At 63.2% G+C, this 52,701-nt stretch carries 71 protein-coding genes and 1 pseudogene (1 of these 72 only partly in view); 37 read left to right on the forward strand and 35 right to left on the reverse strand.

Annotated elements, in window-relative coordinates; translation table 11 throughout:
- Positions 1-526, reverse strand: a 526-nt coding sequence (locus APH44_RS29190) for a ThiF family adenylyltransferase (protein WP_256250261.1), incomplete at its 3' end; no start/stop codon positions are given.
- Between the two features lie 40 nt (positions 527-566).
- Positions 567-773, reverse strand: coding sequence for a hypothetical protein (locus tag APH44_RS16520; protein WP_054893664.1), 207 nt, complete (start codon positions 771-773; stop codon positions 567-569).
- A 534-nt stretch (positions 774-1,307) separates the two neighbouring features.
- On the opposite strand from APH44_RS16520, the gene APH44_RS16525 reads away from it, so the two are divergent.
- The 8 genes and pseudogenes from APH44_RS16525 to APH44_RS30705 all read left to right on the forward strand — a co-directional run.
- On the forward strand, positions 1,308-1,556 hold the full coding sequence (locus tag APH44_RS16525) for a hypothetical protein (RefSeq protein WP_054893665.1): 249 nt from the start codon (positions 1,308-1,310) through the stop codon (positions 1,554-1,556).
- Positions 1,557-1,583: 27 nt separating this feature from the next.
- Positions 1,584-1,835 carry a DUF3077 domain-containing protein gene (locus APH44_RS16530; protein WP_054893666.1) on the forward strand — a complete coding sequence of 84 codons (252 nt, stop codon included), beginning with the start codon at positions 1,584-1,586 and terminating at the stop codon, positions 1,833-1,835.
- A gap of 313 nt (positions 1,836-2,148) precedes the next feature.
- Positions 2,149-2,613, forward strand: a complete 465-nt coding sequence (locus APH44_RS16535; protein WP_054893667.1) for a hypothetical protein — start codon at positions 2,149-2,151, stop codon at positions 2,611-2,613.
- A gap of 93 nt (positions 2,614-2,706) precedes the next feature.
- Positions 2,707-3,477 (forward strand): hypothetical protein, encoded by a 771-nt coding sequence (locus APH44_RS16540; protein WP_054893668.1) that lies wholly within the window; start codon positions 2,707-2,709, stop codon positions 3,475-3,477.
- Positions 3,478-3,548: 71 nt separating this feature from the next.
- Complete coding sequence (locus APH44_RS16545; RefSeq protein WP_054893669.1) at positions 3,549-4,250, forward strand: ABC transporter ATP-binding protein; 702 nt, start codon at positions 3,549-3,551, stop codon at positions 4,248-4,250.
- Complete coding sequence (locus APH44_RS16550) at positions 4,243-5,457, forward strand: ABC transporter permease (protein WP_054893670.1); 1,215 nt, start codon at positions 4,243-4,245, stop codon at positions 5,455-5,457. The genes APH44_RS16545 and APH44_RS16550 overlap by 8 nt, the downstream gene beginning before the upstream one ends.
- A 28-nt stretch (positions 5,458-5,485) precedes the next feature.
- Positions 5,486-6,928, forward strand: a complete 1,443-nt coding sequence (locus APH44_RS16555) for a TolC family protein (RefSeq protein WP_371264432.1) — start codon at positions 5,486-5,488, stop codon at positions 6,926-6,928.
- Between the two features lie 172 nt (positions 6,929-7,100).
- A pseudogene (locus tag APH44_RS30705) lies at positions 7,101-7,196 on the forward strand (biotin/lipoyl-binding protein); the annotation flags it as partial.
- Positions 7,197-7,346: 150 nt separating this feature from the next.
- Here APH44_RS30705 and APH44_RS30410 read toward each other — a convergent pair.
- The 19 genes from APH44_RS30410 to APH44_RS16645 form a co-directional block, all read right to left on the reverse strand.
- Entirely contained in the window at positions 7,347-7,631 is a 285-nt protein-coding gene (locus APH44_RS30410; protein WP_054893672.1) for a hypothetical protein, read from the reverse strand.
- A gap of 32 nt (positions 7,632-7,663) precedes the next feature.
- Positions 7,664-7,894 carry a hypothetical protein gene (locus APH44_RS30415; protein WP_054893673.1) on the reverse strand — a complete coding sequence of 77 codons (231 nt, stop codon included), beginning with the start codon at positions 7,892-7,894 and terminating at the stop codon, positions 7,664-7,666.
- Positions 7,891-8,088 (reverse strand): hypothetical protein, encoded by a 198-nt coding sequence (locus APH44_RS16570; RefSeq protein WP_033965102.1) that lies wholly within the window; start codon positions 8,086-8,088, stop codon positions 7,891-7,893. Before APH44_RS16570 ends, APH44_RS30415 begins: the two co-directional genes overlap by 4 nt.
- 53 nt (positions 8,089-8,141) lie before the next feature.
- A complete protein-coding gene (locus APH44_RS16575) occupies positions 8,142-8,966 on the reverse strand; it encodes a DNA adenine methylase (protein WP_052156564.1) in 825 nt (274 codons plus the stop codon).
- Entirely contained in the window at positions 8,923-9,126 is a 204-nt protein-coding gene (locus APH44_RS29200; protein ID WP_079381552.1) for a Com family DNA-binding transcriptional regulator, read from the reverse strand. Before APH44_RS29200 ends, APH44_RS16575 begins: the two co-directional genes overlap by 44 nt.
- 200 nt (positions 9,127-9,326) lie before the next feature.
- Positions 9,327-10,373, reverse strand: coding sequence for a reverse transcriptase/maturase family protein (locus APH44_RS16580; RefSeq protein ID WP_218187341.1), 1,047 nt, complete (start codon positions 10,371-10,373; stop codon positions 9,327-9,329).
- A gap of 292 nt (positions 10,374-10,665) precedes the next feature.
- Entirely contained in the window at positions 10,666-11,079 is a 414-nt protein-coding gene (locus tag APH44_RS16585; RefSeq protein ID WP_054893674.1) for a four helix bundle protein, read from the reverse strand.
- A gap of 140 nt (positions 11,080-11,219) precedes the next feature.
- Positions 11,220-12,314 (reverse strand): hypothetical protein, encoded by a 1,095-nt coding sequence (locus tag APH44_RS16590; protein ID WP_054893675.1) that lies wholly within the window; start codon positions 12,312-12,314, stop codon positions 11,220-11,222.
- Between the two features lie 16 nt (positions 12,315-12,330).
- Positions 12,331-12,651, reverse strand: a complete 321-nt coding sequence (locus APH44_RS16595) for a hypothetical protein (RefSeq protein WP_033965094.1) — start codon at positions 12,649-12,651, stop codon at positions 12,331-12,333.
- 21 nt (positions 12,652-12,672) lie between these two features.
- The gene (locus APH44_RS16600) at positions 12,673-13,602 is read right to left on the reverse strand and encodes a hypothetical protein (protein WP_052156563.1); all 930 of its coding nucleotides are present in this window, start codon (positions 13,600-13,602) and stop codon (positions 12,673-12,675) included.
- A gap of 12 nt (positions 13,603-13,614) precedes the next feature.
- Positions 13,615-14,058 (reverse strand): hypothetical protein, encoded by a 444-nt coding sequence (locus tag APH44_RS16605; RefSeq protein ID WP_033965092.1) that lies wholly within the window; start codon positions 14,056-14,058, stop codon positions 13,615-13,617.
- Entirely contained in the window at positions 14,058-15,041 is a 984-nt protein-coding gene (locus tag APH44_RS16610) for a phage tail protein (protein ID WP_177342478.1), read from the reverse strand. Before APH44_RS16610 ends, APH44_RS16605 begins: the two co-directional genes overlap by 1 nt.
- Before the next feature lie 49 nt (positions 15,042-15,090).
- Positions 15,091-16,209, reverse strand: coding sequence for a baseplate J/gp47 family protein (locus tag APH44_RS16615; protein ID WP_054893677.1), 1,119 nt, complete (start codon positions 16,207-16,209; stop codon positions 15,091-15,093).
- Complete coding sequence (locus APH44_RS16620) at positions 16,206-16,631, reverse strand: GPW/gp25 family protein (RefSeq protein WP_079381551.1); 426 nt, start codon at positions 16,629-16,631, stop codon at positions 16,206-16,208. Before APH44_RS16620 ends, APH44_RS16615 begins: the two co-directional genes overlap by 4 nt.
- 70 nt (positions 16,632-16,701) lie before the next feature.
- Positions 16,702-17,301 carry a phage baseplate assembly protein V gene (locus APH44_RS16625; RefSeq protein WP_156343766.1) on the reverse strand — a complete coding sequence of 200 codons (600 nt, stop codon included), beginning with the start codon at positions 17,299-17,301 and terminating at the stop codon, positions 16,702-16,704.
- The gene (locus tag APH44_RS16630; protein WP_054893678.1) at positions 17,298-18,314 is read right to left on the reverse strand and encodes a phage late control D family protein; all 1,017 of its coding nucleotides are present in this window, start codon (positions 18,312-18,314) and stop codon (positions 17,298-17,300) included. Before APH44_RS16630 ends, APH44_RS16625 begins: the two co-directional genes overlap by 4 nt.
- Positions 18,311-18,544 carry a tail protein X gene (locus APH44_RS16635; protein WP_033965088.1) on the reverse strand — a complete coding sequence of 78 codons (234 nt, stop codon included), beginning with the start codon at positions 18,542-18,544 and terminating at the stop codon, positions 18,311-18,313. The genes APH44_RS16630 and APH44_RS16635 overlap by 4 nt, the downstream gene beginning before the upstream one ends.
- Complete coding sequence (locus APH44_RS16640; RefSeq protein WP_153574853.1) at positions 18,541-19,155, reverse strand: phage tail protein; 615 nt, start codon at positions 19,153-19,155, stop codon at positions 18,541-18,543. The genes APH44_RS16635 and APH44_RS16640 overlap by 4 nt, the downstream gene beginning before the upstream one ends.
- Positions 19,156-22,434, reverse strand: coding sequence for a phage tail tape measure protein (locus APH44_RS16645; protein WP_054893679.1), 3,279 nt, complete (start codon positions 22,432-22,434; stop codon positions 19,156-19,158).
- 127 nt (positions 22,435-22,561) lie between these two features.
- Here APH44_RS16645 and APH44_RS16650 point away from each other — a divergent pair, with 127 nt between their 5' ends.
- Positions 22,562-22,852 (forward strand): hypothetical protein, encoded by a 291-nt coding sequence (locus APH44_RS16650; protein ID WP_033965087.1) that lies wholly within the window; start codon positions 22,562-22,564, stop codon positions 22,850-22,852.
- A 138-nt stretch (positions 22,853-22,990) separates the two neighbouring features.
- Here APH44_RS16650 and APH44_RS16655 read toward each other — a convergent pair whose 3' ends face one another.
- From APH44_RS16655 to APH44_RS16715, 13 genes are all read right to left on the reverse strand, one after another.
- Positions 22,991-23,287, reverse strand: a complete 297-nt coding sequence (locus APH44_RS16655) for a phage tail assembly protein (protein WP_054893680.1) — start codon at positions 23,285-23,287, stop codon at positions 22,991-22,993.
- 2 nt (positions 23,288-23,289) lie between these two features.
- Positions 23,290-23,811 carry a phage major tail tube protein gene (locus APH44_RS16660; protein ID WP_033965086.1) on the reverse strand — a complete coding sequence of 174 codons (522 nt, stop codon included), beginning with the start codon at positions 23,809-23,811 and terminating at the stop codon, positions 23,290-23,292.
- A gap of 29 nt (positions 23,812-23,840) precedes the next feature.
- Entirely contained in the window at positions 23,841-25,292 is a 1,452-nt protein-coding gene (locus APH44_RS16665) for a phage tail sheath subtilisin-like domain-containing protein (RefSeq protein ID WP_033965085.1), read from the reverse strand.
- 16 nt (positions 25,293-25,308) lie between these two features.
- Positions 25,309-25,563, reverse strand: a complete 255-nt coding sequence (locus tag APH44_RS16670; RefSeq protein ID WP_054893681.1) for a hypothetical protein — start codon at positions 25,561-25,563, stop codon at positions 25,309-25,311.
- Between the two features lie 14 nt (positions 25,564-25,577).
- Entirely contained in the window at positions 25,578-26,132 is a 555-nt protein-coding gene (locus APH44_RS16675) for a Gp37 family protein (RefSeq protein ID WP_054893682.1), read from the reverse strand.
- Entirely contained in the window at positions 26,132-26,587 is a 456-nt protein-coding gene (locus APH44_RS16680; RefSeq protein ID WP_054893683.1) for a phage protein Gp36 family protein, read from the reverse strand. Before APH44_RS16680 ends, APH44_RS16675 begins: the two co-directional genes overlap by 1 nt.
- A gap of 326 nt (positions 26,588-26,913) precedes the next feature.
- Positions 26,914-27,306, reverse strand: coding sequence for a Gp49 family protein (locus APH44_RS16685; protein WP_054893684.1), 393 nt, complete (start codon positions 27,304-27,306; stop codon positions 26,914-26,916).
- 2 nt (positions 27,307-27,308) lie between these two features.
- The gene (locus tag APH44_RS16690) at positions 27,309-27,611 is read right to left on the reverse strand and encodes a hypothetical protein (RefSeq protein ID WP_054893685.1); all 303 of its coding nucleotides are present in this window, start codon (positions 27,609-27,611) and stop codon (positions 27,309-27,311) included.
- Between the two features lie 10 nt (positions 27,612-27,621).
- Complete coding sequence (locus tag APH44_RS16695) at positions 27,622-28,551, reverse strand: major capsid protein (protein ID WP_054893686.1); 930 nt, start codon at positions 28,549-28,551, stop codon at positions 27,622-27,624.
- 25 nt (positions 28,552-28,576) lie between these two features.
- On the reverse strand, positions 28,577-28,957 hold the full coding sequence (locus APH44_RS16700; RefSeq protein WP_033965077.1) for a capsid cement protein: 381 nt from the start codon (positions 28,955-28,957) through the stop codon (positions 28,577-28,579).
- A 3-nt stretch (positions 28,958-28,960) separates the two neighbouring features.
- Positions 28,961-30,061 carry a phage protease gene (locus APH44_RS16705; protein WP_052156556.1) on the reverse strand — a complete coding sequence of 367 codons (1,101 nt, stop codon included), beginning with the start codon at positions 30,059-30,061 and terminating at the stop codon, positions 28,961-28,963.
- Positions 30,062-30,106: 45 nt separating this feature from the next.
- Complete coding sequence (locus tag APH44_RS16710; protein ID WP_033965075.1) at positions 30,107-30,490, reverse strand: hypothetical protein; 384 nt, start codon at positions 30,488-30,490, stop codon at positions 30,107-30,109.
- Positions 30,487-30,906 carry a helix-turn-helix domain-containing protein gene (locus tag APH44_RS16715; protein ID WP_052156555.1) on the reverse strand — a complete coding sequence of 140 codons (420 nt, stop codon included), beginning with the start codon at positions 30,904-30,906 and terminating at the stop codon, positions 30,487-30,489. The genes APH44_RS16710 and APH44_RS16715 overlap by 4 nt, the downstream gene beginning before the upstream one ends.
- Positions 30,907-31,000: 94 nt before the next feature.
- Between APH44_RS16715 and APH44_RS16720 the strand changes: the two genes are divergently transcribed.
- The 25 genes from APH44_RS16720 to APH44_RS16840 all read left to right on the forward strand — a co-directional run bounded on the left by APH44_RS16720 (position 31,001) and on the right by APH44_RS16840 (position 46,933).
- Positions 31,001-31,207, forward strand: a complete 207-nt coding sequence (locus APH44_RS16720) for a hypothetical protein (RefSeq protein ID WP_052156554.1) — start codon at positions 31,001-31,003, stop codon at positions 31,205-31,207.
- A 43-nt stretch (positions 31,208-31,250) separates the two neighbouring features.
- Positions 31,251-31,556: a helix-turn-helix domain-containing protein gene (locus APH44_RS16725; RefSeq protein WP_113995593.1), complete on the forward strand. Its 306-nt coding sequence runs from the start codon at positions 31,251-31,253 to the stop codon at positions 31,554-31,556.
- Between the two features lie 12 nt (positions 31,557-31,568).
- On the forward strand, positions 31,569-32,462 hold the full coding sequence (locus tag APH44_RS30085; protein ID WP_054893687.1) for a hypothetical protein: 894 nt from the start codon (positions 31,569-31,571) through the stop codon (positions 32,460-32,462).
- Between the two features lie 16 nt (positions 32,463-32,478).
- Entirely contained in the window at positions 32,479-34,308 is a 1,830-nt protein-coding gene (locus APH44_RS16735; RefSeq protein WP_213732115.1) for a DDE-type integrase/transposase/recombinase, read from the forward strand.
- On the forward strand, positions 34,305-35,558 hold the full coding sequence (locus tag APH44_RS16740; protein ID WP_054893688.1) for an AAA family ATPase: 1,254 nt from the start codon (positions 34,305-34,307) through the stop codon (positions 35,556-35,558). Before APH44_RS16735 ends, APH44_RS16740 begins: the two co-directional genes overlap by 4 nt.
- Before the next feature lie 52 nt (positions 35,559-35,610).
- Positions 35,611-35,910: a hypothetical protein gene (locus APH44_RS16745; protein WP_153574852.1), complete on the forward strand. Its 300-nt coding sequence runs from the start codon at positions 35,611-35,613 to the stop codon at positions 35,908-35,910.
- Entirely contained in the window at positions 35,907-36,392 is a 486-nt protein-coding gene (locus APH44_RS16750; protein ID WP_033965072.1) for a hypothetical protein, read from the forward strand. The genes APH44_RS16745 and APH44_RS16750 overlap by 4 nt, the downstream gene beginning before the upstream one ends.
- On the forward strand, positions 36,382-36,822 hold the full coding sequence (locus APH44_RS16755) for a hypothetical protein (RefSeq protein ID WP_052156551.1): 441 nt from the start codon (positions 36,382-36,384) through the stop codon (positions 36,820-36,822). Before APH44_RS16750 ends, APH44_RS16755 begins: the two co-directional genes overlap by 11 nt.
- Positions 36,758-37,267: a host-nuclease inhibitor Gam family protein gene (locus APH44_RS16760; RefSeq protein ID WP_033965070.1), complete on the forward strand. Its 510-nt coding sequence runs from the start codon at positions 36,758-36,760 to the stop codon at positions 37,265-37,267. Before APH44_RS16755 ends, APH44_RS16760 begins: the two co-directional genes overlap by 65 nt.
- The gene (locus tag APH44_RS16765) at positions 37,267-37,494 is read left to right on the forward strand and encodes a hypothetical protein (RefSeq protein WP_054893690.1); all 228 of its coding nucleotides are present in this window, start codon (positions 37,267-37,269) and stop codon (positions 37,492-37,494) included. The genes APH44_RS16760 and APH44_RS16765 overlap by 1 nt, the downstream gene beginning before the upstream one ends.
- Positions 37,494-37,730, forward strand: coding sequence for a hypothetical protein (locus APH44_RS16770; protein WP_054893691.1), 237 nt, complete (start codon positions 37,494-37,496; stop codon positions 37,728-37,730). Before APH44_RS16765 ends, APH44_RS16770 begins: the two co-directional genes overlap by 1 nt.
- The gene (locus tag APH44_RS16775) at positions 37,727-38,197 is read left to right on the forward strand and encodes a hypothetical protein (RefSeq protein ID WP_054893692.1); all 471 of its coding nucleotides are present in this window, start codon (positions 37,727-37,729) and stop codon (positions 38,195-38,197) included. Before APH44_RS16770 ends, APH44_RS16775 begins: the two co-directional genes overlap by 4 nt.
- Positions 38,194-38,844, forward strand: a complete 651-nt coding sequence (locus APH44_RS16780) for a gp16 family protein (protein ID WP_082430650.1) — start codon at positions 38,194-38,196, stop codon at positions 38,842-38,844. The genes APH44_RS16775 and APH44_RS16780 overlap by 4 nt, the downstream gene beginning before the upstream one ends.
- Complete coding sequence (locus tag APH44_RS16785; RefSeq protein ID WP_033965066.1) at positions 38,841-39,206, forward strand: Mor transcription activator family protein; 366 nt, start codon at positions 38,841-38,843, stop codon at positions 39,204-39,206. The genes APH44_RS16780 and APH44_RS16785 overlap by 4 nt, the downstream gene beginning before the upstream one ends.
- Before the next feature lie 45 nt (positions 39,207-39,251).
- Complete coding sequence (locus APH44_RS16790) at positions 39,252-39,695, forward strand: M15 family metallopeptidase (protein ID WP_033965065.1); 444 nt, start codon at positions 39,252-39,254, stop codon at positions 39,693-39,695.
- Positions 39,692-39,934: a hypothetical protein gene (locus APH44_RS16795; protein ID WP_054893693.1), complete on the forward strand. Its 243-nt coding sequence runs from the start codon at positions 39,692-39,694 to the stop codon at positions 39,932-39,934. The genes APH44_RS16790 and APH44_RS16795 overlap by 4 nt, the downstream gene beginning before the upstream one ends.
- Positions 39,931-40,431: a hypothetical protein gene (locus tag APH44_RS16800; protein ID WP_218187343.1), complete on the forward strand. Its 501-nt coding sequence runs from the start codon at positions 39,931-39,933 to the stop codon at positions 40,429-40,431. The genes APH44_RS16795 and APH44_RS16800 overlap by 4 nt, the downstream gene beginning before the upstream one ends.
- The gene (locus APH44_RS16805; RefSeq protein WP_033965062.1) at positions 40,428-40,709 is read left to right on the forward strand and encodes a hypothetical protein; all 282 of its coding nucleotides are present in this window, start codon (positions 40,428-40,430) and stop codon (positions 40,707-40,709) included. The genes APH44_RS16800 and APH44_RS16805 overlap by 4 nt, the downstream gene beginning before the upstream one ends.
- Positions 40,706-41,017, forward strand: a complete 312-nt coding sequence (locus APH44_RS16810) for a hypothetical protein (RefSeq protein ID WP_033965060.1) — start codon at positions 40,706-40,708, stop codon at positions 41,015-41,017. The genes APH44_RS16805 and APH44_RS16810 overlap by 4 nt, the downstream gene beginning before the upstream one ends.
- Positions 41,018-41,023: 6 nt before the next feature.
- A complete protein-coding gene (locus tag APH44_RS16815) occupies positions 41,024-41,545 on the forward strand; it encodes a DUF3486 family protein (protein ID WP_033965058.1) in 522 nt (173 codons plus the stop codon).
- Positions 41,545-43,233: a hypothetical protein gene (locus tag APH44_RS16820; RefSeq protein ID WP_052156549.1), complete on the forward strand. Its 1,689-nt coding sequence runs from the start codon at positions 41,545-41,547 to the stop codon at positions 43,231-43,233. The genes APH44_RS16815 and APH44_RS16820 overlap by 1 nt, the downstream gene beginning before the upstream one ends.
- Positions 43,234-43,242: 9 nt before the next feature.
- A complete protein-coding gene (locus tag APH44_RS16825) occupies positions 43,243-44,853 on the forward strand; it encodes a DUF935 domain-containing protein (protein WP_054893694.1) in 1,611 nt (536 codons plus the stop codon).
- Positions 44,850-45,638 (forward strand): phage minor head protein, encoded by a 789-nt coding sequence (locus tag APH44_RS16830; RefSeq protein WP_054893695.1) that lies wholly within the window; start codon positions 44,850-44,852, stop codon positions 45,636-45,638. The genes APH44_RS16825 and APH44_RS16830 overlap by 4 nt, the downstream gene beginning before the upstream one ends.
- Positions 45,635-46,120, forward strand: a complete 486-nt coding sequence (locus tag APH44_RS16835) for a phage virion morphogenesis protein (RefSeq protein ID WP_033965052.1) — start codon at positions 45,635-45,637, stop codon at positions 46,118-46,120. Before APH44_RS16830 ends, APH44_RS16835 begins: the two co-directional genes overlap by 4 nt.
- A gap of 165 nt (positions 46,121-46,285) precedes the next feature.
- Entirely contained in the window at positions 46,286-46,933 is a 648-nt protein-coding gene (locus tag APH44_RS16840; protein ID WP_054893696.1) for an efflux RND transporter periplasmic adaptor subunit, read from the forward strand.
- Positions 46,934-47,110: 177 nt separating this feature from the next.
- Here APH44_RS16840 and leuA read toward each other — a convergent pair whose 3' ends face one another.
- On the reverse strand, positions 47,111-48,808 hold the full coding sequence (gene leuA, locus APH44_RS16845) for a 2-isopropylmalate synthase (protein WP_054893697.1): 1,698 nt from the start codon (positions 48,806-48,808) through the stop codon (positions 47,111-47,113).
- Positions 48,809-49,173: 365 nt separating this feature from the next.
- On the opposite strand from leuA, the gene APH44_RS16850 reads away from it, so the two are divergent.
- From APH44_RS16850 to APH44_RS16860, 3 genes are all read left to right on the forward strand, one after another.
- A complete protein-coding gene (locus tag APH44_RS16850; RefSeq protein WP_054893698.1) occupies positions 49,174-50,661 on the forward strand; it encodes a YifB family Mg chelatase-like AAA ATPase in 1,488 nt (495 codons plus the stop codon).
- A 344-nt stretch (positions 50,662-51,005) separates the two neighbouring features.
- Positions 51,006-52,046, forward strand: a complete 1,041-nt coding sequence (locus APH44_RS16855) for an alpha/beta fold hydrolase (RefSeq protein ID WP_054893699.1) — start codon at positions 51,006-51,008, stop codon at positions 52,044-52,046.
- A gap of 29 nt (positions 52,047-52,075) precedes the next feature.
- Positions 52,076-52,701: the 5' portion of an SDR family NAD(P)-dependent oxidoreductase gene (locus tag APH44_RS16860; RefSeq protein ID WP_054893700.1), read on the forward strand. It continues 142 nt past the right edge of the window; 626 of the gene's 768 nt are visible here — the first part of the coding sequence; the start codon lies at positions 52,076-52,078; its stop codon lies beyond the right edge, outside the window.

Genomic DNA, 52,701 nt, shown 5'->3' on the forward strand with positions numbered 1-52,701 from the left:
GAGCAAGCCCTTCGAAACGGGCCTTCAAGACCTTCGCCAATGTCTCAGCCTTGAACCTTCCTAGATCCTGCAAGGTCCAGAACAGTTGCCGATTAAGGTTACTTTTCTCTATGACATCAGGATCTATGAGCCGAAATTTTTTGATGCCACTACCTGCTAGCAGCAGTGCCACAGCACTACCAATCCCCCCACAACCCGCGATCACCACCGTTGAGCACGCGAGGTCATCGAGATCTTGGATAACATCCGCGCAACACCGAGCGCCACAAAGAAGATAGCTAGCCGTTCGGCTGGTAATAGGATCTCCCAGTAATGCTTGGATCTTCGTGATTTCTTCAGGAGTGCCGGGGACAAGTGAACCACTGGAGGAAAGCGCATCCTGCAACCCCGGCTCATCTTCGGTTCTCAGTAAACCTATCCCGTGAGGACCGTTAAAAAAAATACCATGCCGACTTCTAGCAAATAACATGGAAGGTGCGATTATCCCTATGGGAGCACCACTGCGGTAGAGTACTAAATCATCCATATAATTTGGACCAGAGGCGATAAGCCTCTGGCCACCATCCTTAGTTATAGCAGTGGGAGATCAAGCTTGAATAAGTGTAATCACTACAGTTCGGATCAAAAATGGAAGCCACCATCAAATTCTGCTTATCGACCTCTTGCTCCTTAGTTGTCAGAGGGGCATCCGCACTCGCCGGCACAGGAACTGACGCAAAAGTAACCGGCGATGCCATCAACACTACAGAAGCTACGCCAAGCATTTTCTTCATATGAACCTTCCTTAGTCTAATTTTCACGAACGAGTAGCGTTCGCGTTTAAGATTTGGCCCCAACAACACCGCCCGCGTCAAGAACAAAATTAAATTCCATGAAAGTAGAATCGGTAAATACGAGATCAAAGCTTAGCAACCAAGGAGTTGTTGAGCCCTAGAAGGGCCACTAGCAAGCTCCGTCTTCTTAAAACATCAGAGATTTGAAGAAACCGCATGTACGAAAAATCCCAAAACTCCTAAATAAACTATTTATCAAAGCATCTTAGGAAGTATCCTACGCGCTTTGCGGAAGCCTCTTAATTGTCAGGGAAATGCCTCAGGGATAACTTCGCTGGGTCGCCCACATTGGCGACTGGGTGTGAGAAGCCCAAGTGTTTCAGGAATGGCTTCCCGTCATGGTAGCCGTGCGCGAGCAGGTTTCGACCTGGCCGTGTCCCTGGACCACGGACTTCTCACCTCGTGCACGGCTGCCACCCTAATCCGTGAGAAGGGTTCTGGTGGCAGCTCCAGATGTCGTCCAGGAGTTGAACCATGAAGAAACTCGTCCCCGACCCACCCCGCCTCAAGCTCATCAACAACCCCTACTTCTCCATCCACACCGACATGACCCCTCCCGACGCCCTGGCCCACGCCAGCGAGCTGTTGCGCGGTGTCGCCGAAACCATCGACGAACACTGCCGCACCTATGCCGGTGTACCCGGCCTGCACATGCTGTCGAACGCCGCGCACTCCGCCGAAACGGCTCGCGCGCTGATCGAACATGCGTTGAACCGGATGTGACCCTGAGCCCGTCAAGGAGTGATGAACATGAGCGGTAACCAATCCGGTCGCACCACCGCAGGTGTTGCCACCTTTCTCGAGATGTTTCGCGTACAGCCCGGTGTCCCCTATGAGCGCGCCATCGAAGAAATCTCAGTGCTGGTGGGCTGTACACGTGATCTGAGCGATCAGTTCACAGGGGAGGCAAACCCTGCGGCAATCACCGCCCTGCACTACCTCAGCGCCCTGGCCAAGGCGTTGTTGAATGATCTTGAAGTCAGCCGCAACGCTGGCGTCTGAAACCTCACGACCAAGCCTCGATACCGCCTCGGCATCGAGGCCCAGGCAAATGCTGCACGAGCACGCTTCAATGAGCTGAAGTCTCAGGCCGCGCAAGAATCCGTCACTAAAGTATTCCCTCCCTGTGCCGTTAACTGCCTCAACTGGAAGGATTTATTTAGCTGGACTTTGCGTAAGTCGAGCTAACCCATGGAAGGCACCGATGCAAAGTGACCGGAAAGGACATGCAGCTGCCGTAACGCTGCAGACCGGGCAAGGCGGACTGTTGTCCGTCGTGCGACATACGAAAATGTCAACACATGGAAAATACGCTATGCAATTCAAGAAACGGATCTTCGCGGCCCTGGCCGTTACCTCCCTGTTCGCTGCCGGTGCAGCGCATGCAGGCCCTCCCGTGCAGATCACCGTTAAGAATCTGGGCACTGCCGAAGCCAAGTACTCGATGATCGGCAACAACGAAGCCCTGACCAACGCCAGCGCAACGCCCAAGCCCAAGGATTCGATCCTGCCGAACCAGGCCTTCACCTTCGTCGTGACCGGCCCCCTGAGCCCAGACATCACCACCGCCTTCGTGCGCTACGCCATCGGCGGCAAGTCCTGCGTGTTCCGTACCTCGTTCGTCAACACGATTGCCCCGGGCGGGCTGGGTGGCACCATCACCAAGATCCCGAAATGGACCAAGGATGCCGATGCCAGCGGCGGCGCTCGCTGCACCGCAACCATCACCTCGACCAGCCTGTCGAACTATTCGTGGAACGTCGAATTCACGATCAAGTAAGTCGCTGAACGTTCTGCCCCGGAGCGATCCGGGGCAGAACGGGTCCAAAGTAGACGCAGCATCCCCGCTGCCCAGAGAGATACGGAGACGATCATGGATGGTGTCAACAGCCTGCCGGCGTCACAGGTAAAAACCCTCAACGCAACTCAAGGCACTGGCAAGCCAGATGAAAAGCCTGACGCCACGGCCTCGGTCGCGGCGCCCCAGAAAACGGGCAATTCGGATAACGCCAGCATCTCGCCACTGGCGCAGTTGCTCAGCGACGCAGCAGCACGGGCGGCAAAGCGCGACGCCAGCACTGACCGTAGCGGCCTGAAAGCCATCGCCGAGCAGGTAACCCGCGCTATTCACAGCCCGGCGTTCGAGCAGTCCAAGGTCGAACGCGATGCCGAAACGCCCGCTTCGGACGCCCCACAGCGCCTCGAGCAAGCACGTCAGGCAACCGCCTTCCTGAACAACAAAGGTTCCAACCCGTTCGCGGGCATGTCCATGGAACAACTTTCTCTAATCGTGCATGACGACAGCGGTGCATTTACAGTCAACGAACGGCGCGCAGCGCTGGTGGAGACCGGTGCACAAGAAGAGGCTTGGTCCAGGGCGGTTTCGCAGAAGTTGATGGACGAGTACAACCGCGACGGGCACATGTCACCTAAAACCCTTCAAGGCATCCTGGATTATTACAAGGGCCTGCCGCCGATCATGGAAGCCCAGCTTCCCGACAACTACGAACACGATTTGAACAAACTCATCCAGTACCCCGAAAAAGAACAATCGCACAGCAAGGATCAACTGCAATCGCTGCTCGATCTGGTCTTGGCAAAACGCCTTGAATACACCGACAAGACAGCAACGCAAGACACCTGAATTTATTCGACCAGGTGCCCATCGTGTTGAGTGGGGTACCTGGACAGATTCCCAAGGATCGTGGGCAATGGATGCCTGAGTCACCCAACCAGACGCTGATTCGCCTGCAAGGCGTGACGCATGCGTACAGCTCCCATAGCGCCGCGCGGCCCGTGCTGCGTGATGTCTCGTTGTCGGTCGAGGCCGGCCAAAGTTGCGCCATCGTTGGCGCCTCGGGCTCGGGCAAGAGCACCTTGCTCAGCCTGATCGGTCTGCTCGACCAGCCCACCCAAGGACACCTCCACCTGGCAGGCCGCGACATGACCCTGGCAACCGATGGCGCCCGCGCAGTGATGCGCAACCAGCACATCGGCTTCGTTTTTCAGGGCTTCAACCTGCTGCCGCGTCTGGATGCCCTCGACAATGTCGCCTTGCCGCTGCTTTACCGTGGCGAGCCACGCAACTCGGCACGGGCGGCGGCGCGCCAGCAGTTGCTGCGGGTAGGCCTCGGCGAACGGCTGCACCACCGCCCGGCAGAGCTCTCCGGGGGCCAACGCCAGCGAGTGGCCATTGCCCGCGCCCTCGTCGGTGAGCCACAACTGCTGCTCGCCGACGAGCCCACCGGCAACCTCGATGACCAGACTGCACAAGACATCATCGAACTGCTGCTGGCTCTCAACCGTGAGCAGGGCGTCACCCTGATCATCGTCACCCATGACCTGGGGATTGCCCGTCGTCTGCAACGCTGCCTGCAGGTTGTCGAGGGCTGCATATGCGAGGTCGTGCATGGTTAGCACGCGAGCCTACGGCCCATCCCTCGCTCAGCGCCTTTCTGAACCATTCGATAGCCTCCAGCGCCTGGGACGCCGGGCCATTCTGGCGTTGCTCGGTATCGCAGTCGGCTGCGCAGCCGTGGTTGCGCTGCTGAACATTGGGCACAACGCCCAGCGCCAGGCGATGGCGGTGTTCAAGGGCATGGGCAGTGACCTGCTGGTCGCCGACGTGCAATGGCCTGCAGGCGCCCACTTGTCGGCACAGGCAACGCAGCCCTTCGACGCCCAAGCCGTGCGCGAAGCCGTGCCGGGACTGCGTGCAATCAGTCCGCTGAGCCTGTCGTCGGTACGCGTGAGTCTGCACGGACGAACACACGACGCGCTGCTAGCCGGGGTAGATCCGCAACTGGCCGAAGTACTCGACCTGAGATTGATAGAGGGGCGTTTCATCAGCCCTTACGACAGCCGTAGCACCCATGCGGTACTGGGCGAGCGCCTTGCCGCCGATCTGGCCGTACAGGGCATGCCGGTCATGCCTGGCGCACAGCTACAGATCGCAGGCTACGTGTTCCAGGTGATCGGCGTATTGCACGGCATCGGACAAAACCCACTGCTGCCGCTGTCGATCGACGACAGCTTGCTGATCCCGCTCGAAGGTATGCGACGGCTGGTCAGCGCACCTCAGGTGGGTACCGTTCTGGCGCGCACTGCCGACGGTGCCGACCCACTTGCCGTCGCCCCTCGCCTGCAGGCGCGGTTGCAGACCGCACTGCCCGGTCGCACGATCGATGTCCAGGCTCCCCAGCAGTTGCTCGCCGGTATCGCCCAGCAGTCGCGGCTGTTCTCCTGGCTGCTGGCAGGGCTGGGCGGCATTGCCCTGCTGGTGGGCGGTGTCGGGGTGATGAACGTGATGCTGATGAACGTCTCCGAACGCCGCCGCGAGATCGGCGTGCGCATGGCACTAGGCGCCCGCCCGCAAGATATCGCCTGGCTGTTTCTCCTCGAAGCGGTGGTACTGGCCGTGACCGGCGCAGCTTGCGGTGCAGTGCTGGGCGTGGGCGCGGGGTGGCTGTTTACTTTGCTGTCTGGCTGGGCCGACTTCAGCCTCGCCCCCCTGTCGTTGCCACTTGGCATCGGAGGCGCAGTCCTCACCGGGCTGTTCTTCGGCTTGAGCCCGGCGCTGTCTGCCGCCCGCCTGCAACCGGTACAGGCATTGCGCGATGATTGAGCGCTGCCTGGCCTTGCTACTGCTGATCATGAGCACCGGGCCTGCCCTGGCCAGCCTGGCGCTCGCGCCTTCCCAGGCGACCCGGTCGAGCGCACCTTCGCCAGCCGTTTCCAGCCTCTCGCTGAAGGCACAGCGCATTGATTTGAGCCTAAGCGACGCGATCTACCTCGGTCTGCGCGACAACCGCGGGATCCGCAGCGCCTATCTGGATCGAATTGCTCAGAAGTTCGACCTGCGGGTGGCCGAGGATCGTTTCAGCCCCAAGCTGCTCATCCGCGGCAACTACCTGTCCAATCACAACCAGGCCGACCGCTATCGCCAAGGGGATATCACACCCACTACGACCCTGCTGACTCCTTACGGCACCCGCCTGAGCCTGGGCTGGACCTATCGTCACACCGAGGCCGATCTGGCCGGGCTGACCCGTAACGACGGCGCCAACATCACGGTCATCCAGCCGCTGCTGCGCGGTGCCGGCAGGGATGTCGCCACGGCACCGGTGCAACTGGCCCGCCTGGGCGAGCAGGTCAACCGGCTGGCGTTGAAAGACACCGTGGCGCAGACCATCACCCGAATCATCATCGGTTATCACACTCTGCTGCAGACCCAGGAGCAGTTGCAGATTGCCCGCGACGCGCTGCAGCGGGCCAATCAATTGCTCGAGGTGAACCAGGCAATGATCGCTGCCGGTCGCATGGCAGCCTTCGAGATAGTCCAGACCGAGGCCGAAGTCGCCACCCAGGAGCTCGGACTGGAAGACGCCCGCAATCAACGGCAAGCCGCGCGCCTGGTTCTGTTGCAGATGCTGGCGCTGGATCTCGATACCCCCATCGTCGCCAGCGACACGGTCCAGGCAGACGCGATCGATGTCGACACCTCCTTGGCCCTTCAACAGGCTCAGGCCCTGCAACCGACCTACCTCATCGAACTGATTGCCGGCGAGCAAGCAACGATCAACCTGACGGTGGCGCGTAACGAGCGCCTGTGGGACGTCTCTCTGGTCGGTGGTGGCGCCCAGGTACGTGAACGCAACAACCTCAACGGCAGCGCGCGCAGTTGGGAGAATTATGTGGGTGTTCAAGTGGAAATTCCGATCGGTGACCTGAGTACCCGTCAGGCTGAAGTACATGCGCGTGTCGGGGTGGAAACCCAGGAAGTCCGGTTGCAGGAAGCACGTCAGCAACTCCAGCGGGACGTGACCAATGCCGTGCGTGACATCGGCGTGCGCTGGCGCCAGTACCAGATTGCCCTGCGCGCGCAGGAATTGTCGCAACGCAAACTAGCGATCGAACGAGAAAAACTCACCGTCGGCCGATCGAGCAACTTCCAGGTTCTGAGTTTCGAGAACGACCTGCGCACGGCGCAGAATACGCGCCTGGGTGCGCTCATCAGCTACATGAACGCCCAGGCCGAACTGGACCAGACCCTGGGCACCACGCTGGACAGTTGGGACATTGCACTGAATGACTAGGTTTTGCTCGATCACTGGCGGCCGCGCGCTACTGGTGCTGGCCCTCGCCAATCTGCCGGGCTGCTACGGCGATGCGGATGAGCAGCCGGGCGCTTCCCCGCAAGCGCAGTGGGTGCAGGTAGCACCGCGCCTGCTGGAAAATCGCCTGGGCCTGGTAGGCCACCTGCAGTCAATGGACCACATCACCCTCGCTGCACCTTTCGATGGGCTGATCGCCGACGTGCGCGTACAGGAGGGCCAGCACGTCGAGAAAGACCAGGTGCTGGTGACGCTGGACCCTGCGCAGCTGCAAGTGCAATTGCGCCAGGCACAGGCTGAGCTGCTCAAGGCCCGTCGAGAGGCGCAACGCCTGGAACGTTGGAGCTCCAGCCCGGAAGTCGCCCGCGCACGGCGCGCAGTGGCGGCCGCGAACCAGAACCTATCCCGCAGCGAGAATAGCCTGCGCGATACCCAGGCGCTGTTCGAGCGCGGCATCGTCGCGCGAATGGAGGTCGAAAGCCTGGCTCAGCAGGTGAACACCCAGCGCCAGGACCTGACCGCCGCCAACGAGGATCTGCTTACAACACTTGCGCACGGCCACGGTGAAGCGCGCCGCGATAACTGCGGCCTCGGGGCTGCGATAAACGCCCCGCCAGTGAAGCGTCAAAGGTTGAAAGCGAATTGCAGAAGCGCACGCCGCGCACAAACGAGAAGGCCGCCTCATGGGCGGCCTTCTTCGTTCCAGGGAGCTGCGGGTCAGGTGGGCAGGTTCTTGACCAGCTCGGGCAGGCTGACCTGGCCCTCGGCGATGGCGCGGAGTTCCTCGTCCGGCAGCACCGACAGCAGGCTTGCGGCGCGGCGGTCGAGTTCCATCCTGGCCATGTGTTGCCAGTCCTGGTAGTTGACGATGTGCGCCCGGTTGGCTGGGTTGTTGCGGGTGTAGCCGCCAAGGTAGTCGGTCAGGCTCTGTTCGATGGGTGTCATCATGCAGCCCTCCGGTGGTGGTCAACCATTCCTGCCAGGTAGGCAGCTTCCAGGGCAGCCTTGACCGACCAGACCGCCAGGTCGTGGAAGTCCTGGCTGTCCGAGTTCCTCGTTTCCAGGGTTTCCAGGCCCAGCGTGGTGGCGGCGATGGCCAGGAGATGCTCCTGGGCGGCGGGTGAAAGGGTTGGCATGGCCATGTGGTTCTCCTTGCGTTGCGATGGCACCAGTACCGCTCTACCTGGCCGAACAGTCAACCGCCTGGCTTGTAATTCATCACCAGCAGTTCGCCGCGCTCCTGCCGCCCAGCCCCGGACTTGCCCAGCGTGTAGCGGATGGCCAGGCTTTTCATCGTCAGCCCCTTGAACGCCTGGCGCATGGCCGGGATGTCGTTCACGGTGACGGCCGCCTTGCCCTTCATCGTGCGCAGCAGCTCGGCCATGCGGTCGTACTGCTCCAGGCCGAACTCGACGCCGTAGCCTTCGGTGCCGTAGTACGGCGGGTCGCAGAAGAACAGGGTGTGCTCGCGGTCATAGCGCGTGATGCAGGCGTGCCAGTCAAGGTTCTCGATGTTGACCTGGTGCAGCCGCAGGTGCGCCGCGCTCAAGTCTTCCTCCAGGCGCAGCAGATTGAGGCGCATCGGGGCTGTGGTGGACGTACCGTAGGTCTGGCCGTCCACCTTGCCACCGAAGGCCAGCTTCTGGAGGTAGAAGAAGCGCGCCGCCCGCTGGATGTCCGTGAGGGTGTCTGGCTTCGTCTCCCGGAGCCAGGCGTACATCTGGCGGCTGGTGAGCGACCAGCGGAACTGCCGCATGAACTCATCCAGGTGGTGCTGCACCACGCGATACAAGCACACCAGGTCGCCATTCACATCGTTGAGCACCTCGACCTTGCTGGGCGGCTTGGAGAAGAACAGGCCAGCCGCACCCGCGAACGGCTCGACGTAGCAGGTGTGCTCCGGCAGGAGCGGGAGAATATGCGGAGCCAGGCGGCGCTTGCCGCCCACCCAGGGGACAAGCGGCACCGCCTGGACGTCATCGAAGTGGGCCTGCGCCCTCGCTTTCTTGGAGCCTTCCATCGGGCATCCTTTCAATACTGGACGCTCGACGGCGTTCTGGTGGGAGGCTCTCGGCCTTCAAGACGTTGAGCGCCCGGCAACGCGGGCACTTAATTACAAGGCGGGTGAACACCCCCTCTCCCAACTTGCGGGAGCAAGCAGCACAGCGAATTTCTGTCATGGAACAAGCCTTTTCTGCAAATCATTTGCAGATTCTGATAGGCTAGAACCGCCTGGTACCGGGTGGCGGGCCTTAGCCGGTCTTGCAGGCTTGTGCTGCTTGATTGGGGTTCCGTCCGGTGTTCCAGCACCGGGTGGGGTCGCCCGTCTTTTTCAGCCGGTAGCATCCGGCTTTTCCCCACCCGCCGCCATTCAAGCGTTTTAGTTTTGCTTTGTCGGCAAGGGCGGCCTGACTGGATAGAAACGCCTCATCTTCGGCGGCAGCTTGCGCACCAGGTCGGGATTGACCTCGCGGATGGTGCGCCACATGAACCCCAGCGAGTGCGAATGCTTGGCATGGCCCAGCAGCGATATGACGCTGTCCGCCTTCCCCCTCTTGGCCGCCCGCCGGAACTTGAACAGGCTGTATTTGCGGATGAACTTGGCCCGCCGCCAGGTGCGGTAGCCCACAAAGTTCACCCCGCGCTGGGTCTTGGCCATCGTCCACTTCGACAGCTCCAGGTGCAGCTCATCGTGCAGGAACGCTTCGATGCGCGCCTTGTATTCCAGGCACTGTTCCCGGTCGAGGTCGAACAGGATGAAGTCATCCACGTAGCGGCAGTAGAGCTTCACCTTCAGCTCGCGCTTCACGAAGTGGTCGAGGGCGTTGAGATAGACCAGCGCATAGACCTGTGAAAGCAGGTTGCCGATAGGGATGCCCAGCGGCTCCGGCAACTCGGCGAACTTCATCATGATGTCCACCATCCGCCGATCTTTGATCTTGCGCTCGATGAGCTGGCGCAGGATGCCCCGGTCGATGCGGTAAAAGAATTTCCTGATGTCGAGCTTGAGGGTGTAGCTGTCGGGGCGGCTTTTCCGCAGCGCCTCCATCGCGTACTCGGAAGCCTTATGCGTGCCTTTGCCAATCCGGCAGGCGTAGGACTGGTCGATGAACGTGCGCTCGAAGATCGGGCGGATGACAGCATAGATGGCGTGCTGCACCACGATGTCGCCGAACCACGGGGCGCAGATTTCGCGGGTCTTGGGTTCATGCACCAGGAACCGCTTGTAGCCGCGAACCTCGTAGCTGCCATCATGCAGACGGCGGTGCAGCCAATCGAGCACGGCCCCGGCGCGGATGTCGAACCAGAAGCAGGCTTTGCGCAGGCGCTTGCCGCGCCTGGCCTCGACGTAGGCATCGAACAGTGCCTCGCGGGTGAATGTCTGCTCGAACAGGTTCCCGTGCCGTTTCATTGCCCCTCCATCCAAAAAAAACTCCGCGCTGGTCTTCGGGATGCCCCTACCAAAAAGCGCGGAGTGACTACGAGTTCGCCGCCCGCAGCGCGGGCAAGCAGGACGACCTATCCCTATGGCTCCACTATCCCCATTCGAGGTTTGAGGAAGAAGCCGCAGTCCGGGCGAGCGCCGACGCTACTGTTTACATTAGTTCGTGCATTGTTGAGATTGCGCGCGAACACCCCAGCCGAAGCACCATTGTTATAGTTGCCACCAGCCAGAGGCAGACGTGATCGTAGGCCGCCCTTAAACCACAATGGACTGGTCATTTCTGCTGGCTTGCCTCTTTCGATTCGGCCAGCTCATGCCGTATCCAACCTCCGATCATGCGGCCCAGCTCATCCACCAGCTTGCTTATCGCTTGCCAGCGCTTCGCTTCTACTTCTGCCGCGTTGCCTTCGGTGCGTCCGTCCGTGAACTTGAAATAGCCCATTTCATAGGCCAGAAACAACTGCATCCGCAATTGCTCATGGGCGATATCAAGCTGCGTGAGGGACGTCTTCTTGTAGTACCGCTTCTGACCTTCCACGATCAAGTCGTAGACGTCATAGGCGGCGTTGCGGATTCTGTTCGAGAGGGCATAGCGTTCGTGGCGCGGAAAGTGGTTTAGGTACACGTTGAGGAGCTTGGAAAACTCCACGAATTTCCGTACCAGTTGTGCTTCCCTGTCTATCGCCATTCCAGCCCCGCCTCCCCAATCAAAACCCGCAGGCGATTTTATCGCATCACCCCCTAAAAAAAAATCGCCCGGTCGCTAACGCGACCGGGAGACCCATCACATGCTGTTGCGCTGCTGGTGGGTGCTACCGCACCCCCCTTTCAAAGAACATAGGCCGGGCGAGCGCCGACGCCCCCGTTCACACTAGCCCGTGCATAGCTGAGAAGGCGCGCGAACACCCCAGCCGAAGCACCACCGTCAGAGTTGCCACCAGCCAGAGGCAGACGTTCACCGTGGTTGCGCATCCAGAAATTGTCAGCACCCAAGCCCGCCACAGCCGGATAAAGGCACAGCGCCTTGGCAATGGCAGGCACCGTCAGGCCGTTCTTCAGGCCCATGCTCTCGAACGCCTGGCTAGTGCCGTTCACGTAGTCGTCCTCGTCCACATTCCCGGAGCGGTTGGTCACAGTGTCGGACAGCACATTGCCACCCGTGCCGTTGGCACCCGAAGCGTCGTACTTCAAAGTGCCCGCCGTACCCGGCGCAACCAGCGAACCATCCGACGCCTTGATTGCCTTCCAGAGCGACGAGGTGCGGCTCTGGTCTTTGGTGTTGTCGGCGGCATCGTTGTTGGCCAATACCTGGATTTCGCCGTTGTTGAGGCGAAAACCACCAGTCCATTCCCACACGTTGCCGTTGAGGTCAGCGATACCGTTGGCCTGGCCGTTGTGACGCCACGATGCCGGGCCGGAGCCAGTGTAAGTACGCCCGTTCCCGACAGCCTCGCCGATATTGCCCCCATCGACACGCCGAGCCGTTTCCCACGGTGAGCCGATGTCGCGGCCGTACTGGTTGTTGCCGCGCGGCATCGTGCCGTTCTTCCAGCACCAGAGGGCGATGGCGGCCCACTCCGCGTTGGTCATCATGTGCCAGCCTGGGCCGTTGTTCGCTGCCCACGTCCTGAAGGTGTCGAAGTTGGCGCTGACCTGCGGCACCGCGCCGGGGAAGGACAGCAGGTTGCTGTCCTTGACGCAGCCGATATGCTGACCGATGAACAGTTCGCTTTTCTCCACGCCGTTGACGATGAAGGCCGGATGCACACCAGTGCCCAGCGATGCGTCGATATCCTGGAGGTTGAACTTGGGGATGACGTTCATGTAACTCGGGTGACCGGCCGCAGTGTAGAGCACGGTGACGAGGCCGCCAGTGGCCGCTTCAACCGAAGCGCGAAGGTCGTCTTTGATAAAGATGGTCATAGTGGGTTCTCCTGGGTCAGTTGGTGGGCCACAGCGTCAGCGCGACGCGATTGGGGTCGAACGGCACGGGGCTGCGCACGATGGTCGGCTGCTCGTCCTCGCCGAGCGGGCCTTCCTCATCGACGTATCGGCGGGCGGGGATTTCGATCTGCGCCAGGAACGCGCCTTCACCGCCCTCCTGGGCAACGCCTTCGTGCTGGCGAATTTCGATGATCTGCGTGACGTCCTCCTCGCGGGCCTCGCAGTTGATGGCGACACCGGCGACCGTGATGACGGCACCGTTAGTGGAGAAGTCGGCCGAGTTCTGGCCCGACTGCTTCAAGATGATTTGCGGCATGGATGATCTCCTTTCAGGGGTTTAGGCGTTGAGGCGGCTGACCCGCCAGCGGGCCACCACGTTGTCGGCAGCGGAGGCAAGCCGCACGGTGAAACCGTTTCGGGCACGGCTGGCCACCACCAGGCTCTTAGCCTCGGCGGGCGCACCGCTGGCCGAGAGCACGTCGAAGGTGACGTGGTAGGCCGAATCCGGCAGCGCTGCGAGCTGCGGCGATGCCGAGGCAGGGTTGTCCAGCAAGATCGGAAACCCGGCCTCGACGCGGCGCACGTCCGTGAGCGTGACGGCCGCCAGGTTGGGATCAGTGGCATCCGTCGAACCGGCGGGCACGGTGAGGTTGTAGAGGCGGATGCACCCGTCCGGCACGGCCTGACCAATGGACGTCACGGCCAGCCGCCACAGGCCGCTGGCATCCTGGAACAGATAGGCGAACACCGTCACGGCACCCGAGCCGGTATTGCTGGGCACCGAGGCAGCGTTGTTACCGTCCGCCACCGCGAACTTGCGGCCCTGTGCAAAGCAGGTACCTGTCGAGATGTGCAGGTTGCGCGCGGCCGTGGTGGACTTCGTCACGGTGCAGCCGCTGACAACGCCCCGGTTGCTGATCTCCAGCACGCCTTCCTGCTGCGCGAATTGATGCAGCGCGCGCACGCCCTGGTTGGCGACATTCGCCTGGTCGATAGCGAACTTGATGGCTGCCAGCGAGGCATCCTGCGCATCCGGCCCAAGCGCCTCGGTCGCGGCCTCGATAGCCGCCAGGCGCGCTGGCAGGTCAGCATGGCCGCCCTTGGCCGTATCGACCTGGTCGGCGCGCGCCTTCAGGTATATGGTTCGGTTGGCGAGCTGCTTGGCCTGCACGTTGGCGATGCCATTGGGGCCGCCCAGCACCGGGTCAGAGGTTTCGATCTGGTAGATGCCGCCTTCCCAGGTCGAGGTTTCGCTTACGTTTGCCATGAATCGGTCTCCTTAGAAAAGAATCGTCCAGGAGCCGGTCAGCGACAGGTCGGACTCCTTCTCGATGGGTTTGCGCTGCTTGCGCGAGAACAACGTGCCGTCCGCGCAGATCAGCCCGAACTCGGTGATGGCCACTCCGTTTAACTCGGCGGTGGACAGGCTCCAGTTGAAGCGCACCTGGCCGGTCGCCGGGTACTCCACGCTGCCGATGGCCTTGATGTAGGGCGAGGTCAGCGCCGTCTGGCCCGGCGCGGCAACGGCCTGGCCGATGCCGAAGCCGATCTGCGTGATGTGCCGGTTCGTGCCTGCGCCGCCAATCAGGCGGGCGAGCTGGTTCTTGGCACCATTGACGATGAGGTTCTCCTCGTCGATGACCGCGACCAGGACACCGGAGCGGTACACGTCAACGTGGAAGTACCCGGCCAGCGGAACGCCTTCCTTGATCTTTATTTCCATTACGCCTCCAACAGGGTGACAACGTCGCCGCTGTACGCCGAGTTGCCGAAGTGGGTGAAATGCCCGGCGTACCGCTCCGAACCATCGAAACGGTGGGCGCTGTAGGCCAGGCGGCCGTCGAAGCGCCGGTGGCGGCGCAACGTGATGGGCATGGGCAAGTCCTCGGCCACCGGAGCCGATGCCCCGAAGTCAGCCATGCCGCTGTAGTCCAGCTCGCCCGCGAATACCGGGCAGCGTGTCTGCTGGTCGAAGAAGCCGAGCGTGGCTTCCAGGATTTCTTCCTCGCGCTCGCCCTCGTAGCGGGCACCCTCTGCCGTGGCCGAGAAGCCGTTGTGCAGGGCCACGCCGTTGAAGCGCAGCGCGCCGTTCCAAAGGTTGGTGGCTCCCTGGTCGTAGGCCAGTGCGCCGTCATAAAAGTGCTTTCCCCATCGGTGCTGGTCGTCATGGGTCATGACGCCCTGGTGCTGCTCGACCTCGGCCACGTCCACGCGCTCGGTCTCGCTGGCGCGGTAGCGCACATCCACCAGGTGGCTGCGGGCCGGTTTCCAGGCGTTGACGGTCTCGACGATGAGCGCGGTCTGCGCCGAGGTGATGGGCTGCTCGTCGCCCGCGTCGGCGATGACACGGAACTGCGCCCAGCCATAGGCGGCGTAGGCTTCCGCGCCGCTGAACGTGATCGCGCCGTCATAGCGGTTTGACGGCAGGCGCTCCTCGATCTCCAGATCGTTGAAGCCCAGCGCCTTGAGCGCCTCGCGGATGCTCCAGGGCGTGCCCTTATGCCGGTGCAGCGCCACGGCGCGCGCCAGCAGCGCCCGCCGTTGCTCCGGCGTGGTGGCCAGCCTCCAGCCCTCCGCGCCCATGACGTGAAACTGCTCGCCCAGGTGCGGCAGCGCCGACTCGGTGACGTGCTCGAAGTCATAGACAAGCGTGGGAGCCAGGTCGAGTTCGACCAAGCGCGCGATCAGCACTTCTAGCGCCCTCATGGAAAGATCGACCACGAGCGCGGGCGGCAACAGCGAGGGCTTCTCGAAGTCAGCCATGCGCCACTCCCGTCACCGTGACCTTGATGCTGGTGCAGCGCGGCCACTCCCATTTCTCCAGATCGAGGTCGGCCGCAGGCTGCACGGGCGTGACGGAATACACGCCATAGACGTGCAGCGCGTCGATGAGCTGCGAGCGCACGATGGATGCGCCGAACTGCACCCGGTTGTCGCGGAAGTCCAGCGCTGCCTGCTCGACCTGCGCCTGGGCTAGTGCCGCGTCGGCCGTGCGGGTCAGTACCACGCGCACGTCGATGGCGTAGTCCACCGGCACCGGGTCGGCGACCATGACCTGGTCGTTAAGCGGGCGCACCTTTTCGCCGCTACACGTCGCCAGCACGGCCGCCTTGATGGCCTCGCCCGGCAGGCCGGAACTGGTCAGCGGATACAGCGTCACGTCGCCAGGGATGTGCGATATGACGGCCACGTCCACGATGTCCGGGTGGGCCGACATGGCATGGAAGCGGTACGCCTCCACCGAACCGGCAACGCTGAATGTCTCCGGGGCGGCCACGATGCGCTCCCGCAGGCGCTCGTCGCTTTCCTCGTCCGCGCCGCCCTCCGAGGTGGTGATGTTCTCGACACTGGCCACGATCAGGCCCGAGGGCGTTCCCACCAACGTCTTGATCTGGCCAGGCACGAAGCCATTGCCGACCACGCCCGCCTGGGTGCAGGTAGCCAGCACTTCGACCGTCGCCGCGCCTGCGGCCACGCTCACGACCTGCGCGGTGGCGAAGGACACACCGCCGCCCTCCACCTCGGTGCCCTGCGGCAGAACGGTGGCGGTGTTCGGTGCGGGCGAGAAGGTGAAGCGCAGCTTCACGCTGGCAGCGACCGCCGCAACGCGCTCCACGCCCACGTTCTCGCCGATGTTGTCCAGAATCACGCCCCGGCTGTAGCGCACCAGGTTGAGCTTTGCTCCGTCCTGGAACGCCTCGCGAACCAGGCTCTCGCGGTACGCGATTAGGTCGATCAGCAGGCGTTCCACCTGCGCCGGGTACAGCGTCTTGCCAGTGAGCGACTCATAGGTGGCGATCATCTCCCGCGTGATCTTCGCAGGGTCGCGTTCGATGAAGTCCGGCTCCGGCAGTTGTCGGTCAAGCAGGCTCATAGCACCTTCCTCATGGGCACGCGCGTGGAGAACATCTCGGCTTCCACGCTGTCGGCAAACACCCACTCGACTCCGACCAGCAGACCCGCATCGCCTTCCTTCGTGACCGGCACGCGCATCACCTTGATGCGCGGCTCCCATATCGCCAGCGCATCCACCACTTCACGCACGAAGTGCGGGCGGGCGCTGTCGATGGGGTAGTCGAGGTAGAGGTGCAGCTCGCTGCCAAAGGTGGGGCGATGCGGGTCGCTCCCCTTCGGCGTGGTCAGGATGATGTAGATGCACTGATTGATGTCGGCCACGCCCGTCACGACTTCGCCCAGGCGATCACTCGCAAGGCCGGAAGGGTGGCCCGCAGTCGCGCCCGACAGAGCGGGCTGGAAGAATGCAGGGCGAGAAGTAGCAGGGACGATGGCAACCATGCCCGTATGGTCGCCAGTGCAGCCCTTTGCCGCGATTAAAGGGCTTTAGTTTCTGCCGGGCCTGGCCGGGTCAGTGCGAGTGGTGGTTGGAGTTACCACCGGCATCCATGATGCTGCCCGATGCGTTGATGTTGCCGTCCACCTGGACATCGCCCTGGATGGTGGCCGCCGCACCGCTGCCGCCACTGCCCGCCATGCCGCCCTTGTAGGTGAGCATCCCCTCGACCGTGAGCTGGCCGGTGCAGGTAGTTTGCGGCGTGTCCAGCGTAACCGAGGGAGCCTTCACGGTGACGTCACCATCGGCGACCAGGTTTGCAACACCTTTGCAGACGATGTTCATGGCCCCGTTGCTGCGGTCGTACTCAACCGAGCCGCCATCCTTGAACTGGAGCCGGAACTTGTCCGGGCTGCTTACCGGCGGCGCGTCGGCGTCAGAGTAGATCGCGCCGAGGATGCAGCCGTCCTCCATGAACTCATCCAGGATGCAGCCAACATGCTCGCCCACGTCCAGCGTCCACACTACCTTGTCGGCGAGGGTCTTGGGATGCAGTAGAGGAAGCCAGGCCGTGACCAGGCCGTCCACGTCATCGAAACGCACGCGGGCAAATCCCGGCCGGGACTCGGCCACGATGCCCTGCTTGTAGCGCGCGCCGCCAGTGGCCATGTTCATGCCGTCGCTCCTTGCTTCGGGTCGCGCACGCGCTTGAGATCGACTTCGGTGCCATAACCGGAGTTGCGAGACACGCGATGCCGCGCCTGCGTGATGGTGTACTTGCCATCCATCTTGCCGAAGCCTTCCAGCCGCACATTCACCCCGGACATCAGCTTCACCTGGCCGGGCATGGCCAGGGTGCCGCCGGTCTGGTCTTCGTTGGCCCTGTCCAGCGCCGCGTCGGCCTTGAGCCGCGCCTGTTGTTCATTCTCGGCCCGCACATTGAGCTTCAGCTCATCGGCACTATGCTGGTTGCCCTTGGCCTCGACATCCTTCACCGTGGCCTTCTTGACCTGCTTGGTCTTGGGGTCGTGGTAGGAGGCCGTGGCCGCTGCCACCACGCCACGCACCTTGTCCTGGAAGCGATAGCTGGTCACGTCCTGGCGGCGGATCACCAGGGTAGGTTCCGCCGCCTTGAGTTCCGACCGTTTGAAGAAGCAGAGCTTGTCTCCACGTACCGAGAACGAATAGCCGTAGCTCTCGGCCACGCGCTTGAGAAAGGTCAGATCGGTTTCGTACACCTGCGTGACGCGCGCGATTTTCACCGGCTCAATCGTGCCGGTCAGCTTGAGCTTGTTGCGCTGGGCCACGGTTTTGGCCACGTCGCCCAGCGTAGTGTTCTCGTATGCCCGGCCGTTGCGCGTCCGCACGCTGCGCTTCACGCCAGCGGCCAGCGCCTTGATGCGGATCACGTCCGGGGGGCCATCCAGTTCGACCTCGTCCACCTCAAACTCGCCGCAGGGCAGCAGCGGTTCTCCGGCATAGCCGATCTGCACCTGCACCACGTCCCCATGCTGTGGATACCAGGCATCCTGCCAGCGGCGCTCGGCGTCCTCCAGCGCCAGATCGACGGAGTCACTTTCGCCTTCCATGAAGTCGGTGTAGGCCAGCTCGATCAGCGCGGGCGCGACGTGGGCGGTAATGTCCTTGCTCTCGTAGAGCACAATCACCTTGGGCGTGGCTACCTTCATCTTTTCCACGGTGGCAGCTCCTCATCCTGCAATGCTTGGCTGGACTCGGTCAGCGGCAGTACCGGCACCAGCACCACCACGCCCGAAGGCAAAGTGGCGCTGATGTCTAGCGCGGGGTTGGCAGCGATGATGCGGCCGTAGGCCAGCGGATCGCCGTAGTAGCGCCAGGCCAACGTGTCCCAGCGTTCGCCCGCCTGGGTGATGTGCTCGATGCAGTCGATGGCCGTCATCGTGCGCTCCTGGTTGGCGGCGCACTGGCGGGCCTGGACGCGGGCGCACGGTTGACCGTCTGCGCGGGCTTTTTCACCTGGCCGTTCGGGTCAGGCTTCTCGGTGGCCACTGGTTCCTGCTTGGAGGTTTCCTCGACCAGCACCACCGGGCGCACGTACTCGCGCAGCGTCAGCTCGGCCTCCAGCCAGATCAGGGTACCGTCGCGCATCACCTGCCGGGTGGTCACACGCACATCGGTAGGAACAAACCAGCCTTTGTAATCACCGTTGGCGAACACCAGCGGCAACGCCTCATGGCGCGTGATTGCACCGCGCAGTTTGAGCATCTCCAGCTCCGGGTCGCAGAACCCGGCATGGAACACCAGGCTCCAACTCACTTCGTCCAGGTTGTCTCCCACCCATTGCAGACGTGGCTTGCCTTCAATGAGCGCGTGCTCTGCGTAGTTCGCCGAGAAGTTCGCCTCCATGCCCTCGAAGTAAGTGATGAGGTCGAAGGTGATTTCCCCCAGCAACGCGTGCTGCGACACGCCGCCGCGAGTGCGCGTCAGCTCATGGATGATCTGGGCCACCGTGCCCATGCCGAAATTGCCTACCGGCGTCATGATCGCCATTTAGAACGCCCTCCGTTGTTGCTCGGCCTGCAAGCGCCGAATCATCTGTTCCAGTTCGCGCATGGAGAGCTTCAATCCCTCCTGCACCTGGCCGCGCACGTCGCCGCCGCCGTTATCACCACCCACGCTGATGCTGGGCGAAAAGTGAATCGTCATCCCGCCCTGGCCAACGCCCGCAGAAGCTGCCGTACTCGGCGCGCTCTCACGGCGTGATAGCACCTGATTCACCTCACCAGCCCGTTGCATCGCGGCGGGAACAACAGGCTGCGCGGCCTGCATCGGAGACTCCAAGCGCGGTAGCTCAAAACGCACCGGGCTGGGTGCATTGGCCTGGGGCATCGGCACAGACGCGACAAGCCGCGCCGCAGGCAACGCTGCCATGTTCAGCCCTGGCAGCTCCAAGCGTGGCAACTCGATGCGCGGCAGCGGCGGCATGGACACCATCGGCGTCTGAATCGGCATCGGAGCTACCTGGCGTGGCAGTTCCGCACGGGGCATAGACATCTGCGGCATCACCACCGGCGCGGCGGGCCTGGCTGGTTGCGAGGCATCCGCTTGACGCGGAGCCTCCAGGCGCGGCAACTCAATGCGCGGCACCGTCACGGAAACGGTAGGCTGCGGGGCCAGCGCCGGAGCAGCCTGCGGCATCGGTGCAGGCGACGCCGCCTGGCTGGATGGTTGGGATACGTCCAGTCGCGGGACACCCATGCGCGGCAGCTCGACGCGCGGCATGGTGGCGGGCGCGACCAGCCGCAGAACCTGCGCTGCAGGCGCTTCTAGGCGCGGCGGTTCAACCGGCTGGCGCGTCTGGATGGAGCTGTTCACCCCCGCGACGGCAGTGTTGCTCGCAGCGACCGCACCGGCCAGCGCCACCCCGGCCAGCCTGCCCGCCGCGCCTTGGACGCCCGGCACGGATTTCAGGATGCCTAGCGCCGCGCCATCGCCGATGTTGCCGCCGAAGCCCATGAATACCCTGGACGGTGACTGGATGCCCAGCAGATTGGTGAACTTCGACTTGAGGCCGGAGGCGAAGTCACCGATGGCTGTGACCGCTCCGCCAATGGCCGATTTGATGCCGTTGGTCAGCCCGCTGATGATGTTCGTACCGAAGTCGGTGAAGTTCTTCGGCAGGTCAACGCCGAACCAGGACAGCACGCCGGAAAACGCTTTATAGAAAAGTCCCATCGGCGACCAGTTCACGATCAGCTTGCCCACGCCCGCGATGCCGCCAGAGAAGGCGCTGGTGATCTGGTTCCAGATGCCGGTGAAAATCGACGTGACGCCGTTCCAGGCACTCACGAAACCCGACCTGATGCCGCTCCATAGGCCAAGGAAAAAGCCCTTGATCGGCGTCCAGTAGCGATAGACCAGGTACGCACCGGCCGCGATGCCGGTGATGATGAGGCCGATGGGGTTCATCAGCATGGCGCGGCCCAGCGCAATCACGGCAACCCTCGCCACACCCAGCGCCCCCAGCAACGGCCCGCGCAGCACGCCACCCAGCCAGGCCGCGCCGCCGCCGATGCGGGTCATGAGCGAGAAGACCTGGAGGCCGGAGACCAGCACGCGACCGAAGGACATGGCCACACCCAGCGCGAAGAAGGTGGTGATCGCTGCGCCCAGGCCCAGCACCAGGAAGCCCAGCGCCTTGGTGGCGCGCGGGTTGCTGTCGGCAAACTCTGTCAGCCAGCCGGTAGCGGTGTTCAGCACATTGATGAGTGGGTGCAGCGCCTGCACCACTGGCCCGGCCAGGGCTGCGCCCAGGTTCTCCAGCGAGCCGCCCAAGGCTTCGATTGTGTTCTTGCTGCTTTGCGTGGTGCGTTCGATGCGCTGTTGCAGACTGGCTTGCTGCGCCATGCGCTCCTGCGCGGCGCGGAACCCGGCCATGCCTTGCTCGGCCAGAATCATGGCCGGGCGGCCCGCTTCCGCGCCGAACATGGCCTCGGCCACTTCCATCGCCGCCTTGTCGCCCAGCTTGTCCTTGATGGTCTTGAGCTTCTCCAGCTCCGTGACCATGTGGTCGAGGCCCGCGAAATTGCCCTTCTTGTCGAAGAAGTCGAAGGTGATTCCCGCGTCCTCCATCAGCCCCTTGGCGTGACCTTTCATGCCTTTCTTGGCGTCCTCGATCATCTGCGGCCCCTTGGCCAGCCGCGAGAGCATCATCGAGAAGTTAGTACCGAACGAGGAACCCTCCAGGCCGACCTGCGCGGCCATGCCCTGGATGGCCAACATCTTGTTGGTGTTGTCGATGCCGGAGATACCAAGCTGGTTGAGCATGGGCGCCTGGTAGGCGCTGGCGGCCATGAGGTCGGACGGCTTCATGCCGAAGGCGAACTTGGCCCGCTGCATGGAGTCGGCCATTTTCGTCAACTCGTCGTCGGATAGCTTGTAGGCTTCGCGCAGCTTGGCCGCCATCTCACCGGCTTCCTCGGTTGGCATCCGCAGCACAACCGACAGGTACGAAGCCGCCTTTAGGCCGCCACCCAGCACCGACTCGACTGCCACTCCTTGCTCCATGAGCGCGCGGGCGGTGCCGACGAAGTCCGCTGTGGTGCCCGGCAGCAAGTTGCCCAGCTCGATGGCCTGGCGCTTGAGCGCGTCGTAGGTACCGCCCACCTGGCCGTTCTTGTCCATCATGGCGACCTGGAGCGAGTTGAGCGCATCGTCCTGGCGGATGAACGCCCCCACAGGCGCACCCAGCGCCCGCGCTGTGCCGTAGGCCGCCATCGCATCGCCCCAGCGCGAGTTGAGGTCGGCGCGGGCTTGCTGCTGCGCGTTTTGCGCCGCCTTGAGCCTCTCGTAGCGGGTGGTCAGCCTGTCCACCGTTGCCTGCTCGTTGCGCATGGCCTGGGTAATGCGGCGGCGATGTTCAGACAGGTTGCGCGTGGACACGCCATTCTGTTCCAGGGCCGTGCGCAGCCGTTGCAGACGCTCGGTCTGACGCATCACACCCTCGGTCATGCCCTGGCCCTTGTCGCGGGCTTCCTTGAACTCCTTGGTCAGCTCCTTGAGGTTCCTATCGGCCTGGCTGACCTGCTCGCGCAGCGTCTTGAGCTTGACGCGCTGCTCATCGGTGGCTCGGCCAGTCTGTCCGGCCAGTTCGGTGCGATAGGCTTGCAGCGACTCGGTAGCTGCCTCCTGTTCGATACGGGCCATCGCCACGGAACGGCCCAAGGACGTGGTAGCAGTCTGGTGCGCCTGGAGCTGTTCCTTGGCCTGTTGCAGTTCCTTCTTCTGCACGGCGAAGGCGTCCACGGTTTCCAGGCCAAGTTCCTTCATCCTGGATTTGGCCTCTACCACCTTTTTTTCTATACTGCCGAGGTGGCCTACCACAGTCCCGATGGTGGTGGCAACAGCACCGGCTCCCATCGAAGAAAAGACAATTCCGAGGGTTAACGACTTCGACATGAAAGACTGGCTCCAAAAATCGTGGCAGGAAGCAGGCGCTCAAGCGGAACGCGATACCGCTGACGCCATGACGCTGCCCTGGGCGCAATGCTCCGGGGTGGTTGGCTACCTGCTGGCGTTCTTGGGTACGGTGCTCGGCCTTCTGTTGACCTCCATCCCTGGAGCCATCGGCGGCGGAATCATCGGCTACGTCCTGGGTCTGGTGCTCTGCCTCCCGCTGCGCTGGTTGGCCTTGCTGGTTCCCACTCCGTTCGCCTGGCTGGCCCGCCGCCTCGGCTACGTCCGGTAAGCCGCTGCGGCGGCCTCGGCCTGCTTCACCGCCAGGCCCACCCACTTCTCAAAGTCCCACCACTCCAGCTCGTAGATTTCCGAGGGCTGGAAGTGGAACCACTTGGCGAGCAGTCCGCACGCCTCCCACAAGGTTTCATCAGGTAGCGCGGGGCATCCACAGACTTTGAAATGCCGCCTGGACGATGGCCAGGTCGGCCAAGTCCAGCTCCTCGATGTCTTCGACGGTGAGCTTCTGCTCGGACAGCATCGCCATCAGCACCAGCTCGCGCCGGGCCGGGTCGGATTCGATGCGCTGGGCGGCCACCATGTCCTTGGCCTTGCCGCGCCGGAAGCTGATGGTCTTGACCTCACCGTTCGGCGTGGCCAGCGGCATTGCCAGATCCACGCTCGCGGGATTGGCGGGCGCTGCGGTGTTCTTCGTGGTGTCGCTCATGGTCAGCCTCCGATGTTGGTGCGGTACAGGTCGAGTTTGTCAACGCCGCCGACCTTGTAAATGTTGGCCATCGCATCGACTTCCAGCACGTCCGCGCCATTGACCTGCTGCTTGATGTAGGTCGCGTAGAACTTGCTGCTGAACTCGGCCTTGTCGTTCTGCTTGAAGTCGCCGGTCGGCACCTCGTAAAACGAGGCGGTGAGAAACACCACGTAGGGCACCTGTTGGGTGCGGCCTTGACTGGTGTAGGTTTCCAGGCTGCCGCGCGCCTGAAGCTGCACCGGGGTGAACGGGTCGAGCAGCTTGGGCCACACGTTGGCGTAGAACGAGTTCCACTTGATCTCGCCTTCCAGCGCCTCGAAGCCGCTGGGCAGCTTGATCGCGCCGACCATGCCCACGGCCTTGTGCTCGGCCATCTTGAACTTCACCACCGGGAGCTTGAACTCCTCGGCCTGGCCCAACAGGCTGTTGCCGTCGATGTAGATGTTCGCGTTGTTGAGCGTGTTTACTTGAATACCGGCCACGATTGGCTCCTTTCAGATTGGTTGGATGTTCAGGAGGACTTCGTGCCCAACTGGTTGAGGTAGTCGATGTTCACGATGGACTTGTAGGTCACGCGCTCGGCAGGCGTCGGCGGCATGAAGTCGTAGGTGAACGTGACGTGGCCCGCCGCCAGTTCCGTGGTTTCGTTGTCCGCCGGGTCGAACCACACCTTGCCGTCGATGATCGCGCCGTCTGCCTTGAGCTTGCGCATGAAGGCGTTGCAGCTTTCGACGATGGCGTCGATGAGCGCGTTGTCCAGCGGGCGGTCGATGTACTGGAGCGTGTAGTACTCCAGGCTCTCCGCGATCACGTCCGCCGTGCGCAGCACGTTGATGAAGTTCTTGGGATGCGTCTCGCTGGGGAAGGCCGCACTGCGGTTTCCCCACAAGCGGATGCCCGTGCCGTAGCTGTTGAACACCGTGATGATGCCAGCCTCGTTCAGCAGGTTGGCCTCGCTGTTCGGGTCGTTAATCATCGCGTCGATGGGCGTTTCCACGCCGGTCACGCCGAGCAGCTCGGTGTTCGAGGGCGACCACCAGTAGCCGTTCTCCTGGTCTTTGCGCGAGAGCGCGCCAGCGGCATAAGTCGCCAGGTCGGCCAGCACTTCGGTGTCGGTCGCCGTGTCGTAGTCCTTCACGTGCGGGAAGCACAGGCCGATGCGGCGCGAGCTGGTGTTGAAGTTGATGCTGCCGGATGGCCCACGCCCGGTGATCGCCTGCTGGAACGTGGTGCCGATGGGGGCGGTCACGAAGCCAAAGGCGCGAATGCTGTTCATCAGCGCACCGAGTTCGGTGGCCACCGAGTTGAGGGTGCTGAACACCGGCGCGATGATGATCTTCGGGTAGTACCCGAAAAGCTGGTAGCTGTCGCGGAACGCCTTCATGCCCGTGCGCTGGCCCGCCCCATTGATGGTGCCGATGATGTCCGAAGGCTGCACCAGCGTCGGGTTCGCGTAGGTATACGACGCCTTCAGCGTGGTGGGAGCGGCTACGGTACCCGCAGGGATGCTGCCGGAGCTGATGCGCTGGCCGGTGCCGGTTGCCGGGTCGAACGTGTAGTCGGTGTCCTTGATGTAGGTGGTGGAGCCTGCCGAGTTGGTCAGCGTGATGGCACTCACCACGGCGGCATGGCCCAACGAGAACTTGCCGTCCTGGTCAACAGTCACGGTTTCCGGCGCAGCAAGCGTGGTTTTGTGCGTGGCCGGGTCGAGCACGTTGATAACGATGGCGACCGTGCCCTTCTGCTTGTAGATGCGGTTGAGCGCCTTGAGGATGGTGCTGCCGGGAATGTCCTGGCCGAATTGCGCGAAGTCGCTCTCGCTGGTGACGAGGATGGGCGTGTTTACTGCCCCGGCCGCCGCCGTGCCGACGATACCGACCACGGCGGTCTTCACCAGCTTGACGGGGCGCGGGCCGCTGTCGATCTCGATGGTCTCGACGCCGTGCAGAAAATTTGCAGCCATTGGAATCTCCTTTCAGTTACTTGGTCTTGCCCGACTTCTCGGTCGCGGCCGTGGGTTCAGTGGTGGCGGGCTGTTCGACCTGCACCGGCGCGGTCTGCACCGGCGTGAGGCGGCCCTTCTGCACCAGCACGCGCACCAGATCGTGATCGGCGGGCAGCTCGACCTCCTGGTTGTTCCAGAGCAGCACGTCCTGGTCGTTGAGGTTGCCCTTGCCGTCGCTCACCTTGAGCGTCACGGCGGAATCGGGGCCGGTGTAGAGATAGCGAGACATAAGCACTCCTTCGTTTAAGTGGTTTCAGGTAGCTGCACAGCGGGTTCGGAGAGCGCCGGTGCGGCGTCCTCATTGGTGACGCCCCACGGCCCAGGCGGGCGGGGTCGGTTGGCCACGGTGGTCATGGGAATGGCAAAACGCAGGCTGTAGCCCCACGTGCCCTCGACGTAGTCGTCGAACTCGACGCTGATGATTCGCACCTGGCCTGAAGCGAACTGCGGTACCCACCCCATGAGTGCTTCACGGCAGGTTTCGAGCAGGTCATAGATGCCGACGCCCAGGGCAGCCTCCGCCGAACCTGGAACATTGGCTTCGCGCAGCGTGCGGGAGATCAGCCCCATCTCGAACTCGTCCTCGTAGGTCACCAGTTGCCCGGCGGTCGCGCGGTGTGTGAACTTGCTGCCGCGATAGATGACCAGTGCCGCGCCGTGGGGATGGGCCATGCGGTAGTCGCGTGGGCGCTCCGGCCAGGCACGCACATCCACCTTCGGATGCGCCTGGCCCTGCAGCGTGAGCGCCGCAGACAGGCGGGCCACGATGGCGTTTTCCAGATCACCGACCGTGCTCATCAGCGGTTCCTCCGGCCGAACAGCGACGGCGGCTGGCCGAACTGCGGCATACCGGCCGATTGCGATGCAGGGTTGTCGGCCACGTCAGCGCGCAGCTTCGCGCCAGGCAGGGAAACGTCGCCACAGCCGATGGCCTTGAGCAGCTTCACTACGTCTTCGTAGCGTTGGCGGGCATCCTTGATATCGTCGGCAGGCCGCAGCGTTTGCAGCCGGTAAATGGCGATGTCGCACGCGCAGCGCACCAACACCACCGGCGCGGCCATCGGTTCACCGCTGATGCTTACCAAGGGCAGCACGTAGCGGCGGTCGAGCCAAGCGTCGATCTCGGCGGCGGCATCAGCCAACGCCTGCTCGGCGCGGCCTGCATCCAGAGCTTGCGCGTCAGGGTCGGTGATAAGCCGCAGGTCGCGCTCGGCATATCGCTCGGTGAGTTGAGTAAAGGTGGCGTAGTCCATGTCGCCACTTTGCCGAGTGCCCCGACACAGAGACAGTAAAGGTCTTTAGTTTTTGCCCGGTGGTGGGCAGGCGGCAAGCGGCCGGTTTCGAAGGGTTTGTCCCCACTGCTGCACCCTGTTGCCAGTCGTAGACCATCAAGAGGGGCACCCGGCCGTTTGCGAACGATTCGCTGGCGCTCAAACGCCACGGCCTATACAACGGGGGCACCACAGGGGTACGGCGGGCTTGTAGGGCCGCACAGCGCGCCGCCGAAAAAAAGCCCGCGCCGGGATACGACGCGGGCAAACTGCCAGGGAGAAGGCCAGGTGGCGTTGAGGCAGGAAGATCAGCTTGCCCGGCTGGGGCGCGGCGTGCCGTTGAGGTCGGCCAGCGCATCGGCCTCGGTCAGCACTGGGCGGGCCAGTTCGTCACGCAGGCGGAAGCCCAGCAACTCGTAGACCTTGCTCACGGCGTCCTTGCGGGCCTCGGTACGGCCACGCTCGGCACTATGCTGTGCCGGGTCGATAGCACCGTAATTGATGCCGACCACCTTGGTGCCGTTGCGCAACGTCAGCACGGCGAACGTCACACGCTCCAGGCCAACCCACGACGCAGGCGCGGTGCCGAGCTGGGATTCGCCGAGCACGCCATCGGCAGCGGTGAAGCAGAACTCGCTGACGACTTCCGCTTCGACATCGGCCGGAGTGACACGCGGGCCGTTCACTTGAGTGGCTTCCATGTTCATACCTCCACGATCTCGACCGCCTTCACGTCGAGCAAGGATTGCAGTTGCTTGCCGCCGACCTCGAACGAGGCATCGCTGCCGGGTTCATAGACCTGGCCATCGTGCTCGACGCGCACGATGGGCCGGACTGTCTTGGCATCGCCCTGCGCGGGCTTCACCTTCTGCTCGGCCTGGGCCTGGCCTTCCGGTTGTGCGCTGGTCTGCGCGGTATCGGCTTGCACAGTGTCGGCCTGCACGGCTTCGGCCTGCGGCTTGTCGCCTTCGCCTTCCGGCAACTGGACGGGTTCCTTCTTTGCCATCGTCGCCCCCTTACGCCACGGCGTTCTGGAAGAAGTAGCCCAGGTCGCGGGCGCAGATGACTTCCTTCACGCGCTCGCCGGAGCGCACGCGCTGGGAGCCAGTCAGGCCGATCTTCGGTTCGTCGATGCTGCCCGCGATCTTGTTGCCCCAGGCGGCAGTAAAGCCGTAGGTCACGCCAGCCTGCGGGCCTGCGGCGCGGTCGCGGTACAGGAAGGCCGCGTGCTTGCCCCACACGCGCGACATGGTCGCGGCCTGGCCCTTCTTGGCCTGGTTCACGAAGCCCGCGCCGACCAGCACTTCTTGCAGCTCGAAGAACTCGGCGAACTCCTGGCGCGACACCATGCCCGCGCCCTGCGCCGTGCCCTTGATGGCCTGCACGATCAGCTTGTGGCGGCGCAGCTTCGTCCAGGTCTGCTGGCCGAACACGGCGATGTTCGGGCGGATGATCGGCGAGTCGAGCGCGTCGCCGATGGAGGCCACCGGGTCGGACGAATCGTGCGACCACTGGCTGGTGCCCGACAGCGTGGCCTGGTTGTTGGCCGAGAAGCTGGCCGGGTTGAACACCTTGGAAGCGACACGCTGCTCACGGCCCAGGTTAACCAGGTTGGTCAGGTAGGCCGTGGACGTGCCGAGCGGATCGACGCCCTGGTTGTCGGCTTCGACGTCCTCGTTCGGCACGATGTCGTCGAGGCCGTGGTCTTCGACCTTGTCAGTACGCTCTTCGGCCTTGAACTCGACTTCGTTGGGCACCGACTTGCGGCCCACGCGGGTGTCAGGGACGGTGAAGCCTTGCGCCAGGTCGTACTCCAGCCACTTGAACTCCTGCGAGGTCGGCGTGCGCGGCAGGACGCTGTCGGCGATCAGCACCACGTCCGGGTTGCGGTACGCGATGGCGATGGCGGTCAGCTTCGGGTCGATGGGAAACGGGCGAATTGCCATGTGAATCTCCTATGTGTGATGAGGGTTAGGCAGCGCCCTGGAACACGCCGCGCGCGAGCAACACCGGGGCGATGTCGCCAGCGACCGCGCTGACCTCGGCGAAACCGATGATGTGGGCGTTGACGTTCGCCGCAGGCGCGGCGACCACAGCCTTGCCGTTGGCGTCCGCCGCGACCGGCTGGCCGCGCGCCACGGTGCCGCCAAACTCCACGTCCGCGAGACCGGCGCGAACCACGTCCACGCGCTCGCCCGCGACCACGGGCAGTTCCGCGTTCACACCGATGACCAGGTCGGTGCTGGCCGCAGCCTGCGCGACGCCACCATCGGCCGCGCCGAACTTGACGATGCGGTAGGCCGCAATGTCGCCCTCGGCGGTGTAGTTCTTGATGAGGGTGGGATTGCCCATTGCTTACGCTCCTTTCGTGACGTGGGCCACGGCCGCAGCCGTGGAAACGGTGACACCGGCCTGGGCCTGTTCCTGCTGGTACTTCAACGCGGCCTGGGCGATAGCGTTGGAGTCCTTCACGTCCAGGTCGCCGCCGCCCGCAGGCGGAGTGCCGCCGGTCTGCGTGCCTTTGAGCGCGGCCAGCGGCTTGGCTTCTTTGAGGAAGGCTTGCAGCGCCGCCAACGGCTGCGCGCGCCAGTAGGCTTCGTTGGGCGGCAGGATGCGCGCGTCGGACAGCGCGGCGGTCATCAGGCGTTCGTGCTCGGTCTTATCGCTGGTGGACTTGAGTGCGGCCAGTTCGGTGGTGAGCTTCTGGTGCTCATCCAGCGGGATGTGCTTGGCTGGGTCGAACTGGTTGGCCTTCAGCGCCGCGATCTGCTGCTCCTGGTCGCGGGCTTTCTGCACCAGCGTGGAGAGCTGCGCGAGCGCGGTGTCGTCGCCGGTGTCCAGGGGCAATCCCAGGGCCACCAGCACCTTGGTTTTTTCCATGATGGGTTCCTCGTTGGTAGTCCTGCCAGAGCCGGGCAGTCGGCGTAGCGAATCGTTGGTGAGCGCAGTGATCTCTCCCAGCGCGCCGAGCGCGGGCTTGTTGGTGAGAGCAACGCTATGCAGGCCGAGCACCATGCCGGTCTCGGCGTCGAAGATGAGAATGGGCGAGATGTAGAGGTACTCCTCGCCCTCCAGGTGCGCGCGGCCAGCGGCCGTCCAGCTCACATGCGCGAGCATCCCCACGCCAGGCGAATACTCCAGCGCGGTAATCCAGCCAGCAGCGGGCGCGGGTTGCCCGTTGTCTGCGGCCTTGAGGGTTTGGTGTTCGTAGTCGATGGGGAGCTTGACGCCGCCCGCCTTGAAGGTGGCGGTGACGGCAGCGGCGGCCGTGGCGTCCAGGAACCACGTCTTGGCCGTGACCCCTTCCATGTTGCCGGGGCGGCCGTCGAGGGCATCGAAGTGCCCATCGGGAATCACGCGCATCCGGGCAGGAGCGGTGCGCGTTGCGCCTTGGCCTTCGAGCACGATCTCGAAGGCCAGCGCTGCTACTTGTCGGTTTGCGGTGCTTTTGTCCATGCCGCCACTTTGCCGAGCGGCATGGGCGGCAGACAGTAAAGGCTTTTAGTTTTTGTGCGACCGCATTTTCTTCACGCAGACCTCGTGCATGGTCGCTGTGTCCACAACGCCCAGCAAGTTCTCAGTCGCGCCACCGTTGCCACGGACGATGTCAAAGTCGAGGGAATACAGCGGCGGCTGCTTGTTGTAGCCGCCTTCGCAGCGCAACGCGATGGTCTGCGACTTCGTCAATGGCCCCACTTTCTTGAGCACGTCGCTCAAGGCCACGTCTTCGGCCCGGAACTTCAGCACGGGATTCTCTGCCGCGCTGGTGTCCATCACCAGCACCGACACCTGCCGCTTCTCTGGTGGCGGCACGTCGTCAGCATCCTCGCCACAGGCAACAAGGCCCACGCAGGCCGCCAACGCGAAAACAACCCTCAAATTCATTTCACCCCCCTTGCACTCAATGCGTGTGCAATGCGCCCGCGCAGCGCCGCCGGTTCTGGCGTCGCATCGGCACTCCACTCCGGCCATAGCTCATCGAGCAGCTCATGGAAGCCAACCTCCGACAAGCCGGTCTCGCGCTTGTGCAGCTCATCCGCCAGCAAGCTGGCCAACACCTTCATCCGCAGCAACTGCGCTGCTGGCGTGGTGTGTTCCTCGCCCTTGCGCACGCCAGTCGTGATGTAGCCGACATCAGCTCCGGCCTCCGCGATAGCGGCCAGGTACTTCGCATCCGGTTGCCGCTTGTCGTTCTCGTAGTTGGTCTGGGCGCTGATCTGCACCCCGGCCAACGCCGCGAAATCAGTCTGGTTTAGACGGAGCCGCTTTCGCTCCTCTTTCAATCTGCATCCGATAGTCATTAAACCTCCAAATGAGTAAAAACAACTTGATCTTTTACTCGTTCGAGTAAATAATCACCACCATCACCAACCAAAACCACCAGAGGCCGAACCCATGACCCAAGACCAAATCGACCGGAAGATCGCCGCCTTTCGCGCCGACCTGGACGCTCGCGGTGAGTCGCTCTCCGACTACTGCCGCCGCAAGGGGCTGGACTACGACGCCATGTTCATGGTGCTGCGTGGTCGCTCCAAGGGCAAACGCGGCAAGGCGCATCAGGTGTTTGTCGCTCTCGGCCTCAAGCCGAACCGAGCCGCCTGAATTTTCGCACGCTGCAAATCATTTTCACAGGAGAACCTTAATCGTGAGCACACCAATCAAGACCAGCCAGACAGCAGCCAAGGTGCTCGATGTCCTGGCTGCACTGCTGGGCCACTTCGCCAACGGCATGACGCCCACCGATCTGTCGAAGGCCACCGGCCTCGATCCCAGCGCCATCACCCGTTACGTCGCCACGCTCGAAGAAAAGGGCTTTGCCGAACGCATCCCGGAGACCGGGCGCATCCGCCCCTCGGTGCAGTTCGCGCGCCACGCCGTTTCTATCCTCCGCAGCCTCGACGCCGCCCGCGAGCGTATCGAGAACATCCAGACCCGCCTGACCAATCACTAAGGAGAAGAACATATGGCCCGCACCGCAACCAAGATCGCACCCGCCGCCGAAGTCGTCACTGACGCCGACCTGCCGGGCCTGCCTGCCGCCACAGTAGCCGCCAACCAGCTCGCCGTCATGCACAGCAAGCAAGAGGCCGCCGCGCAGGCCATCGCCACCGAAATCGGCTACGAAGGTTCCCTGACCATCGGTGCCCTGGAAGATGAAATCCGCTTCTACCAGCGCCGCACGGTGGAATCACTGTTGGAGCTGGGCAAGCGCCTGCTGGTGCTACGCGAGCTGACGCCGCACGGTGAGTTCGAGAAGCGCGTGGAGTTCCTCGGCTTCAGCTACAGGTCAGCCGCGCGCTTTATGCAGGCCGCTGCCAAAACGGCGAAATCTGCCAATTTGGCACTTTTGAGCACCCAGGTGAAAAGTGCCAGCGCCTTCCTGGAGCTTGTTACTCACGACGATGACGTGCTGGAGAATCTGAAGGACATCGACGACATCGACCGTATGAGCGCGGGCGAACTACGGAATGCCATCCGCAGCCTGCAAGGCGATCTTGAAGCCAAGGACGCTGTCCTGGACAAGACGCAGAAAAAGCTCACCAACCTCCAGGTACAGCTCAAGAAGAAGGTGGTCGCCGACACGGACTGGCCCGACGCGCTGGAGCCGGTTTCCGACCAGGTCGCCGCCGCCGGTCGCAAGATCGCCCAGGCCATCAGCGAGCTGGAGACCTGCCGCATCACGTTGTTCGAGGTTGCGCAGGACATTCCCGAAGAACAGCGCCCGAAGTACGAAGCGGCGCTGGCCCACATCGCCGAGGTGTACGAGCAGGCGCTCTCGCGGGCAGAAGCGGGCCTGACCAAGGAACGCACCACCTTCGACAAATCGCTGGGCGCATACGCGCCAGAAGCGGCCTGAAGCGCAGGAACTCGATATGGCCCATCAACTCGCTCCAGACCTGCTGCAAGAGCTATTCGCCTTGCGCGACCGCATCGCTGCGGCCCCGCACGGTTGCGCGACCGAGCTGGTGCATAACTTTGCCAGCCTCATCGGCCGGAACCCCTCGACGGTCTACACCTGGCTGCGCACCCATGCAGGCTATCGCACCGGCCGCAAGAAGCGCGCCGACGCGGGCACCACTGCGCTGCCGAAGGAAACGCTGCACTTCATCGCAGCGGCCAAGCGCGAAGGCATCCGTGGCAACGGCAAGGCCACGCTGCCCACGGCGGTGGCCATGAACATCGCGCACACCAACGGCATCGACGTAACCGTCTCCGAGGGCCGCGTCAACGCGCTGCTGCGCGCCGCTCGCATGGACGCCAAGGCGCAGGCCGCCGCCCGCAACCACATCACGCTGCGCAGCCTGCATCCCAACCACCTGCACCAGATCGACCCCTCGCTCTGCCTCATCTACTACACGCCAAAGGGTCAGGCGATCATGCGCGACGAGGAGTTCTACAAGAACAAGCCCGCCAGCATGGACAAGGTGCGGCTCAAGGTCTGGCGTTACGTCCGCTACGACCACGCCAGCGGCACCATCGACGTGCGCTACTTCGAGGCCGCTGGCGAGAATCAGCACAGCCTGTTCGAGTTCCTGCTCTACACCTGGGGCCAGCAGTCCGACCGCATGTCGCACGGCGTACCCAAGATGCTCTTGTGGGACAAGGGCAGCGCCAACACCAGCTTCGCCATCAAGAACCTGCTCGACGCCCTGGGCGTTGACCACGAGACACACGCCACCGGCCACTCCTGGGGCAAGGGCGGCGTCGAGCAGGGCAACAACCTGGTGGAAACCCACTTCGAGTCCCGCCTGCGCTTCGAGCCAGTGGAGAGCGTCGAGCAGCTCAATGCTTCGGCGGCCCGCTGGGTACGCGACTTCAACGCCAACGCCATCGAGAAGGTCGATTGCCGCCTGGTGCGCGCCAGCGGCCAGCCGATGGTGCGCGACGACCTCTGGCAGCTCATCATGCGCCACCCCGGCGCACTGGTGCAGATGCCGCCGCGCGAGGTGTGCCAGTGGTTCATGGCGGGCCAGGAACTGACCCGCCAGGTACGCAACCTGAAAATCACCTTCGCTCACCCCGAGCTGGGGCGGCGCGCCAGCTACGACCTGAACCCCTGGGCCGAGTTCCTGGGCAATGGCCAGAAGGTGCGCGTCACACCGCTGCTCATGCAGCAGGGCGCGCTGCGTATCGAGATCGACCGCCTGGGCGCGGAACCCCTGCTGGTGCAAGTGGAGCCGGAGCGCGAGTTCGACGAATACGGGCGGCCCCTGTCCGCGCCGGTAGCGGGCGAGGAGTACGCCCGCGCGCCGCAGACCGCCAGCGAGCGTGCCGCGAACACGCTGGCCGCTGCTGCCTGGGGCGATGGCACCACAGTGGATGAGGCCGAGAAGAAGCGCGCCGAGCAGGCCCGCCCCTTCGGCCACCTCAACGATGGCAAGGGCTTGGTGGCGCACAGCCACCTGGGCCAGGCCGACCTGCCGCGCCGCCTGGTACCCAACGCCGGGGAAGTTCAAACGCCCCAGGTGCAACAGCTCCAGAGCAAGGCCGCATCGGTGCAGATGATGCTCACCGTGCCGGAGGCCGTTCGCGCCATCAAGGAGCGCCTGGGCGATGCCGCCCCTGCCGACCTCTACAGCCAGGTCAAAGCCGCCTTCCCGGACGGCAACGTGCCGCAATCGTGGGCTGATCAGTGGGCCATCGCACCGGCGGCAACGGGCACTCATGGCAGCAGCGTGATTGAGCTGAGGAGGTTCCGATGAGATACCCCGACAGCAAACCCACGCCCCTCAAGCTCAAGGCTCTGCTCAAGCGCATGAACGTGGCGCAGGCGCAGTTCGCCCGCACGCTGGGCATCAGCGCAGGAACCTTGGCCGACATCCTCAATTGGGGCTTCCAGCCTGCCAAGGGCTGGCCCGCTCTGCGCCAAGCCATCCGCATCGAACTGGCCCGGCTGGGCGCGTCCGAGAAAGCCATCGCCACCGCGTTCGAGCACCGCGCGGGCACCCCGAAAAACCGAGACGCCGCAGAGCGTTCCACCACCGCGCCCACGTCCGACGCGGCCTCCTCATCAACTGCCAAGAAGGAAACCGACATGCTGCTGCAAAAACAAACTCTGACCCCGGCCACCCGCAAGCACTTCAACCTGGCCGCCGATCCGTTCAAGAACGACGTCACGCAGGCCAGCGACGTCTTCATCAGCCAGGACATCCGCTTCGTGCGCGAAACGCTCTGGCAAACCGCCAAACATGGCGGGATGCTCGGCATCGTCGGCGAAAGCGGCAGCGGCAAGTCCACGCTGGTCGATGACTTCAAAGACCGCCTGGTGCGCGAAGGCCGCGACCTAGTCGTGATCGAACCCTCCGTGCTCTACATGGAGGAGAACGACGCCAAGGGCAAGACGCTCAAGAGCGCGGCCATCGTGCAGGCCATCATCGACACCGTCGCACCTGGCGTTGCTCCTGCGCGTGACTTGGAAGCCCGCGCGCGCCAGGTGAAGAAGCTGCTCACCGCCGGACACCGCGCGGGCCAGCGCCATCTGCTGTTGATCGAAGAAGCGCACTGCTTGCCCAAGGCGACCCTGAAGCACCTCAAGCGGTTTTCCGAGATCAAGGACGGTCTCTCGCCCATGCTGTCCGTGGTGCTGATCGCACAGCCGGAGCTGCGCGCCCGCCTGTCGGTGAGCGACCCCGATGTGCGCGAGGTCGCCCAGCGGTGCGACATCGTCGAGCTGCCGCCGCTGGACGGCTACCTGGCCGAATACCTCAAGTTCAAGCTGGCACGCATCGGCGTTGATGTGGCCCAGGTCATCACGCCCGAAGGCATCGCCGCGCTGCGCGAACGCCTGACCTTCGCTCGCCGCACCGGCAACGCCAAGTCGGCGCAGTTGACCACCACCTACGTGAGCCTGGCATACCCGCTGGCCGTCGCCAACGCGCTCACCGCCGCCATGAACGTGGCCGCCAACCTCGGCGCTCCGGTGGTGGACGCCGACATCGTCAAGGAGGCGTGACATGGCCGCCGTCCTGCATCTCGTCCGCCCCATCGCCCATACGGAGCATGTCATGAGCAGAGTGTTCACCGAGGAGTTCGTTTCCCGCCTGGAGCTGGTCAACCGCGTCGCCCGCGAGTTGCGCGCAATGGGCTACCGCGTGGTGCAGGAGTCGCTGTACCCCGGCCAAACCGACCGGCCAACCATCACCGTGACGCCGGGAAGCACCAAGCAGCTCAAGCCGCTGCTGGAGCTGGGCCACGGCCGCACCATCGAAACCCAGGCAGATGGCAGCCGCCTCTGCTCCATCCACTACCAGGGCATTCGCGTGGCCTGGAAAGAAGTGCTACGGGCGAAGGAACTGATGCAATGAGAACACGCTGCCCGTCCTGCGGCGCGACCCTATCGCTCGACGCCCTGGTCGCCCACGAAGGCGCGCGTGAAGCCCTCGCCGCCGCCTTCAAGCTCTCCGGCACGCTCGGCGCAGCCCTGGTGCGCTATGTCGCGCTGCATCGGCCTGACTCCCGCGAACTGACGATGGAGCGCGTGGGCAAGCTGCTCAACGAGGTGTTGCCGGACATCCAGGCAGGGCGCATCACGCGCAACGGCCAGGTGTTTGAAGCGCCACAGGAAGCCTGGGTGTGGGCCATTGAACAAGGGCTGGCCGCGCGCGATGCGGGACGGCTCAAGACGCCCCTCAAGGGCCACGGCTGGCTCTACGAGGTAATCAGCGGCTATCGGCCCGCCGTAAACAACCTGGTGGTCGATGGTGCGCCGCGCCTGACCACCGGCAAGACCACGTCCAAGACCCTGTCGGGCATCGCGGCGCTGGAGAGTTTCAAGCATGGTGCCTGACTGGTTCCGCATCGTCATTGCCACCGGCTTGCAGAAGCTGCTGGCCCTGCGCCTGGCGGGCACTCCGCCAGAAGACGCCATCGTCGGCACCGCCGAGGTGTGGCTGGAGGCGATCTGGAACAACGGCTGCCGGTGGGATGAACAGCTCGACCGAGAGCGCCTGGAGCGCGCCTTCTTGGTGCTGTTCCGCGTCTGCGATCGCTGGCCGCCACCGAAGCTCTACCTCGACAACATCGGCGCTCGCGCACCACCGCGCCAGCTACCGCCGCCCCCGGTCTCGCCGGAAGTGCGTGAACAGAACCTGGCACGCATCCGCGAGTTAATGAAAGACCTCAAGAAAACGCTATCAATGAAGGAGCCACATCATGGCAACCAGAAAAAAGGCAAAAGCGGCACAGTGGGTGTGCCAGAGCAAGGAACTGACGATTGAAGCCATCCGCGCCCTTGGCGATGCGCAGCGCGAGCTGACGCGGGTGGAGACCGAGATCAACGACCAGATCGCGGCTATCACCGCCGGGCGCAAGGACGAGATCGAGGCGCTCAAGACGCGCATCGACACGCTGGCCGGTGGCATCCAGACCTGGTGCGAAGCGCACCGCGCCGAGTTGCTCGCGGGCGGCGGCAAGGAAGCCAACCTTATCACCGGCCTGGTCAAGTGGCGGCAGCGACCGCCCAGCGTCAGCATCCGCAGTGTCGATAAAGTGCTGGAGACACTGCGCTCGCTGGGCCTGGGCCGATTCATCCGTAGCAAGGATGAACCGAACAAGGAAGCCATGCTCGCCGACCCCACGGCTGTATCCGGCATCGCGGGTATCTCCATCGTGACCGGCGTCGAGGACTTCGTCATCGAGCCGTTTGAAGTCGAGGTCGCGTGATGAAGATCGCACACAAGGCTGCATTGGTGCTGCTGCTCACCGCCGTCCTGGGCTTCATCGCGATAGCCATCTACCAGCGCAACGTGGTGGCCTTTATCTGGTTTCTGTTCCCGCTGATCGTGTTCGGCACGGATGCCTACGAAACCTTCATCGCCGCACCGCGCAGGGCGGGGCTTTTCGACAAATACGGCAACCCCATTGTCGTCAAAAAAGTGGAGGACGTGTGATGAGCAGCCCCCTGCAACTCCAAGTCAACAGCAACGGTTCATGGAAAACCGTCGTTTCCTTCGGCCTCGGTGAACAAACAATGGAGCGCGTAAAGCACGCTGCACAGGCGCTCTATGAAGCTTCACCGACCACCTATTGGCGCATCACAACGGGCGAGGGACGCTCGCCCCGCGTGCTGGCCCTTATGGGCCGCAACACCTATGGGTTGTGGGCAACGAAGGGAGAACAAGCATGAATCACGACAACCTCATCAAATGCACGCGCTGCCGTCATGCCTGCATGGAATCGGCGTGGCTCGATGTCCCCTCCAAGAAATACGGTGGTTGCACGGAAAAGACATGCCCTCGTTGTGGCTGCAAAAGCTACTACGACATGACTCCACAGGTTGCCTGGTGCTGGGCTTCCGGCTTGATCGAGATCGGAAACCATCTGCCCGCCAGTAGCTTGGATGGTAGTGGAGCGATCTTGATCGCCGAAGGGCCACGGTACGCGCTGAAGGGTGCCATTGATGTCGCCGCCCGACACGGTAAGGGTGCCAGTGAGGGCAAATTGTTGGTGCCGGGGATTCCAGAGGCAGAGAACCAGAAAGCCGCGATCAGGGCGCTGTATCAATGGCTGGATTGGAACCGCAAATGCAGGCGTGGGAAGCGCGACGGCATCGTCTGGATTGAAGCGCCCTCATCGCTGGGAGCGGCCCTATGAAATCCGCCGCCCGCACCGCCGCTAATCAGGATGCTCGCCAGCGCCTCATACGTCTCATTCATGTGGGCAAGCGCGAGCTGGGCCTGGACGATGAGATCTACCGCGCGCTGCTCATGGGCAGTGTGCAGAAGGATTCCACCTCGGCCATGAGCGTGCCGGAGCTGGAGCGCGTCCTGGAGCGCATGAAGCGCAGCGGTTTCAAGGTGCGGGTCAAGTCGGCCCGGCCTCCTGCTCAAAGCAGGCCGGGCCGTCCTCTGGCGCAATACCCGGAGGCGCGGAAGGTACGCGCCCTCTGGTTGTTCCTGCACCAGTTGGGCGCGGTGAAGAACCCATCCGAGGAAGCCCTGGCGGCTTATGTGAAGCGCATCGCCAAGGTGGACGCACTGCAATGGACGAACGGCAACCAGACGGAAGCCCTCATCGAGACTTTGAAGAAGTGGGCCATGCGCTACCTGCCTGGCCAGGTGAGGGAAATGGCTCAAACCTTATCGGAAGCGATCAAGACCGGCAGCGTCACATTGAGCGACGAGGAACTGACCGGGCTGCGCTCCACGGTCGGCCTGGCGCAAACCCGGCAGACCTTTGACCCCATGCAAACTGCTTGGGATGCACTGAAAACAGCACTCGATAAGAGGGAGAAACCATGAAGCCAGAGAGCACGATGATGCACTTCCCGGATGGATACCCGGAACTGCTCGAACAGATCGGCCAGGTGATCTACAACCGGCTGGTCACACACGAAATTGCGCAAGCTACGTCGCTTGCGTTCACCATCACCGAAGCCATCCGCACGGAGATCGGAGGCGTTCAACAGTACATCCCGCGCGGCTTGTCCTATGAGCTGTCACAACGCGATGAGCAAATCTGGTCGGAGTTCAACGGGGACAACTACAAGATGCTCGCGCACAAGTACAACCTCACGGAAATGCAGGTGAGGAACATCGTGAAGCGGGCGCGGCAGCGCGACCTAAGCACCCGGCAGATGCCACTGCTGCCGGACGGAAACTAAAGCACTTTAATCGCATCACCGGGGAGCCGCCGCCATCATGACGGCATGAAAAATTCTCGCTCCCTAGACGATCTTTTGCCGCCCGTGCGCTCACGGGCGCAAGCCTTCCTAGCCGCGTGCAAGCAGGAGGGCATCGACATCCTCGTTACCTCCACCTACCGCGACCTGGAGAGCCAAGCTGCGCTCTACGCCCAGGGCCGAACCGCCCCCGGCAAGCGTGTAACCAATGCCAAGCCGGGCCAGAGCTATCACAACTGGCGCGTCGCCTTCGACGTGGTGCCTCTACGCGACGGCAAAGCCGTGTGGAACACCACCGGCGCTGACGGCAAATTGTGGGAACGCATCGGCCAACTCGGCGAGGCGGCTGGTCTGGAATGGGCGGGGCGTTGGAAGACATTCCGCGAATACGCTCATTTCCAGTACACAGGCGGCCTGTCGCTGGCGCAGCTCGCCGCTGGCAAGGTTCCGCAGGAGGTCGCCTCGGCATGAATCTCATCGACCTGGTCTCCCGCGACGGCCGCCTCTCACACACGAAGATTTGGGCCAACATCGGCTACGCCGCCGCCACCGTTTCGTTTGTGCGCCTGAACTGGGTGGGCCAGGCCGAGACGGAAGTCTGGTGGGCCTACCTATCCTGCGTTGCTGGTGCCGTCACGGCCTCGAAGTTCCTCTCGCTCAAGTACAGCGGCCCCGCTACCCGCGCCGCCAATGCGGAGGAGAAATCGTGAGCGCCGCCGTCATTCAGTTTTTCCGTGAACTGCCTTGGAAGCTGCTGGGCCTCACCGCCATCGTCACCGTATCCGTCATCGGTGGTTGCCATTACGGCGAATCCACCGTCAATGCCGCATGGGATGCCGAACGTGCGGCGGCAAAGCTGGCCGCCGCGCAAACCGCCACCACCCAGGCCGAGGTCACTACCCAGGTGGTGACGCAATACGTTGACCGCGTCCAGGTAGTGAAGGAGCGCGGCAAGGAAATCATCAAGGAGGTTCCTGTCTATGTTTCGTCTGCTGTTACCTGCGATCTGCCTGGCGGTTTCCGCGTGCTCCACGATGCCGCCGCCCAAGGCGAACTTCCCGACCCCGCCGGAGTTGCTGATGCGCCCGCCGCCAGCGTTGAAACCGCTGCCGCCACCGTCGTCGAAAACTACGCCACCTATCACGAAGTCGCCGAACAGTTGAAGGCGCTGCAATCGTGGGTCAACCAGCAGGAGCAAGCGCAATGACCATTCAAGTTGATTTTTGGCACTTGGTCGGTCTGCTGCTGGGCTTCATCGGCACCCTGGCTTCGTTCGGGAAGATTCTGCTGCGGCAACTCGACGCCCGCATCGACCAGCAAAACGACCGCGTGAGCAAGCTGGAAAACCAGCTCAACGAAACCCTGACCAAGCTGCCGCTGGAGTACCAGCGGCGTGAGGATGCCATCCGCTTCGAGACCGTGCTCAACGCAAAGCTGGATGCCATAGGAGCACGAATTGAACGTCTGATGGAGAAGTCTGTATGACCCCTGACCTGGAAAAAGCCCGGCGCGAAAACCTGCGCTGGCTCATCTTGTTGGCACTGAACTCCGCGCAGCCGGTGGGTACGAGCGAACAAGTGGTGCTATCGGCGATCACGCCGATGCTGCCCGACCTGACCACATTGGAGCTGCGCCGCAACCTCGACTACCTGGCCGCGCGCGAACTCATCACGATCACCGGCCGCGACTCGCAGCCGCAGTGGTTCTGCAAGCTCGACCGCTATGGCATCGACGTGGTCGAGTACGCGGTCGCATGTGAGCCGGGCATCGCGCGCCCGGCCAAATACTGGTGAGCCGCCATGCCTCGACGTTCCAAGGTGGAGGCGCTTCCCGCGCACGTTAAAGCCTGGCTCGACCAAGCGTTGGTGGAGAACAACTTCAGCCAGTACGAGCTGCTGTCCGCCGAGCTGGCCAAGCGCGGCTTCGAGATCGGCAAGTCCGGCCTGCACCGCTATGGCCAGGCGTTCGAGGAGCGCCTGAAAACCCTGCGTGTGGTCACTGAACAGGCACGCGCCGTAGTACAGGCCGCTCCCGACGACGATGGCGCTGTCAACGACGCCCTGGTGCGGCTCACGCAAGAAAAGATGTTCTCCATCCTGATGGAGATGGAGGTAGACCCCGACGCTGTCGATCTGCCGAAGCTGGCCCGCGCCGTGGCCGAGTTGGGCAAGGCTTCGGTCGCGCAGAAACGCTGGCAGGCCGAGGCCCGCAAGCAGGCGCTGGAAGAAGCTGCCGCGCGCGTTGACACCGCCGCCCAGGCGCGCGGCCTCAATGCCGACGAAGCCCGCTTCTGGCGCGAACAAGTCCTGATGGGCATGTGATGGGTATTCCTGCATCTCTCCCCGATACCGAGCGCATCGTCGAGTGGGACGAGCTGCCGGAGAACGTCCGCCAAATACCTCCTGACTTCGACCCATTTGCCGAAGGCGTGCTGATGAAGCACCAGTCGGACTGGATTCAGATGCAGCAGGACTTGGACATCTCGGTGTGCGAGAAAGGCCGCCGCACGGGTATCACGTTCGCGCAAGCACTGACCGACACGATCACCGCCGCCACCGCCAAGGAAGCGGGCGGCAGCAACGTGTGGTACATGGCCGACACGCGTGAAAAGGGTCTGGAATACATCGGCTATGTCGGCAAGTTCTCGCAGATCGTGGCGCGCGGCCAGGCAACGCGCATTGAGCAGCACATCTTCCTTGACCAGCGGGCCGATGGCACCAGCCGCGAGATTCAGGCGTTCCGCGTCCGCTTCGCCAGCGGGTTCCGTGTCACTGCACTTTCTTCTCGGCCGGAAAACATCCACGGCCTGCAAGGGCTGGTTGACCTTGACGAAGCAGCCTTGCACAAGGACGTTTCCAAGGTGCTCGAATCAGCGACGGCCCTGCTCATTTGGGGTGGCCGCATTCGCGTCTGGTCATCGCATCGCGGCAAGAAAAATGCCTTCCACCAGTTGGTGAATGACGTCCGTGCCGGGCGCTATGGGAAACGTGCCAGGTGCATCCGCATCACGTTCGATGACGCCGTGGCGAATGGCCTCTATGAGCGCGTTTGCGCCATGAAAGGCATCCCAGCGACCGAAGAAGGCAAACGGGAGTGGTACACCGCCATCCGGGCCGCCTACGGCCCGCGAAAAGCAGCCATGCGCGAGGAACTCGACGTGATTCCACGCGACGGCGATGGCTCGGCAATTCCATCGGTCTGGATTGAGCGGGCGATGCCGGAAGTGCGCCCCGTGCTCCGTATCGCTTTCAGCGACGACTTCCCGAAGCGTTCGGAAAAAGAGCGCGAAATCTGGTGCGCGTCGTGGATTGCCACCACGCTCATGCCCGTCCTCAACGAAGCGCAGCGCGGCTTTACCGGGCGTTGGGCAATTGGCATGGACTTCGCGCGCCACCGCCACTTCTCCGTCATCAAGCCCGCCCGCATCACGGCCGACCTTCGCCGCGACGTGCCCTTCATCCTCGAACTGGCCAATGCCCCGACTCGCCAGCAGGAGCAGATTCTCTGGGCGCTGCTGGGCGAGCTGAAGCGGTGGACTTTCGCTGGCGATGCGACCGGGCCTGGTCAAACGCTCATGGAATACACCGGCGACAAGTTCGGACGCGCGGTGTTTGACGAAAAAACGGGCAACTACATCGGCGGGCCTGTTCACGAAGTCACGCTCTCTCGCGCCTGGTACGGCGAATGGATGGGCAAGTACATCTCGCTGTTCGAGGACGGCTTCATCGCCATGCCGCGCGACGCATCGCTGGAGGATGACCACCGCGCCGTCGAGTTCATCGACGGTATCCCGATGGTGCCCAAGCTGGAGCGCAAAGACCTGAAGGACGCCGACCTGGTGCGCCACGGCGACGGCGCGGTGGCGGGCGCGCTGATGAATTTTGCCGCGCTCAACCCGGTGAATGAATGGCTGGCCGAGTACATGGAAGTGCCACGGCGCGATGCGCAGGTCGATGAGATGGACACCGACACCGATCTTGAATACGGCGGCCGCATGGCTGGCTGGTAGGAGCACTGAATGGCAAAACTTCTCGACCAATACGGCAACCCCATCAACATGGCGTCGCTGGATGAGGCGCAGACCTCGCAACTAATCAACCTGCACCGGGAGGTCGCGCAACATCCCTCGCGCGGCCTGACGCCCGCACGCCTGAACTCCATCCTGGAGCGCGCGGAAAACGGCGACCTGATCGCCCAGCATGAGCTTTTCCGTGACATGGAGGAACGCGACGGCCACGTTTTCTCGGAGCTGTCCAAGCGCAAGCGCGCCGTCATCAAGCTGCCCTGGGACATCGTGCCGCCACGCAACCCGAGCAAGGAGGAGGAAGAAGCCAGCGCCTACGCCAAGGAGCTGCTGCTAGACATGACCGACCTGGAAGACCTCATGTTCGATGCGCTGGACGCCATCGGGCACGGTTTTGCGCCTATCGAGTACGACTGGGACAGGGTTGGTGGTGACTGGACGGTGGTGCGATTCAACCACCGCCCGCAGACGTGGTTCCGCTTCGACCGCGACACTCGCACCGAGCTGCGCCTGCGCGACAGCTCTCTGGACGGCGCGCCACTGCGCCCGTTCGGCTGGATGATGCACGTCCACAAGGCCATGTCCGGCTACACCGTGCGCTCCGGCCTGGGCCGCGTGCTGGTTTGGCCCTACTTATTCAAACACTTCTCGGTTGGCGACCTGGCCGAGTTCCTCGACATCTACGGCCTGCCGCTGCGCATCGGCAAGTATCCGAGCAACGCCAGCCCCGAGGAAAAGGCAACGCTCTGGCGCGCCGTCGCGGGCATTGGCCACAACGCGGCAGGCGTCATCCCCTCGGCGATGGCCATCGAGTTCGAGGAGGCCGCGAAGGGTTCGGAAAAGCCGTTCGAGGTGATGATTAAGTGGTGCGAGCAGACGCAATCGAAGGCCATCTTGGGCAGCACCTTGACCAGCACGACCGAGGCCACCGGCCTCGGCTCCGGCGTGGCAGAAATCCACAACGAAGTGCGCTTGGACATCCGCGACAGCGACTGCAAGCAGCTCGCGGGCACGCTCACCCGCGATCTGATCTACCCGTTGCTGGCCATCAACAAGGGCTGGGCCGACTTCCGGCGCTGCCCGCGCCTGGTGTTCGACACGACCGAAGGCGAGGACATCAAGGTCTACGCCGAAGCGCTGCCGAAGCTGGTAGCCATCGGTATGCAAATCCCCACGCAGTGGGCACACGAACGGCTGCGGATTCCCCAGCCGACCTCGGATAAGGAGGCCGTCCTGGCCACCAGCGCCGCCACCCCGGTCAAGGATGAGCCGCCCGCCCCCAAGACCAAGAAGGCCGACGCCAAGGCCGCACTGGTGGCCGCGTTGCGCGAGGAAGCAGCGGTCGGTTCCGAGTTCCCCGACCAGGCCGTGCTTGATGGCGCGCTGGAGGAACTGTCCGCCGTGCTGCAACCGCAGGCGGCCGCCTGGATCAAGCCTGCGCTGGAAGCCCTCAACCGGGCATCCGGCCCCGAGGATGCACTGGCACTGCTGGCCAGCGAAAACCCGCTGACCGATGACGCGCTGCTGGTCGAAGCCATCGCCCGCGCCCTGTTCGTGTCCGAACTGTTCGGCGCTGACGCCATTCGACAGGAGTTGACCGAATGAGCATCGACAAGTCCACCCTCTTGGCCGCCTTCAACATGCCGCCCGAGCAGGCAGTCGAGTTCCTGCGTTCCAAGGGCTTGCAGGTCAGCGAGTCCTGGCGCGACCTCTGGCAGACGGCGCACCGGCGCGCCTTCACCGTGGCGCGCTCGGCGGGCTATGACGTGCTGGAGGACATCCGCTCTGCGCTGGTGGAGTCCATGAGCAAGGGCGAGAGCTACCAGCAGTTCATTGACAAGCTCACGCCGACCCTGCAGGCCAAGGGCTGGTGGGGCAAGGAGATCGACTACGAGACCGGCGAGATCACCGTGTACCCTGGAACCAGCCGCCCGGTGGAGCTGGGCAGTCCGCGCCGCCTGAAGCTGATCTACGAGCAGAACATGCAGACCGCTTTCCAGGCCGGGCGCTGGCGCGGCATGAAGGCGGCCACCGCCACGCATCCCTTTTGGCGCTACGTGGCCGTGCTGGACAACCGCACACGGCCCACCCACCGCGCTATGCACGGGCGAGTGTTCCGCCACGATGATGCAGGTTGGTCGGTCGCCTATCCGCCGAACGGCTGGAAGTGCCGGTGCCGCGCGCAGCCATTGACCGCCTCAGCCGTCCGGCGCAACGGCTACGAGGTCGAGTCCGCCGAAGGTCACATCCAGGAGGTGGACGTGCCGCAGCGCGACGGCTCCACGATCAAGGTCAAGCGCCTGACGCTGCCGGGCATGGAGAGGCCGTTCCAGCCCGACGCGGGCTGGGACTACAACCCGGCCGCCGACTACCACGGAGGTCAGCCATGACCGACATGAACGTCGAGATCAACGACCAGGCAAGTGCCAAACTGGCAGAAATCAGGGCACGCCTCCAGAATCCCGAGCCGCTGATGGCTGGCATCGCGGCTGAAGTTCTGTCATTGACCGAGGAAGCATTCGAGCGCGAGGGCGAGGTGGGCGGCGACAAGTGGAAGCCGCTGGCACTCTCGACCATCAGGCAACGCGAGAAGGCTGGCCACTGGCCTGGCAAGAAGCTGCAACGCTCTCCGGGCGGCCTGGCCCCGAGCGTCCAGCCCTTCCACGATGCCAACCGGGCCGGTTTGTCCGTCTCGAAGCCCTACGCGGCCATCCAGCAGCTCGGCGGCAAGGCCGGGCGCGGCCAGAAGGTTAATATTCCAGCCCGTGGGTACATGCCGGTTAGGAAAGAAGGCAGCGACCTGGAGTTGACGCCTACGGCGCGGTCGGTGCTGCTGGAGATGATGGCCGACTTCGTGGAAGCCGGTATTTGATGGCCCGGCGAGCGCCGCGACCCGGTTTTCAACACTTGCAAGACGTTTTCAAAAGCCATCCCGTTACTTACGGCCTCTTCCCAGCTCTTCCCGGACTTATCGTCTCTTCTCTCTAGGGAATATGGTGGTTCTGTTCACCACGGCGAGGAGCTCAGCATCGCGGCAATGGAACTGGCCAACGCCCAAGCGCGCCATCAGGCCCTCGAGCAGTTGTATGCACGACGCGAACTGCTCGCTCCGCTGGCCGGGTATGTGGTTCGCCCGGCCCCTCAGGAGGGCGGAAAATCCGTCCCCCTGCAAACGGGTGTCGCCGTCACCCAGGGGGTACCGCTGCTCGGCGTGATAGGCCAGGAGCGCTTCCAGGCCTTGAGCCGGGTGGAAGAGACCGACCTGCGCCTACTGCACGAAGGCATGCCGGTGCAGATCAGTGGCGACGGCTTTTCCGGTGAACTGAGCGGTCGCCTGACCGCCATCGGTATCCAGAGCGAGACGGCTGATACGCAAGGCGCCGGAGCTCAGTACCCAGTGAAGGTGTCGATCGACCTGCCAGCACAGCCCTTGCAGCACCCCATGCGCGCGGGGATGAGCGCACGCCTGTCGATCATTCTGCAGCGTGACGAACAGGGTATCGCCATTCCCCCGCACGCATTGCGCGATGATGGGCAGGGGGGACGCTACGTGGTGTATCGAGCGACGCCACAGGCTGCGGTCGAGCAGATTCCGGTGACGACCGGTGCAGCGGTGCCCGAGGGCGTGATGGTGCGGGGGCTGGAGGCTGGGCTGGTGGAGGTGCAGGAGCGCACGCCTGACTGAAGAACTGCCACGTTCGAAGACCAAAATCCGGAAACCAGGACGATCTGACAGTGTTCAATGCGTGAACTGAGCTGCAAGGTCCGCATGTATACATCGCCTTCCATGCGGACCTCGTGGCTGGCCACCACCGCACCATGCCCGCAGTCTGTTCCCAAGGCTTTCAATGCCGATATCGCCTCAGGCCGTGACGCTGGTATTGCCCAAGGGCTCGAGCAGGCCCTGGCGAGTAGCCCTGCACACGGCACTGACCAAAGCCTGCAGCGAAGCCTGGAGAATGCTGCTGTCTTTACCAACACCGAAAAGCAGCTGGTTGTTGACGCGAATTTCCACATAGGCGATCGCCTCGGCCTGGGCGCCATCACGTACCGCATGCTCGTGGTAGTCGGCGATGTCGAAATTCAGGCCAAGTGCGGCAAAGGCGTTGACCAGCGCGGCGAGCGGCCCGTTGCCCTTCCCGGTCAATGGCAGGCTGTCACCGTCAACGAGCAGTTGAGCATTCACGTAGGTGCTTGCTTGGTCACTGGTGAGCATGGGCTGGGTCAGGGTGTAGGGCCTGCCCTGCTGCAGATAGGTTTCAGTGAAGCAGGACAGGATCATATCGCTGGTCACTTCCCGGCCTTCGGCATCGGCAACCCGCTGGACCACGCCGCTGAACTCCATTTGCAGACGCCGCGGCAGCATGATGCCCTGCTGCTCCAGCAGATACGCCACGCCTCCCTTGCCCGACTGGCTGTTGACCCGGATCACCGCCTCATAGCTGCGCCCCATGTCGGCAGGGTCGATCGGCAGGTAGGGGATTTCCCAATAACCGTGAGGGTTTGCGTGGCGGCGCGCGAAGCCTTTCTTGATCGCGTCCTGATGAGAACCGGAGAACGCAGTGAACACCAACTCACCGGCATAGGGATGACGAGGATGGGTAGGTAACTGGTTGCAGTACTCGACCTCACGCTGAACGTGGGTGATGTCCGAGAAGTCCAGCTCAGGGCTGATGCCGCTGGTATACAGATTCATGGCCAAGGTCAGGATATCGACGTTGCCTGTGCGCTCGCCATTGCCGAACAGCGTCCCCTCGACCCGTTCGGCACCCGCCAGGCACGCCTGCTCGGCAGTAGACACTCCAGTGCCGCGGTCATTGTGTGGGTGCACGCTGATGATCACGCTGTCTCGCTGGCTCACATGCCTGCAGAACCATTCGATCTGGTCGGCGAACACGTTGGCCGTCGACACCTCGACGGTTGTGGGCAGATTGAGAATCATCTTGTTGCACGGCGTTGGCTGGAACTCGGCGATGACCGCGTCGCAGATTTCCAGGCCGAAGTCCAACTCGGTGAAGCAGAACGTTTCCGGCGAATACTGGTAGGTCCACTGGGTTTGCGGATTGGCCTGCATCAACGCCTTGATCTCACGGGTGGCCTGGGTGGCAATGTCGATACAGCCAGCGCGGTCGACACCGAACACGACTTCGCGGAACACAGGGGCCGTGGCGTTGTAGACATGCACAATGGCCCGCGGCACGCCCTTGAGCGCCTCGAAGGTGCGCTCGATCAGGTGAGTACGCGCCTGAGTCATGACCTGGATGGTGACATCGTCAGGGATTGCGCCGCTTTCGATAAGCTCACGGACGTAATCGAAATCAGTCTGCGATGCCGCCGGAAAACCTACCTCGATCTCCTTGAAACCGACCTTGACCAGCAGGTCGAAGAAGCGACGCTTGCGCTCGGCGTTCATCGGCTCTATCAGGGCCTGGTTGCCGTCGCGCATATCAACGCTGCACCAGACCGGTGCGACTTTCTGTACCAGGCCAGGCCACGTGCGGTCCGGCAGATCAACCACGTTGAAATGGCGGTATTTAGTGGAAGGGTTCTTCAACATCATGGCGGCGTTCTCCTTGGCCTGTAAGCGATCGTGCTGGCGCTGGGTGAGGTGAGCGTATATCTCATATTGGATCCAATTTATGCTGAAAGCGCTTAGTCCGGATTGCGTTCTGTTTACCCAGAAACAGGGTTATGTTTTTTAAAATTGCTGAGAAATCAATTTTCTTAGTGAATACTTGCCATATGACATAAAAAGTATCTTCACGCTGCTGCGCCACGGTGGGCCTGACGGACTGTGTCCACTCAACTAAAAAACGCCATGCCTTGGCAAAATCTCGTCGCACTCTTCACCCGCCACTGCCCACGCCCCTGGCTATCCTTGCCCCTGCCGCAGGACGCGGCATCCCCAGTGACCAAGGAGTGTCCATGTCTCTCGCCCTCGTCCACAGCCGCGCCCAGGTCGGGGTGTTGGCGCCCGCTGTCAGCGTCGAAACCCACTTGGCCAACGGTCTGCCCAACCTCACCCTGGTCGGCCTCCCCGAGGCCACGGTCAAGGAAAGCAAGGACCGGGTACGTAGCGCCATCGTCAATTCCGGCCTCGAATACCCGGCCCGACGCATCACCCAGAGTCTCGCCCCCGCCGACCTGCCCAAGGATGGCGGGCGCTACGACCTTGCCATCGCCTTGGGCATCCTCGCCGCCAACGGCCAGGTGCCGGTGGCGACCCTGGCCGATTTCGAATGCCTGGGCGAGTTGGCGCTATCCGGGGCATTGCGCCCGGTGCAGGGCGTGCTGCCAGCGGCGCTGGCGGCGCGGGAGGCCGGGCGGGCACTGGTGGTGCCGCGGGAAAATGCCGAGGAGGCGAGTTTGGCCAGTGGGCTGGTGGTGTATGCGGTCGGGCATCTGCAGGAGCTGGTGGCGCACCTCAATGGCCAGGCACCGCTGCCAACCTATGCCGCCAATGGCCTGACACTGCGCGCGCGCCCCTATCCGGACCTCAGCGAAGTACAGGGGCAGATCGCGGCTAAACGCGCCCTGCTGGTCGCGGCGGCGGGAGCGCACAACCTGCTGTTCACCGGGCCACCCGGCACTGGCAAGACCTTGCTTGCCAGCCGCCTGCCGGGGTTGCTGCCACCGCTGGACGAGCACGAGGCGCTGGAGGTTGCGGCCATCCAGTCGGTCAGCGGCAAGGCACCGATCGACTGCTGGCCACAGCGGCCGTTTCGCCATCCTCATCACAGCGCGTCGGGCCCGGCACTGGTCGGTGGCGGCAGTCGGCCGCAGCCTGGGGAAATCACCCTGGCCCATCATGGGGTGCTGTTTCTCGACGAACTGCCCGAGTTCGAACGGCGTGTGCTGGAGGTGCTGCGCGAGCCGCTGGAGTCTGGCGAGATCGTGATTTCACGGGCCCGGGACCGGGTGCGCTTTCCTGCGCGCTTTCAGCTGGTAGCGGCGATGAACCCCTGCCCCTGCGGCTACCTGGGCGACCCGGCAGCCCGCTGCCGGTGCAGCCCTGAGCAGATCCAGCGCTACCGCAACAAGCTCTCGGGCCCGCTGCTCGACCGCATCGACCTGCACCTGACCGTCGCACGCGAAAGCACTACCCTCAGCCACCAGCCCAGTGGCGAGACCAGCGCCAGCGTCGCCGCCCAGGTCGCCCAGACCCGCGAGCGGCAACAGCGTCGTCAGGGTTGTGCCAACGCGTTTCTCGATATGCCAGGCCTGCGCAAACATTGCGACCTGAAAGCCGCCGACCAGTCATGGCTGGAGGGCGCGTGCGAGCGACTCAACCTTTCGTTGCGCGCCGCTCACCGTCTGCTCAAGGTGGCCCGCACGCTGGCCGACCTTGAACAGGCCGAACATATCGATCGTTCTCACTTGGCTGAAGCCCTGCAATATCGACCCGCCGGTTGAAACCCGACCAGGGCGGCACACAGCCCCAGCCCCCATGCCAGATTGATAGCCCTCGTCCACTGGCCCGATCACGGGCTACCACGGTAGGCGCCCGCCTGCGCCTAACCCTCAAACTCATGGGGCATATCCAGCTGGTTACTAAAAGGTAAGTACTTTACCAAAGTAAAGTGAGGTTCTAGTATCCAGACAGCTCAAGTCCTTCTCGCGGCAAAGGCATCCTGCACCTGAAGGTTGTGGAGGGTTGAACCGAGACCTAGAGGGGTTCTGCGGATGACTCCCAGCCTCCCAGATATCGGAACCGCCCTGGATGCCAACGCTTGGATTCCTACTCAAGGAGTATCGAAATGCCCCCTAAGACCTTCAAGGGCCAACTGGGCCTGGCTGTCCTGTCCCTAGCGCTGGCACTGCCCCTCCAGAGTTTCGCGCAGCCTGCCAAACCAGATGCCGAAGGCACGCCCATCATCACCTACAAGGGCGATGTTTCAGATGATGCCCTCGTTGCGACCTTGCCTGGCTTCAAGAACGGGTTTGCTGAAGTCAACGGGGTCCGACTGCACTACGTCACCGGAGGCAGCGGTGAAGCCGTGGTGCTGATGCCTGGCTGGCCGGAAACCTGGTGGGCTTATCACAAGGTGATGCCGACACTGGCTAAACACTACCGAGTCATCGCGGTCGATATTCGTGGAATGGGCGCTTCGGGCAAACCGGAGGACGGCTACGATAAAAAGAACATGGCCAAGGATATCCGTGAACTCCTGGCCCAGCTCGGTTACGACAAAGCGCATATCGTTGGTCATGACATCGGTGCACAGGTGGCGTGGAGCTATGCCGCAAATTATCCGAAGTCCACCAGCACCCTGACGATGCTCGACGTAACACATCCGGATCAGGACATGGCGAACATGCCCATGCTTCCGCAGCACGGGACCTTCGGCCCGAAGCTCGATGAGGATCACGCCTATCTATGGTGGTTTGCCTTCCACCAGGTGAAGGGGTTGCCGGAAAAAATGCTGCAAGGCAGGGCAGAAATAGAACATGACTGGTTCTTCCGCTACCTGCTCAAGGATGAGTCGGCCATCGATGCCCGCGACCGCGCAGTCTACGCGGCAGCCTACAACCGTGAAGGTGGCGTACGGGCAGGTAACGCGTGGTACCAGGCCTTCACCCAGGACATCATCCACGAAAAAGGCTACGCCAAGCTGCAGATGCCGGTACTCGGTATTGCCGGGCCTGGTTACACCTGGGTCAACGCAACGCTCAAGGCGAAGGCTATCGATGCCAGGACTTACAAGCTTCCCAAGAGCGGCCACTACGTCGCCGAGGAAGATCCAGAAGGCACGCTGAACTACCTGCTTCCATTCCTGAAAGAACACAGCGATCGCTGATCCGAAGCCCCAACTGAGAGGACCCTGTCATGACTTCCATTCACCACACCAAGCACGAAGGCAAAGTCGCCCTGGTAACCGGCGGCAGCTCAGGCCTTGGATTGGCGACGGTTCAACGCCTGGTTGCCGAAGGCGCCTTCGTCTATTTCACCGGCCGCCGAGAGGCCGAACTTGAGGCCGCTGCACTAGCGCTCGGCGATCATGCACAAGCTATCCAAGGCGATATTACCCGCCAGGAAGATCTGGATCGCATCTTCGCCCGCATCAAGGAGCGCCATGGTCGCCTCGACATCTTGTTTGCCAACGCTGGCGGCGGCGAGTTCAGCCCTCTCGGTGCAATTACCGAGGCTCAGTTCGACAAGTACTTCGGGATCAATGTGAAAGGCACGCTTTTCACCGTTCAGAAAGCGATCGAACTCATGCCCGAGGGATCGGCGATTGTCGTCAATGGCTCAATGGTGTCGATCAAGGGCATTCCGGCGTTCAGTATCTACGCCGCGACCAAGGCAGCGCTGCGCTCAATGGTGCGGACATGGGTGTCGGACCTCAGAGGCCGAGGTATCCGCGTCAATATCATCGCGCCTGGCACTATCGTCACTCCCGGCTACAAGTCCGAACTGGGTTTGAATGACGAGCAGATCCAGGACCTTGTCAA

Source organism: Pseudomonas sp. NBRC 111143 (assembly GCF_001320965.1).
Classification (GTDB): Bacteria; Pseudomonadota; Gammaproteobacteria; order Pseudomonadales; family Pseudomonadaceae; genus Aquipseudomonas; species Aquipseudomonas machongensis.

What these genes read in the sequence shown, in the direction of transcription:
- APH44_RS16520 (WP_054893664.1), bottom strand. Translation starts at nt 773, where the DNA reads ATGAAGAAAATGCTTGGCGTAGCTTCTGTAGTGTTGATGGCATCGCCG.
- APH44_RS16525 (WP_054893665.1), top strand. Translation starts at nt 1,308, where the DNA reads ATGAAGAAACTCGTCCCCGACCCACCCCGCCTCAAGCTCATCAACAAC.
- APH44_RS16530 (WP_054893666.1), top strand. Translation starts at nt 1,584, where the DNA reads ATGAGCGGTAACCAATCCGGTCGCACCACCGCAGGTGTTGCCACCTTT.
- APH44_RS16535 (WP_054893667.1), top strand. Translation starts at nt 2,149, where the DNA reads ATGCAATTCAAGAAACGGATCTTCGCGGCCCTGGCCGTTACCTCCCTG.
- APH44_RS16540 (WP_054893668.1), top strand. Translation starts at nt 2,707, where the DNA reads ATGGATGGTGTCAACAGCCTGCCGGCGTCACAGGTAAAAACCCTCAAC.
- APH44_RS16545 (WP_054893669.1), top strand. Translation starts at nt 3,549, where the DNA reads ATGCCTGAGTCACCCAACCAGACGCTGATTCGCCTGCAAGGCGTGACG.
- APH44_RS16550 (WP_054893670.1), top strand. Translation starts at nt 4,243, where the DNA reads ATGGTTAGCACGCGAGCCTACGGCCCATCCCTCGCTCAGCGCCTTTCT.
- APH44_RS16555 (WP_371264432.1), top strand. Translation starts at nt 5,486, where the DNA reads ATGAGCACCGGGCCTGCCCTGGCCAGCCTGGCGCTCGCGCCTTCCCAG.
- APH44_RS30410 (WP_054893672.1), bottom strand. Translation starts at nt 7,631, where the DNA reads ATGAGGCGGCCTTCTCGTTTGTGCGCGGCGTGCGCTTCTGCAATTCGC.
- APH44_RS30415 (WP_054893673.1), bottom strand. Translation starts at nt 7,894, where the DNA reads ATGATGACACCCATCGAACAGAGCCTGACCGACTACCTTGGCGGCTAC.
- APH44_RS16570 (WP_033965102.1), bottom strand. Translation starts at nt 8,088, where the DNA reads ATGGCCATGCCAACCCTTTCACCCGCCGCCCAGGAGCATCTCCTGGCC.
- APH44_RS16575 (WP_052156564.1), bottom strand. Translation starts at nt 8,966, where the DNA reads ATGGAAGGCTCCAAGAAAGCGAGGGCGCAGGCCCACTTCGATGACGTC.
- APH44_RS29200 (WP_079381552.1), bottom strand. Translation starts at nt 9,126, where the DNA reads ATGACAGAAATTCGCTGTGCTGCTTGCTCCCGCAAGTTGGGAGAGGGG.
- APH44_RS16585 (WP_054893674.1), bottom strand. Translation starts at nt 11,079, where the DNA reads ATGGCGATAGACAGGGAAGCACAACTGGTACGGAAATTCGTGGAGTTT.
- APH44_RS16590 (WP_054893675.1), bottom strand. Translation starts at nt 12,314, where the DNA reads ATGACCATCTTTATCAAAGACGACCTTCGCGCTTCGGTTGAAGCGGCC.
- APH44_RS16595 (WP_033965094.1), bottom strand. Translation starts at nt 12,651, where the DNA reads ATGCCGCAAATCATCTTGAAGCAGTCGGGCCAGAACTCGGCCGACTTC.
- APH44_RS16600 (WP_052156563.1), bottom strand. Translation starts at nt 13,602, where the DNA reads ATGGCAAACGTAAGCGAAACCTCGACCTGGGAAGGCGGCATCTACCAG.
- APH44_RS16605 (WP_033965092.1), bottom strand. Translation starts at nt 14,058, where the DNA reads ATGGAAATAAAGATCAAGGAAGGCGTTCCGCTGGCCGGGTACTTCCAC.
- APH44_RS16610 (WP_177342478.1), bottom strand. Translation starts at nt 15,041, where the DNA reads ATGAGGGCGCTAGAAGTGCTGATCGCGCGCTTGGTCGAACTCGACCTG.
- APH44_RS16615 (WP_054893677.1), bottom strand. Translation starts at nt 16,209, where the DNA reads ATGAGCCTGCTTGACCGACAACTGCCGGAGCCGGACTTCATCGAACGC.
- APH44_RS16620 (WP_079381551.1), bottom strand. Translation starts at nt 16,631, where the DNA reads ATGGTTGCCATCGTCCCTGCTACTTCTCGCCCTGCATTCTTCCAGCCC.
- APH44_RS16625 (WP_156343766.1), bottom strand. Translation starts at nt 17,301, where the DNA reads ATGAACATGGCCACTGGCGGCGCGCGCTACAAGCAGGGCATCGTGGCC.
- APH44_RS16630 (WP_054893678.1), bottom strand. Translation starts at nt 18,314, where the DNA reads ATGAAGGTAGCCACGCCCAAGGTGATTGTGCTCTACGAGAGCAAGGAC.
- APH44_RS16635 (WP_033965088.1), bottom strand. Translation starts at nt 18,544, where the DNA reads ATGACGGCCATCGACTGCATCGAGCACATCACCCAGGCGGGCGAACGC.
- APH44_RS16640 (WP_153574853.1), bottom strand. Translation starts at nt 19,155, where the DNA reads ATGGCGATCATGACGCCGGTAGGCAATTTCGGCATGGGCACGGTGGCC.
- APH44_RS16645 (WP_054893679.1), bottom strand. Translation starts at nt 22,434, where the DNA reads ATGAAGGAACTTGGCCTGGAAACCGTGGACGCCTTCGCCGTGCAGAAG.
- APH44_RS16650 (WP_033965087.1), top strand. Translation starts at nt 22,562, where the DNA reads ATGAAAGACTGGCTCCAAAAATCGTGGCAGGAAGCAGGCGCTCAAGCG.
- APH44_RS16655 (WP_054893680.1), bottom strand. Translation starts at nt 23,287, where the DNA reads ATGAGCGACACCACGAAGAACACCGCAGCGCCCGCCAATCCCGCGAGC.
- APH44_RS16665 (WP_033965085.1), bottom strand. Translation starts at nt 25,292, where the DNA reads ATGGCTGCAAATTTTCTGCACGGCGTCGAGACCATCGAGATCGACAGC.
- APH44_RS16670 (WP_054893681.1), bottom strand. Translation starts at nt 25,563, where the DNA reads ATGTCTCGCTATCTCTACACCGGCCCCGATTCCGCCGTGACGCTCAAG.
- APH44_RS16675 (WP_054893682.1), bottom strand. Translation starts at nt 26,132, where the DNA reads ATGAGCACGGTCGGTGATCTGGAAAACGCCATCGTGGCCCGCCTGTCT.
- APH44_RS16680 (WP_054893683.1), bottom strand. Translation starts at nt 26,587, where the DNA reads ATGGACTACGCCACCTTTACTCAACTCACCGAGCGATATGCCGAGCGC.
- APH44_RS16685 (WP_054893684.1), bottom strand. Translation starts at nt 27,306, where the DNA reads ATGGAAGCCACTCAAGTGAACGGCCCGCGTGTCACTCCGGCCGATGTC.
- APH44_RS16690 (WP_054893685.1), bottom strand. Translation starts at nt 27,611, where the DNA reads ATGGCAAAGAAGGAACCCGTCCAGTTGCCGGAAGGCGAAGGCGACAAG.
- APH44_RS16695 (WP_054893686.1), bottom strand. Translation starts at nt 28,551, where the DNA reads ATGGCAATTCGCCCGTTTCCCATCGACCCGAAGCTGACCGCCATCGCC.
- APH44_RS16700 (WP_033965077.1), bottom strand. Translation starts at nt 28,957, where the DNA reads ATGGGCAATCCCACCCTCATCAAGAACTACACCGCCGAGGGCGACATT.
- APH44_RS16705 (WP_052156556.1), bottom strand. Translation starts at nt 30,061, where the DNA reads ATGGACAAAAGCACCGCAAACCGACAAGTAGCAGCGCTGGCCTTCGAG.
- APH44_RS16710 (WP_033965075.1), bottom strand. Translation starts at nt 30,490, where the DNA reads ATGAATTTGAGGGTTGTTTTCGCGTTGGCGGCCTGCGTGGGCCTTGTT.
- APH44_RS16715 (WP_052156555.1), bottom strand. Translation starts at nt 30,906, where the DNA reads ATGACTATCGGATGCAGATTGAAAGAGGAGCGAAAGCGGCTCCGTCTA.
- APH44_RS16720 (WP_052156554.1), top strand. Translation starts at nt 31,001, where the DNA reads ATGACCCAAGACCAAATCGACCGGAAGATCGCCGCCTTTCGCGCCGAC.
- APH44_RS30085 (WP_054893687.1), top strand. Translation starts at nt 31,569, where the DNA reads ATGGCCCGCACCGCAACCAAGATCGCACCCGCCGCCGAAGTCGTCACT.
- APH44_RS16735 (WP_213732115.1), top strand. Translation starts at nt 32,479, where the DNA reads ATGGCCCATCAACTCGCTCCAGACCTGCTGCAAGAGCTATTCGCCTTG.
- APH44_RS16740 (WP_054893688.1), top strand. Translation starts at nt 34,305, where the DNA reads ATGAGATACCCCGACAGCAAACCCACGCCCCTCAAGCTCAAGGCTCTG.
- APH44_RS16745 (WP_153574852.1), top strand. Translation starts at nt 35,611, where the DNA reads ATGAGCAGAGTGTTCACCGAGGAGTTCGTTTCCCGCCTGGAGCTGGTC.
- APH44_RS16750 (WP_033965072.1), top strand. Translation starts at nt 35,907, where the DNA reads ATGAGAACACGCTGCCCGTCCTGCGGCGCGACCCTATCGCTCGACGCC.
- APH44_RS16755 (WP_052156551.1), top strand. Translation starts at nt 36,382, where the DNA reads ATGGTGCCTGACTGGTTCCGCATCGTCATTGCCACCGGCTTGCAGAAG.
- APH44_RS16760 (WP_033965070.1), top strand. Translation starts at nt 36,758, where the DNA reads ATGGCAACCAGAAAAAAGGCAAAAGCGGCACAGTGGGTGTGCCAGAGC.
- APH44_RS16765 (WP_054893690.1), top strand. Translation starts at nt 37,267, where the DNA reads ATGAAGATCGCACACAAGGCTGCATTGGTGCTGCTGCTCACCGCCGTC.
- APH44_RS16770 (WP_054893691.1), top strand. Translation starts at nt 37,494, where the DNA reads ATGAGCAGCCCCCTGCAACTCCAAGTCAACAGCAACGGTTCATGGAAA.
- APH44_RS16775 (WP_054893692.1), top strand. Translation starts at nt 37,727, where the DNA reads ATGAATCACGACAACCTCATCAAATGCACGCGCTGCCGTCATGCCTGC.
- APH44_RS16780 (WP_082430650.1), top strand. Translation starts at nt 38,194, where the DNA reads ATGAAATCCGCCGCCCGCACCGCCGCTAATCAGGATGCTCGCCAGCGC.
- APH44_RS16785 (WP_033965066.1), top strand. Translation starts at nt 38,841, where the DNA reads ATGAAGCCAGAGAGCACGATGATGCACTTCCCGGATGGATACCCGGAA.
- APH44_RS16790 (WP_033965065.1), top strand. Translation starts at nt 39,252, where the DNA reads ATGAAAAATTCTCGCTCCCTAGACGATCTTTTGCCGCCCGTGCGCTCA.
- APH44_RS16795 (WP_054893693.1), top strand. Translation starts at nt 39,692, where the DNA reads ATGAATCTCATCGACCTGGTCTCCCGCGACGGCCGCCTCTCACACACG.
- APH44_RS16805 (WP_033965062.1), top strand. Translation starts at nt 40,428, where the DNA reads ATGACCATTCAAGTTGATTTTTGGCACTTGGTCGGTCTGCTGCTGGGC.
- APH44_RS16810 (WP_033965060.1), top strand. Translation starts at nt 40,706, where the DNA reads ATGACCCCTGACCTGGAAAAAGCCCGGCGCGAAAACCTGCGCTGGCTC.
- APH44_RS16815 (WP_033965058.1), top strand. Translation starts at nt 41,024, where the DNA reads ATGCCTCGACGTTCCAAGGTGGAGGCGCTTCCCGCGCACGTTAAAGCC.
- APH44_RS16820 (WP_052156549.1), top strand. Translation starts at nt 41,545, where the DNA reads ATGGGTATTCCTGCATCTCTCCCCGATACCGAGCGCATCGTCGAGTGG.
- APH44_RS16825 (WP_054893694.1), top strand. Translation starts at nt 43,243, where the DNA reads ATGGCAAAACTTCTCGACCAATACGGCAACCCCATCAACATGGCGTCG.
- APH44_RS16830 (WP_054893695.1), top strand. Translation starts at nt 44,850, where the DNA reads ATGAGCATCGACAAGTCCACCCTCTTGGCCGCCTTCAACATGCCGCCC.
- APH44_RS16835 (WP_033965052.1), top strand. Translation starts at nt 45,635, where the DNA reads ATGACCGACATGAACGTCGAGATCAACGACCAGGCAAGTGCCAAACTG.
- APH44_RS16840 (WP_054893696.1), top strand. Translation starts at nt 46,286, where the DNA reads ATGGAACTGGCCAACGCCCAAGCGCGCCATCAGGCCCTCGAGCAGTTG.
- leuA (WP_054893697.1), bottom strand. Translation starts at nt 48,808, where the DNA reads ATGATGTTGAAGAACCCTTCCACTAAATACCGCCATTTCAACGTGGTT.
- APH44_RS16850 (WP_054893698.1), top strand. Translation starts at nt 49,174, where the DNA reads ATGTCTCTCGCCCTCGTCCACAGCCGCGCCCAGGTCGGGGTGTTGGCG.
- APH44_RS16855 (WP_054893699.1), top strand. Translation starts at nt 51,006, where the DNA reads ATGCCCCCTAAGACCTTCAAGGGCCAACTGGGCCTGGCTGTCCTGTCC.